Origin of the sequence: Jannaschia rubra (genome assembly GCF_001403735.1) — a bacterium.
In the GTDB taxonomy this organism is placed as follows: domain Bacteria; phylum Pseudomonadota; class Alphaproteobacteria; order Rhodobacterales; family Rhodobacteraceae; genus Jannaschia; species Jannaschia rubra.
Genome location: NZ_CXPG01000027.1, coordinates 1 through 55,873 on the forward strand (window position 1 = coordinate 1; position 55,873 = coordinate 55,873).

At 68.7% G+C, this 55,873-nt stretch carries 51 protein-coding genes; 28 read left to right on the forward strand and 23 right to left on the reverse strand.

What is annotated here, in order from left to right; genetic code table 11:
* Positions 1 to 254: 254 nt before the first annotated feature.
* From JAN5088_RS17670 to JAN5088_RS19485, 6 genes are all read left to right on the forward strand, one after another.
* Positions 255 to 1,343, forward strand: a complete 1,089-nt coding sequence (locus JAN5088_RS17670; RefSeq protein WP_055684171.1) for a DUF4123 domain-containing protein — start codon at positions 255 to 257, stop codon at positions 1,341 to 1,343.
* A gap of 3 nt (positions 1,344 to 1,346) precedes the next feature.
* Entirely contained in the window at positions 1,347 to 1,880 is a 534-nt protein-coding gene (locus JAN5088_RS17675; RefSeq protein WP_055684172.1) for a hypothetical protein, read from the forward strand.
* A complete protein-coding gene (locus JAN5088_RS17680) occupies positions 1,877 to 2,341 on the forward strand; it encodes a hypothetical protein (RefSeq protein ID WP_055684173.1) in 465 nt (154 codons plus the stop codon). The genes JAN5088_RS17675 and JAN5088_RS17680 overlap by 4 nt, the downstream gene beginning before the upstream one ends.
* Positions 2,342 to 2,648: 307 nt before the next feature.
* On the forward strand, positions 2,649 to 2,975 hold the full coding sequence (locus JAN5088_RS17685; RefSeq protein WP_158448511.1) for a toxin-activating lysine-acyltransferase: 327 nt from the start codon (positions 2,649 to 2,651) through the stop codon (positions 2,973 to 2,975).
* A gap of 30 nt (positions 2,976 to 3,005) precedes the next feature.
* Entirely contained in the window at positions 3,006 to 3,752 is a 747-nt protein-coding gene (locus JAN5088_RS17690) for a hypothetical protein (RefSeq protein WP_143114905.1), read from the forward strand.
* Positions 3,753 to 3,754: 2 nt separating this feature from the next.
* Complete coding sequence (locus JAN5088_RS19485; protein ID WP_143114908.1) at positions 3,755 to 8,959, forward strand: hypothetical protein; 5,205 nt, start codon at positions 3,755 to 3,757, stop codon at positions 8,957 to 8,959.
* A gap of 152 nt (positions 8,960 to 9,111) precedes the next feature.
* On the opposite strand, the gene JAN5088_RS17700 is transcribed toward JAN5088_RS19485, so the two are convergent.
* The 4 genes from JAN5088_RS17700 to mblB all read right to left on the reverse strand — a co-directional run bounded on the left by JAN5088_RS17700 (position 9,112) and on the right by mblB (position 14,704).
* A complete protein-coding gene (locus JAN5088_RS17700; protein ID WP_055684177.1) occupies positions 9,112 to 9,717 on the reverse strand; it encodes a recombinase family protein in 606 nt (201 codons plus the stop codon).
* A gap of 362 nt (positions 9,718 to 10,079) precedes the next feature.
* Complete coding sequence (locus JAN5088_RS17705; RefSeq protein ID WP_055684178.1) at positions 10,080 to 11,279, reverse strand: patatin-like phospholipase family protein; 1,200 nt, start codon at positions 11,277 to 11,279, stop codon at positions 10,080 to 10,082.
* Positions 11,279 to 13,534, reverse strand: coding sequence for an anti-phage 6A-MBL system cap2_3 protein (gene cap2-3, locus JAN5088_RS17710; RefSeq protein WP_143114911.1), 2,256 nt, complete (start codon positions 13,532 to 13,534; stop codon positions 11,279 to 11,281). The genes JAN5088_RS17705 and cap2-3 overlap by 1 nt, the downstream gene beginning before the upstream one ends.
* Before the next feature lie 39 nt (positions 13,535 to 13,573).
* A complete protein-coding gene (gene mblB, locus JAN5088_RS17715) occupies positions 13,574 to 14,704 on the reverse strand; it encodes an anti-phage 6A-MBL system MBL-fold protein (RefSeq protein WP_055684238.1) in 1,131 nt (376 codons plus the stop codon).
* 184 nt (positions 14,705 to 14,888) lie between these two features.
* On the opposite strand from mblB, the gene JAN5088_RS18455 reads away from it, so the two are divergent.
* Positions 14,889 to 15,254, forward strand: coding sequence for a helix-turn-helix domain-containing protein (locus tag JAN5088_RS18455; RefSeq protein WP_074962715.1), 366 nt, complete (start codon positions 14,889 to 14,891; stop codon positions 15,252 to 15,254).
* Positions 15,251 to 15,778: an ImmA/IrrE family metallo-endopeptidase gene (locus tag JAN5088_RS17720; RefSeq protein WP_055684180.1), complete on the forward strand. Its 528-nt coding sequence runs from the start codon at positions 15,251 to 15,253 to the stop codon at positions 15,776 to 15,778. Before JAN5088_RS18455 ends, JAN5088_RS17720 begins: the two co-directional genes overlap by 4 nt.
* A gap of 166 nt (positions 15,779 to 15,944) precedes the next feature.
* Here JAN5088_RS17720 and JAN5088_RS17725 read toward each other — a convergent pair whose 3' ends face one another.
* From JAN5088_RS17725 to JAN5088_RS17735, 3 genes are all read right to left on the reverse strand, one after another.
* On the reverse strand, positions 15,945 to 16,517 hold the full coding sequence (locus JAN5088_RS17725; RefSeq protein ID WP_055684181.1) for a PIN domain-containing protein: 573 nt from the start codon (positions 16,515 to 16,517) through the stop codon (positions 15,945 to 15,947).
* Positions 16,517 to 16,975, reverse strand: coding sequence for a helix-turn-helix domain-containing protein (locus tag JAN5088_RS17730; protein ID WP_055684239.1), 459 nt, complete (start codon positions 16,973 to 16,975; stop codon positions 16,517 to 16,519). The genes JAN5088_RS17725 and JAN5088_RS17730 overlap by 1 nt, the downstream gene beginning before the upstream one ends.
* A 108-nt stretch (positions 16,976 to 17,083) precedes the next feature.
* Positions 17,084 to 21,997, reverse strand: coding sequence for a DEAD/DEAH box helicase (locus JAN5088_RS17735; protein ID WP_055684182.1), 4,914 nt, complete (start codon positions 21,995 to 21,997; stop codon positions 17,084 to 17,086).
* 391 nt (positions 21,998 to 22,388) lie between these two features.
* On the opposite strand from JAN5088_RS17735, the gene JAN5088_RS17740 reads away from it, so the two are divergent.
* From JAN5088_RS17740 to JAN5088_RS17805, 14 genes are all read left to right on the forward strand, one after another.
* On the forward strand, positions 22,389 to 23,411 hold the full coding sequence (locus JAN5088_RS17740; RefSeq protein WP_074962716.1) for an ArdC family protein: 1,023 nt from the start codon (positions 22,389 to 22,391) through the stop codon (positions 23,409 to 23,411).
* A 118-nt stretch (positions 23,412 to 23,529) separates the two neighbouring features.
* Positions 23,530 to 24,195, forward strand: coding sequence for a DUF6927 domain-containing protein (locus JAN5088_RS17745; RefSeq protein ID WP_055684183.1), 666 nt, complete (start codon positions 23,530 to 23,532; stop codon positions 24,193 to 24,195).
* A 134-nt stretch (positions 24,196 to 24,329) separates the two neighbouring features.
* Entirely contained in the window at positions 24,330 to 24,731 is a 402-nt protein-coding gene (locus tag JAN5088_RS17750) for a DUF3768 domain-containing protein (protein WP_055684184.1), read from the forward strand.
* A gap of 119 nt (positions 24,732 to 24,850) precedes the next feature.
* Positions 24,851 to 26,992, forward strand: a complete 2,142-nt coding sequence (locus tag JAN5088_RS17755; RefSeq protein WP_055684185.1) for a ParB/RepB/Spo0J family partition protein — start codon at positions 24,851 to 24,853, stop codon at positions 26,990 to 26,992.
* A 96-nt stretch (positions 26,993 to 27,088) separates the two neighbouring features.
* Positions 27,089 to 31,330, forward strand: a complete 4,242-nt coding sequence (locus tag JAN5088_RS17760; RefSeq protein ID WP_055684186.1) for a strawberry notch-like NTP hydrolase domain-containing protein — start codon at positions 27,089 to 27,091, stop codon at positions 31,328 to 31,330.
* Between the two features lie 87 nt (positions 31,331 to 31,417).
* The gene (locus JAN5088_RS17765) at positions 31,418 to 31,714 is read left to right on the forward strand and encodes a WGR domain-containing protein (RefSeq protein ID WP_055684187.1); all 297 of its coding nucleotides are present in this window, start codon (positions 31,418 to 31,420) and stop codon (positions 31,712 to 31,714) included.
* Between the two features lie 10 nt (positions 31,715 to 31,724).
* A complete protein-coding gene (locus JAN5088_RS17770) occupies positions 31,725 to 32,258 on the forward strand; it encodes a hypothetical protein (RefSeq protein WP_074962718.1) in 534 nt (177 codons plus the stop codon).
* Between the two features lie 103 nt (positions 32,259 to 32,361).
* Positions 32,362 to 32,805: a thermonuclease family protein gene (locus JAN5088_RS17775; RefSeq protein WP_082430106.1), complete on the forward strand. Its 444-nt coding sequence runs from the start codon at positions 32,362 to 32,364 to the stop codon at positions 32,803 to 32,805.
* A gap of 218 nt (positions 32,806 to 33,023) precedes the next feature.
* The gene (locus tag JAN5088_RS17780) at positions 33,024 to 33,728 is read left to right on the forward strand and encodes a DUF736 family protein (RefSeq protein WP_055684189.1); all 705 of its coding nucleotides are present in this window, start codon (positions 33,024 to 33,026) and stop codon (positions 33,726 to 33,728) included.
* Between the two features lie 96 nt (positions 33,729 to 33,824).
* The gene (locus JAN5088_RS17785; protein WP_055684190.1) at positions 33,825 to 34,202 is read left to right on the forward strand and encodes a hypothetical protein; all 378 of its coding nucleotides are present in this window, start codon (positions 33,825 to 33,827) and stop codon (positions 34,200 to 34,202) included.
* Positions 34,195 to 34,623 (forward strand): hypothetical protein, encoded by a 429-nt coding sequence (locus JAN5088_RS17790; protein ID WP_055684191.1) that lies wholly within the window; start codon positions 34,195 to 34,197, stop codon positions 34,621 to 34,623. The genes JAN5088_RS17785 and JAN5088_RS17790 overlap by 8 nt, the downstream gene beginning before the upstream one ends.
* On the forward strand, positions 34,620 to 35,117 hold the full coding sequence (locus JAN5088_RS17795; protein WP_055684192.1) for a hypothetical protein: 498 nt from the start codon (positions 34,620 to 34,622) through the stop codon (positions 35,115 to 35,117). The genes JAN5088_RS17790 and JAN5088_RS17795 overlap by 4 nt, the downstream gene beginning before the upstream one ends.
* Positions 35,114 to 35,863, forward strand: a complete 750-nt coding sequence (locus JAN5088_RS17800) for a phosphoadenosine phosphosulfate reductase domain-containing protein (protein ID WP_055684193.1) — start codon at positions 35,114 to 35,116, stop codon at positions 35,861 to 35,863. Before JAN5088_RS17795 ends, JAN5088_RS17800 begins: the two co-directional genes overlap by 4 nt.
* Positions 35,864 to 36,328: 465 nt before the next feature.
* A complete protein-coding gene (locus tag JAN5088_RS17805) occupies positions 36,329 to 36,553 on the forward strand; it encodes a hypothetical protein (protein WP_055684194.1) in 225 nt (74 codons plus the stop codon).
* 100 nt (positions 36,554 to 36,653) lie between these two features.
* Here JAN5088_RS17805 and JAN5088_RS17810 read toward each other — a convergent pair whose 3' ends face one another.
* Entirely contained in the window at positions 36,654 to 37,136 is a 483-nt protein-coding gene (locus tag JAN5088_RS17810; RefSeq protein ID WP_055684195.1) for an RES family NAD+ phosphorylase, read from the reverse strand.
* Entirely contained in the window at positions 37,133 to 37,594 is a 462-nt protein-coding gene (locus JAN5088_RS17815) for an antitoxin Xre/MbcA/ParS toxin-binding domain-containing protein (protein WP_055684196.1), read from the reverse strand. The genes JAN5088_RS17810 and JAN5088_RS17815 overlap by 4 nt, the downstream gene beginning before the upstream one ends.
* A 1,075-nt stretch (positions 37,595 to 38,669) precedes the next feature.
* Between JAN5088_RS17815 and JAN5088_RS17820 the strand changes: the two genes are divergently transcribed.
* Positions 38,670 to 39,614, forward strand: a complete 945-nt coding sequence (locus tag JAN5088_RS17820; protein ID WP_074962707.1) for a DUF2493 domain-containing protein — start codon at positions 38,670 to 38,672, stop codon at positions 39,612 to 39,614.
* 481 nt (positions 39,615 to 40,095) lie between these two features.
* Here JAN5088_RS17820 and soxR read toward each other — a convergent pair whose 3' ends face one another.
* Positions 40,096 to 40,533, reverse strand: coding sequence for a redox-sensitive transcriptional activator SoxR (gene soxR / locus JAN5088_RS17825; protein ID WP_055684197.1), 438 nt, complete (start codon positions 40,531 to 40,533; stop codon positions 40,096 to 40,098).
* Between the two features lie 135 nt (positions 40,534 to 40,668).
* Between soxR and JAN5088_RS17830 the strand changes: the two genes are divergently transcribed.
* Positions 40,669 to 41,547 (forward strand): DMT family transporter, encoded by an 879-nt coding sequence (locus JAN5088_RS17830; protein ID WP_055684198.1) that lies wholly within the window; start codon positions 40,669 to 40,671, stop codon positions 41,545 to 41,547.
* Entirely contained in the window at positions 41,544 to 42,989 is a 1,446-nt protein-coding gene (locus JAN5088_RS17835) for an MATE family efflux transporter (protein WP_055684199.1), read from the forward strand. Before JAN5088_RS17830 ends, JAN5088_RS17835 begins: the two co-directional genes overlap by 4 nt.
* Before the next feature lie 37 nt (positions 42,990 to 43,026).
* Here the strand turns inward: JAN5088_RS17835 and JAN5088_RS17840 are convergent, their stop codons facing one another.
* Genes JAN5088_RS17840 through JAN5088_RS17895 form a run of 13 tightly spaced genes read right to left on the reverse strand, consistent with a single transcriptional unit; the run spans position 43,027 to position 54,138 of the window.
* Entirely contained in the window at positions 43,027 to 44,034 is a 1,008-nt protein-coding gene (locus JAN5088_RS17840; protein ID WP_055684200.1) for an ATPase, T2SS/T4P/T4SS family, read from the reverse strand.
* Positions 44,034 to 45,548, reverse strand: coding sequence for a TrbI/VirB10 family protein (locus JAN5088_RS17845; protein WP_055684201.1), 1,515 nt, complete (start codon positions 45,546 to 45,548; stop codon positions 44,034 to 44,036). Before JAN5088_RS17845 ends, JAN5088_RS17840 begins: the two co-directional genes overlap by 1 nt.
* A gap of 1 nt (position 45,549) precedes the next feature.
* Positions 45,550 to 46,281, reverse strand: a complete 732-nt coding sequence (locus JAN5088_RS17850; protein WP_055684202.1) for a TrbG/VirB9 family P-type conjugative transfer protein — start codon at positions 46,279 to 46,281, stop codon at positions 45,550 to 45,552.
* Positions 46,278 to 46,931 carry a VirB8 family type IV secretion system protein gene (locus tag JAN5088_RS17855; RefSeq protein ID WP_055684203.1) on the reverse strand — a complete coding sequence of 218 codons (654 nt, stop codon included), beginning with the start codon at positions 46,929 to 46,931 and terminating at the stop codon, positions 46,278 to 46,280. Before JAN5088_RS17855 ends, JAN5088_RS17850 begins: the two co-directional genes overlap by 4 nt.
* Before the next feature lie 4 nt (positions 46,932 to 46,935).
* Positions 46,936 to 47,958: a TrbL/VirB6 family protein gene (locus JAN5088_RS17860; RefSeq protein ID WP_055684204.1), complete on the reverse strand. Its 1,023-nt coding sequence runs from the start codon at positions 47,956 to 47,958 to the stop codon at positions 46,936 to 46,938.
* Positions 47,958 to 48,449, reverse strand: a complete 492-nt coding sequence (locus JAN5088_RS17865; RefSeq protein ID WP_055684205.1) for a hypothetical protein — start codon at positions 48,447 to 48,449, stop codon at positions 47,958 to 47,960. Before JAN5088_RS17865 ends, JAN5088_RS17860 begins: the two co-directional genes overlap by 1 nt.
* Positions 48,446 to 49,279 carry a type IV secretion system protein gene (locus JAN5088_RS17870; protein ID WP_082430110.1) on the reverse strand — a complete coding sequence of 278 codons (834 nt, stop codon included), beginning with the start codon at positions 49,277 to 49,279 and terminating at the stop codon, positions 48,446 to 48,448. The genes JAN5088_RS17865 and JAN5088_RS17870 overlap by 4 nt, the downstream gene beginning before the upstream one ends.
* Positions 49,269 to 50,393, reverse strand: coding sequence for a lytic transglycosylase domain-containing protein (locus tag JAN5088_RS19560; protein ID WP_143114896.1), 1,125 nt, complete (start codon positions 50,391 to 50,393; stop codon positions 49,269 to 49,271). The genes JAN5088_RS17870 and JAN5088_RS19560 overlap by 11 nt, the downstream gene beginning before the upstream one ends.
* Entirely contained in the window at positions 50,368 to 50,520 is a 153-nt protein-coding gene (locus tag JAN5088_RS19005) for a hypothetical protein (protein WP_158448512.1), read from the reverse strand. The genes JAN5088_RS19560 and JAN5088_RS19005 overlap by 26 nt, the downstream gene beginning before the upstream one ends.
* Positions 50,517 to 52,883 carry a VirB4 family type IV secretion/conjugal transfer ATPase gene (locus JAN5088_RS17880; protein ID WP_055684208.1) on the reverse strand — a complete coding sequence of 789 codons (2,367 nt, stop codon included), beginning with the start codon at positions 52,881 to 52,883 and terminating at the stop codon, positions 50,517 to 50,519. Before JAN5088_RS17880 ends, JAN5088_RS19005 begins: the two co-directional genes overlap by 4 nt.
* A complete protein-coding gene (locus JAN5088_RS17885; RefSeq protein ID WP_055684209.1) occupies positions 52,873 to 53,148 on the reverse strand; it encodes a VirB3 family type IV secretion system protein in 276 nt (91 codons plus the stop codon). The genes JAN5088_RS17880 and JAN5088_RS17885 overlap by 11 nt, the downstream gene beginning before the upstream one ends.
* A 58-nt stretch (positions 53,149 to 53,206) precedes the next feature.
* Positions 53,207 to 53,500: a TrbC/VirB2 family protein gene (locus JAN5088_RS17890; RefSeq protein ID WP_055684210.1), complete on the reverse strand. Its 294-nt coding sequence runs from the start codon at positions 53,498 to 53,500 to the stop codon at positions 53,207 to 53,209.
* Positions 53,500 to 54,138 carry a lytic transglycosylase domain-containing protein gene (locus tag JAN5088_RS17895; RefSeq protein WP_233489845.1) on the reverse strand — a complete coding sequence of 213 codons (639 nt, stop codon included), beginning with the start codon at positions 54,136 to 54,138 and terminating at the stop codon, positions 53,500 to 53,502. Before JAN5088_RS17895 ends, JAN5088_RS17890 begins: the two co-directional genes overlap by 1 nt.
* Before the next feature lie 343 nt (positions 54,139 to 54,481).
* Between JAN5088_RS17895 and JAN5088_RS17900 the strand changes: the two genes are divergently transcribed.
* The 3 genes from JAN5088_RS17900 (at position 54,482) to JAN5088_RS17910 (ending at position 55,803) form a co-directional block, all read left to right on the forward strand.
* Entirely contained in the window at positions 54,482 to 54,760 is a 279-nt protein-coding gene (locus tag JAN5088_RS17900; RefSeq protein WP_143114898.1) for a hypothetical protein, read from the forward strand.
* 40 nt (positions 54,761 to 54,800) lie between these two features.
* Positions 54,801 to 55,511 (forward strand): hypothetical protein, encoded by a 711-nt coding sequence (locus JAN5088_RS17905; RefSeq protein ID WP_055684213.1) that lies wholly within the window; start codon positions 54,801 to 54,803, stop codon positions 55,509 to 55,511.
* Between the two features lie 82 nt (positions 55,512 to 55,593).
* Positions 55,594 to 55,803: a type II toxin-antitoxin system Phd/YefM family antitoxin gene (locus tag JAN5088_RS17910; protein ID WP_055684214.1), complete on the forward strand. Its 210-nt coding sequence runs from the start codon at positions 55,594 to 55,596 to the stop codon at positions 55,801 to 55,803.
* Positions 55,804 to 55,873 lie beyond the last annotated feature (70 nt).

Genomic DNA, 55,873 nt, shown 5'->3' on the forward strand with positions numbered 1-55,873 from the left:
GGTCGCGCACGTAGTCCCTCGCTGGAACGGGGAGTCTTCAGATGACCATTCCCAATGGCAGACCGTATTCCAGCATCAGAACGGTCTTCATCCGAAGGCCTTACACCCTGAATACCGTAGAGCGGAAACTCAGGAAGTACGCAGCATTTTGTAGGTCAGGCTCTGTACGGGCCTTCGCTACAACCTGCTCGAATGCCGGTTTTTAGCTTAGCGTAGGATTTCACACTCTGCTGCAAACGACCCCCGATCCGACGGTGGGCCAGACCGCGCTGCGGGGCGAGCTGTTGCGCCTCGCCGTCGATCCGCGGTTCCGGGTCCTCGGCGTCTTCGACGGCGCGCTGCACGACGCCCTGCCGGTCCGCCTGGAGGCCGCCGGGGTGGCGCATCGCGCGCTGGTCACGGGCGAAGGCGAGCTACAGACCGTCGGGCCGTGGCTCGCCGATCCCGCCCCGGCGCAGCCGGAGGCCGGTCCGGATGTCGATCCGGACGACCTGTCCGATGCGGCGCTGGCGGACACGGCGAACCGGCTGGCCGCCGACATGAAGGCAGCACTGGAGCGGGGCGACCCAAAGGGCGGCGGCGTGCTGCCGGGCGAGGCCGACTGGTGGCCGGGCCGGGGCGGCGGCGACCTGCGCGACCGTGTCGAGGCCATGGCGGCCCTCGAGGCGCGCGCGCCGGGATCGGCGGTGTTCTGGATCCTGCCGCGGGAGGTCGCGCCGGATGCCCTCTGGTCGCATCTGCGCCGCATCCGGCAGGTCATCGTTCCGGCGAATCATGTCGAGACCGGCGCCGCGACCGACGCGCGGGCCCCGGTCCTCCTGCGCCATGCCGACGGGGACGTCCTGACGGAGCTGCTTTCCGCGCTGTCCCCGCCGCAGGTAGCGCAGTTCCTCGGTCCTGCCGCGGGCCTGCTGTTCCGCGCGCCGTCCCACCCGGACGCGAAGGGTGGTGTCCTGTGGCGGGTCGGGGCGAGCGACGCGCCCGCGCCCCCCGGCCCCCTGACGCTGGACGGCGCGCAAATGGACCGCATCGCCGCCACGCACCATGCCGGATCGCGCGAACGGGTCGGCCAGTACCTGCGCGACGTGGTCCCGGGCTGCGCCGCCCTCGACCGCGCCGCGCTGGCTGACCGGGTCCGCGCCTACGAGGAGGCGGGCGACCGCATGGGGCTGGAGACCGAGCGCGGGCACATGAAGTGGGCCTACCTCATGGCGGTGACGGAGGGCGGCATCGACGCGCCCGAGACGTGGGACGCCCTGCACGAGACCGAGGCGTCGCCGGACGCGCGCATCGACGACGTCCTCGCGGCGCTGGACGGCCTCTGGGACGGGGCGGAGGGCTGAGGGATGGGCGGGCTCCTCAGGCTTCTGCGAGAGCTGCTCAAGCGCAAGCCGGCTCCGCGCCCCGATCCGCCGCGTCGCCCTGCCGATGCCGGCCGCGAGGCGGACCGCCGCGGCTCGCCACGGGCCGGGCGGGGCACGCCGTGTCGCGGATGCAGCCGCCCCGGCCGCCGGCACGACCCCTGCCGCACCAAGGGGAACGACCCGACCAAGGAGCGCAACTCGATGGCCGATCCCGATCACAAGCCGCAGATCGATGCGGAGATCGACGAGATCGTCGCCGGCAACGTCGAGAAGGTCGGCGAGCACTGGATCGCGCCGTCGGGCCGCCGCTACGCGCGCCACAACGACAGCCTGCACCCCGTGGACGGCCCCGGGATCGTCGATCTGTCGCGGATGCAGCACCAGCTGGTGAAGGAGTTGAACAACAAGGGCCTGGATGGTGCGGGGCGGATGATGGACGCGTTGCGGCAACGTGGCATCCTGACCGCGGACGAGGTCGCGCAGGTGGTGGATCTATGGAACAAGTGCCCCCGATGACCCGCCCCGCGATCCCTCCCGCCCCACATCCCGACATCCTGGTGGCGCGCGCCGTGCCGTGGGACCGTCTTGCGCGCGGCCTGAGCGGCACGCTGGGGCTTCCGGCGTCTCACGTGATCCGCGGCGCCCTGCCGGCCGACGCGGACTACGACGCGCTGTTCGACCGCGGCTATCTCGTCGTAGGGCGCTATCCCGCCGGAACGTTCGAATGGATCGCGCAGGGCATGATGCGGCCCGGTAGTCTGACCGACGACGCCATGCGCGCCCTCGCCGCCGCCCTCGGCACCGTGGTCTGCCTCGACCGGTCCGTCCGCGATGCCGAACCCGACGTTACCGCCTACACGCCGGACGCCGTCCACCCCGGCATTTCCGTCGCCGAACGCGAGGACCGGGACGGCGAAACGTTCCTGACGTCCAGGCAGGTCGAACGACTGATCGAGGGGAACGTCGGGCGGGCCTAAGGTCGGCGGATGGCGCGATAGGGCATACCTTCTGAAACGTCCCATGCAGATACCTTTCGCCAGCCTGGTGCGATCGTCTGAGGGGATAGGTCTAGATCGCGGTGCGTTACCAATCTTGGGTCTTCTGGTCATCATCGTGACCGCCGTTACATACTCAATTGCCAGGTTCGAATTTTCGGCGTAACGCCTCGACGAGGCTACGACTCACCGGCACCGTCGCACCCCCCGACATTGGAAAGGGACGAACATGTCTCAACTGTCGCCTTTGGGCGACGCGTTTCGTCCGTTGGACGGGGCCGTCGTCCCCATGACCACCATCCAGGACACCGCCGCGCAGGCGGCCGCCGATCCTGTCGCGGGCAAGACCGTCGCCGAGATCATGGGCGAGATCGTCTGGCTCATGACGCAGGACCCGTCCGCGCGCGACATGCCGATCCGCGAGATCGAGCGGATCGTGATGCCGGCGATCCTCACGCGGGCTTTTCATATCAGCTATATCCGGGTGGAAGCGACAGGCGTGCTTCAGCCCGTGAGTGTAGAATTGAACCGTTCGCTTCGAGCAGCGCGGGCTGACGCCGAACCGGGCAAGGACCGCCTACGGTTTTCCCTACCCCGTCACGTTCGCGATTGCTGAGGCTATCTGAGATCCTCAATAGGCATCGCAATGAACACTGGCTCTTTTATCATCCGCGGTCGGCCCGGCTTACTGACCATCGTAATTGCGCCGATCGCCTGCGTCATTCTGTCATTTACAACGCCTGTCGCCGCTCGGGCACTGGACTGCGACCTCTACCATGGATCGGATCCAGTTCGGCACCCGATTGCGATCTACGAGACGGCTCCGATGCTGGGCGGAGTCGCTGACGTCGAAGAGTTAATCTTCGATCCACGCTACGGCTTCGAGGGCCGCCCTCCGCCCGCGTTCGATCCTCCGCAGTCGTCGGTTCTCTTCGAGATCGACATAGCGACAGGATTACCGCGTTTGGATCGCTCTCAACAGTCGATCCAAGGCGGCGAATACATGACCTTGCTTGTGCTGGGCAACGCGCCTGGAGCCCTTGCCACGTCGCTCACCGCCATCGTCGGCGCTCCAGTAAGCGAGCCACTGGCACCTCCGTCGTTCCGCACCACCGGTGAGAGCCTCGCAGGATACGAACTCGTCTCCGTCGCGAGACAGGATGACTCGGCGGTGGAGCGTCTGCAGGTCGGGGTCGATCGCGCAGAGGACGGCCGGATCACGTCGATCCTCTCGTGCGACCGCCGCGGCGTGGTTCCTAATCCGACATGTAGCGTCCGGGAAGAGGCGGATCGTCTCCAACTCAAGACGACCTTTCTCCGAGACCATCTCGATGAGATGGACCGCATTCGCAATCGCGCAGCCGATTTCGCGGCTTGCCTTTTTGAGCACTGACAATGGCAAATATTACGCAAAATCAACTCAGCACGCTTTCGGGCTTCGCCGCATCGGCGAACCGTACTGGATACTATCAATACCTGGACTCCATCGGGGTGGGTTACGAGTATGGTCAGCTTGCTTTGGACGTCGTCACAGGCGACAGCCGAAGCGGGCGCCTTGCCAACCTGTTCCTCGCCGAGACCGCGCAGGCTCGATATGGCGTCACCCTTCAGCCATCAGATGCGCAACAGATCAGCGTCGCGCTGATGCGTGCCGATCTTGCGGCACGTCAAGCGGCCTTTCAAGGTGGAGATGCGGGGGCACTCGACTACGCTGCGATCCGCGATTACCACGGTCAGGTCTTTACGTCATTCGGTCTAGGCGTTGACGCATGGACTGCGACCGTCCCATTGCGTCTCGCCGCGCAATATCCCCAACTCCTTGTCAATCCGGCGGGCGGCGTCTTCACTAGCGGCGCGGCTGCCGAGGCGCATATGTGGAACCTGCTCCTGGATGCGGGCGGCGTGACTTTCGGGCTCAAGAACGCCCCGCAAGCATTTTTGCCGAATGCTCAGACAGCTATTCATGACTGGGTCGCCTTCGTCGCGAACGCGACGGGGGATCCCACCGCGATCGCATGGGCGAGCGAGGTTACAGGATACACGATCGATGAACTCGCCTATCTTATGGGCAACATCGGATCACCTTATCCGCCAGACCCTGGCAGGTTCTGCTTCCCCGCCGGCACGCCTGTCGCCACCTCATCCGGCTCCGTTTCCATCGAAATCATCCGCCCCGGCGACGTAGTCTTTTCCTTTGACGCCTCCGCAGACGACGGGCGTGGCGCGCTTGTCCCCGCCCGCGTGGTGCGGTTGTTCTCGAACGAGACGACGGAATGGCTGCGGCTGTCGTGGACGGAGGGCGGTGCGGCGTGCGAGCTGACCGTCACACCAGGGCACCGCTTCCTGGATGCGGACGGAACCTTCCGGCGCATCGATGCGATCCTGAAGGATGCAGCGCCTCGCGTGGTGCTAGAGAACGGTACGATGGCCGACGTGACGGCCGAGCGGATCGTCTGGTCGGAGGCCACGGCGGACCTCTACGAGGCGGCACTGCCGATGGCGCGCGCGGCGGGCGACGGGCTGGCGCATGGGGTCTCTTCGCAGGCCTGGCGGTCCTACAACTTCGAGGTGGAGGGGCTGCATACTTACGTCGCGGGCGGCGTGCGGGTACACAACGACAGCCAGGCCACCATCGACCTCGCCGGCAGCCTCGGGCGGACCTTCGGGACGCAGCTGGGACAGGCGCTGGTCGCCGATGGCAGCCAGTTCGAGAAACTTCTCGCGGGCACTGCGCTCGGACTCATGACCGAGAATCTGGCCGAGGTCATCACCGATACCGGCTTCCACCTCTTCGACGGAACACAACTCAATTTCAGGTCGTCGCTCAGCGTGTCGATGCGCCAACTCGGCGATATTGGGTCGGAGTTCGGCGCGTCGCTTTCGGCCGGCGCCGTGTCGCTGATGGTGGCGGAGTTGGGCGAGGCGCTCGGGCTCGACGGCTTCGGCGCTGACCTCTTCAACTTCACGGCCACGACCTATGCCGGCTCGGTAGTCGAACAGGTGGCTCGCAACCCGACGGCCGCGCTGAACGGCATGGATTGGACCTCGCCCTGGGGCGCGGTCGGCGGTGCGGCCGGCGCGTTCTTCGGATCGCAGCTCGCCAACAAGGTCCTGGCGCCGGCCTCGCTGCAGGGGTCCATCGGCGGCTCGCTCGGGTCGATCGTCGGCACGTCGACGGCGCTCAGCTTCGCGGGCGGCAACGCGATCGGCGGGCTGGTGGGCAACATCCTTTTGCCGGGCGTCGGCGCCTTCGTCGGCTCGCTCCTGGGCACGTTCCTCGGCAACCTGTTCGGCGACGATCCTGACCCGCGCGCCTGGATCGACCTCTTTGCCACGAAGGCCAATGAAGGCGGCTATACCGGCGACTACAAGTTCTGGACGCTTTGGGAGTCGCTCGACGGCTTCCCGGCACAGACGACCGAGGATCTCGGCCTCGCCGTCCGCGACCTGACCCAGGGCTACTTGCGCAACCTTGAAGCGCTGGAACTCGCCAACGCCCATATCGATAACTATTCGGTCGGCCAGGGCCATCGCGACCTGACTGGGCTCGAGGCCAACCCGCTGATCCGAGTACTCCAGAAGATGTTTATCGACGTGGATAGCAAGGGTAAGCTCAAGTTCTTCGTCAACGGCACGCAGGTGAACTCGGCCGAGAAGATGGTCGACGGCGCGGTCCTTGCCTTCCTGAAGGAGGCACAGCCCATCGGGGGCGATCTCCTGGTCAAACGGGCGGCGGCCAATTCGACCGCGACCGACAGCGTCACCTTCTCGGCGCATCTCGCCGTGGCCGAGGAGTTCGGCCGCTACCAAGAGGATCGCGAGGCGATCAACGCGATGATTGCAGCGGAGCCCGATAGCGTCTTCACCGCCGGCTGGGCCATCGCCCTCACCCAAGCGCAGGAGCTTCGCCTGAGCCAGCTCAACCAGAACGACTTCAATGGCGGGCTTCAGGGTTTTCTGCATTCCCTGGCGCTTCTTGGGCTCAATGTAGCTCCCGGTGACGTGACCATATCGAAGGTTGCCGGCGGACGCGCGCAGATCGAGATCAAGGTCGCTCAGGCGGATATGATCCCGGGACTTACGCCCTTCTTGGCCAATGCGGTCACAACCGTCGAACACGCCGACGGCAGCGCCACGCTCCGTCTGCTCTACGACGGCAACATGGGCTCGGTCGGCTATACCGACGTCACCGGCAAGACAGCCAGCGGCTCGACCTTCCTCGTGACCGGCGAGACGTCGGGCCGTGACTTCTGGATCGCACCCGACAATGCGGCCTATCGTTTCGAGGATGTCGGCACCGGCCGGATCAAGGTGGGCGCGGCCGAGATCGAAGCCAGCGACGACATCATCCTCGGCCGGGGCGGCGCGGACACGCTGCTGGGCGGCACCGGCTGGGACTGGATCGACGGGGGCGCGGGTAACGACCTGATCCGCGGTGGCGAGGGCGACGACGTCCTGCTGGGCGGGGCAGGCAACGACACGCTCTATGGCGATCAGGGTCGTGACTACATCGAGGGCGGCGCGGGCGCGGATGTCATCGCGGGGGCGAGCGGAACCGATCCGGCAGCGCCCGTCTGGTTTCTCGACTTCGCGACAGCGGGATATGCGCGGTCCGCCGCGGCGGTGCAGGTCAACCTGACGACGAAGACCTATACGGGCGGCGACGCGGCGGGCGACACGCTCGTCAACATCGCCAACCTTGTCGGATCTCGGTTCAACGACCGCCTCACCGGCAACGGCAACCGAAACGTCCTGGAGGGCGGCGCGGGGGCCGATACGCTCGACGGTGGCGGGACGACGACCAACCCCGACTTCGCGTCCTATCAGCGGTCGCCTGTCGGCGTGACGGCATCGCTCGGCAATCCAGCCATCAATACGGGCGACGCCCGCGGCGACGTCTATATCGGCATCGAGGGCCTTATTGGGTCCAACCTCGACGATGTGCTCCATGGCGACGACGGCGCCAACTTCCTCTGGGGCGAGGCCGGCGATGATATCCTCGTCCTCGGCAAGGGCGCGGACGTCGCACTCGGCGGGTTCGGTTTCGACGTGGTGAGCTACCGGACGCAGACCGCTGGAATGACGATCAACCTGACCACGAAAGCCAGTTCCTCGGCCGTCTTCGCCGACGACACCTTCATCGACGTCGAAGCCTTCGAGGCGACGGATCACAACGACACGCTCATCGGCCGCGCGGTCGGCGATGTCCTGATCGGCCGCTCGGGGAACGACAACATTCAAGGCTTGGATGGAGACGACGCGCTCGACGGCGGAGCCGGAGCCGACACGCTTGCGGGCGGGGCCGGTGCCGACATTCTCACCGGTGGCACCGGCAACGACGTCCTGATCGGTGGTCTGGGCCAGGATCGGCTGGACGGTGGAGCGGGCATTGACCGGGCGCAGTATCACACGGCGAGCTCGGGCGTGGTCGTGGACATGGCGACACCGTCGCTGAACACTGGGGAAGCCGCCGGCGACGTGTTCATCGGCATCGAGAACCTCCACGGCTCCGCCCATGGCGACGACCTGCGTGGCGATGGGCAGAACAATACGATCTGGGGATGGGACGGCAACGACACGCTCCATGGGCGCGACGGGGCGGACACGATCTACGGCGGAACAGGGAACGATATTCTCCTAGGCGGGACGGGAGCCGATCTGCTTGATGGCGGGTCGGGAACCGACCGCGCGCAATACGGCGCGGCCTCGGCTGCGGTGCGGGTCGATCTCCAGACCCCGACCGTGAACACGGGCGAGGCGGCTGGCGACACCTTCATCTCCATCGAGGATCTACGCGGCTCCCGGCACAATGACGATCTACGCGGCGATGCGCAGAACAATGTCATCTGGGGCGCCGACGGAAACGACATCCTCCGCAGCCGGGATGGCGCCGACCATCTGCTGGGCGGCAATGGAAACGACACCCTGTTTGGTGGGGCCGGTGAAGATCGGCTTGATGGCGGATCGGGAACCGACCGCGCCCAGTACAGCGAGGCCGCCGCGGCGGTTCGGGCCGATCTCCAGACCCCGACCGTGAACACGGGCGAGGCCGCCGGTGACACCTTCTCGTCGATCGAAAACCTTCACGGATCGGCCTTCAACGACGACCTGCGCGGCGATGCACTGGCCAATACGCTCTGGGGCTGGGACGGGAACGATGCGCTCCACGGCCGCGACGGGGCCGACCATCTGCTGGGCGGCAAGGGCAATGACTCGCTTTGGGGCGGCACGGGCGCCGACCGGCTTGTCGGCGAGCAAGGCAAGGATATCCTCTACGGCGGCGCGGGGGACGGGGCGCGCGACGTCTTCGTCTTCAGCACAGTCGCCGACAGCCCTGTCGGGACGAACCGCGATGTCGTCTATGACTTCGTCTCAGGAATCGACGATTTCGAGTTCGCAGCGATCGACGCCAATACCAGCATCGCAGGAGACCAAGCCTTCGTCTTCTCCGGTACCACGGCGCAAGCCCATGCGATCTGGTTCACAGCTTCAGGGGCTGACCTAGTGGTTCGCGCGGACAACAACGGCGACAAGGTCGCAGACATGGAAGTCATGGTCGCCAATATCGGAGCGCTTATGGCGGGAGACTTCGTTCTGTGAGGGTGCACCCCACTGGAACGCTTGGGTGAAACGTCCGGCTGCACGCACGGTGTTCCAGTAAGGTTACTCGCATCTTTCCGGAACGGGCTGGCGGCGAGGTCTAGACCCATGCGGCACGTCTGGAGCAACGTTCCTGAACCGCTCGAGAACGTTCACTCGGCTCCGCCCGTGCCACCTGCCTCCGCAGCCTTCGTCCGTGCCAGCACCCGGTAGACCGTCGGCCGAGACACGTCGAAGACCTCCGCGAGGTCGGAGATCGAGTACTCCTCCGTATCGTACATCCTGCGCAATTCGGCCTGACGGCGGTCCGACAGCTTTGGCTTCTTACCCTTGAGCTTCCCCTCTGACCGAGCGACGGCCATGCCCTCTTGGGTTCGCATGCGGATCAGGTCCGCCTCGAACTCGGCGAAGGTGGCGAGGATGTTGAAGAACATCCGTCCCATCGGATCGGCGGGGTCGTGGACGGAAGGACCGAGGGCGAGCTTGACCCCGCGCTTCTCCAGCTCGTCGGCGATGGCGCGGGCGTCGGGAACGGAGCGGGCGAGCCGGTCGAGCTTGGGCACCACCAGCGTGTCGCCCTCCCGCACGGCGGCGAGGGCTTGGTCGAGGCCGGGCCGCGCCCGGTTCGCGCCAGTCAGCCCGTGGTCGGTGTAGATGCGGTCTTCGGCCACACCGAGCGCGATCAGAGCCCCACGCTGCGCGGCAAGATCCTGCCCGTGGGTCGAGCAACGGGCGTAGCCGATGCGGGTGGCGGTCATGACGCGAGCTCCGGGTCCGCAATCTGTAGCGATAGACCCCCCGTCACTGAGAATGTCAACGTACCACCTTTGTGAGAATGCGGCCGCCCTGCCCCGCTTGGCTGCTCGTAGCCGATCGGAACGCTCTTCGAGGCGTCCGCTGATCGACCGGCTTGCGGACACTGCCCAAAGCCGCCGCCCACTATTTAGTTCGTCAACGTTCGCTTTGCTTCATGGCACATAATAACTACGTCTAATATTTCACCCGAGATACAAAGAATGACAACGTTACCTTCAATTGGGCGATCTCATTGTTCTGATCGATGAGGAAGCAAGACACAACGGTTCTACGAGGTCCTAATCGGAACATCGCTCAGCGCAGGCTAAGCGCTCGCGGCTTGGGCCAATGCATGGGGAGCGACCAATTCGGGAAGGTATTGTGCGATCACGGCTCGCGTTTGCTGCTCGCCCCGGCGAATAAGGCGATCGATCCATGGCTTAGGCATCGCCGAGAAATCCGTTGGATAATCCTGCACGTCACCCCGCGGCACGAGATTTGGCGGGGGATGGGCTAGCTCGGCATCATTCTGGTCGAGGAACGGCATAGCGAACCCGTGGATCGCGCCTGCGTCTCGCAGATCGTAGAGTCGTTTCACGGATGCGTTCTCGGCCCGGCGCGCGGTGCAATCGTAGGATGCCCTCATCCGCCCGTACGGTCCGAACCCCGGATCCTCTCGGGTGAGGCCGTAGCCTGCGCGGCAAGCGATAATCGTGTCGATCTCAGGGAAGGGAAGACTGATTTTTGGGTCTCGATCTGGCCAAAGAGGCCCCAACCCAAGGTTGTCGTAGACGCCGCCATCCGTCAGCACGACCCGCTCTGAAGTGATCAACCCGCGGTGTTCGAACCGCGTATGGAGGTCCAAGGGCGAGAGCGACAATGGGTAGGCAGCCGACGCCGCTACGGCATAGCCGAGTGGGGAATCATTCTTCGCAAGGCGCCCGAACCGGTATGAACCGCTATGCACTTTAGAGAAACGAAACGCGGACCTCGTCCGAAGTTCTGTTGCGTTTACGATGAGCAGCGGTCGCTCGGCGGGGAGGTCCGATACGCGCAAGCCGTCGAACAGGTCATCTTCGAAGACCCTCTGCAACAGCGTCGTCGCACTGATAGATTTTGGCAAAGGTTCCCGCTTGCACGCTAAGCGTGCAACCGACGGATCGGCAAACGCACGGTCTACGGCCCCAAACATACCGTCGGTGATCAGACGGACGATCCGCCGGGCCGCGCGGCTCGTCCCGCTGCCAAGAAGACGCCAGCCCAATTGGGTTGATATGGCCTTGCCAAGCGCCGGTCGGACGAAGCCACGCGCAAGGTGATGCCTCACACGGTTCTCGAACACCTCAAATGGTTCGACGCGGGCGGCGTATAGGGCGCCAATGACGCTGCCGCCGGACACCGTGGAGATCACTTTCACCCTGCCCAGGGTTCCCATCTCCTCCAAAGCGCGCAGGCAGCCTAGGTGAAACGCCATCGCACGCGCGCCGCCGCCTGACAAACTGAGACCGATCCTCGGGGCGCCCATCACGCGGCTTCCCCATGGCAGGCCTCTGGTTCTAAGGGAATCGATGCTCTGTGTGGCCCGAAGGCTACCGTGACGGCGTCCTCACCGACGATCGCCATAAGACCAGGCAACGCTTCCATGCCGAGCGTGGCGGAAAGCCAATCGAGCTGCTCCAAATCCACTGGGCTCGGCCGCGTGTCGATCCCATCGGGGTGGCTGTGCCATTCGCCAAGATAGCGGACCTGTCCCATCGTCCTGTCGCGGATCCGGTCCAGATGGGCGCCGACCCCGGCTGTGCCCCGGACGAACCCGTTAGGGCTTTGCTCACTGTCGATGGGCGCCGGGGCGGCATGGAGGATGTGCAGCCGTCTGGCGGGGATGTCGACCGTGCCGGTCAGTACGCCACCGGTCTCCTCGGGGAGGGCCCGATCGCGCATCGCCGTCAGTGAAGTCCGGACGCCCGCGTCCAGCGATACCGTCCAGCCTCCAATATTGACCGTGTCAGGCGTGGACGCGTCTCTCTCATGGCAGCCGATGGCCCCGTTGGACGTCATGAACCATACGCGGATACTCCCACTGGAGCGTTCGACGGCCCGCACGATCCCGGTCGCGGCGAGACCACTCAGAACCATCACGTGCGACTGAGGAATTGCGCTGGTGATAGCCCCGCAACTTCCCGAATAGGCGATCCGCTCGGGCTCTATCGAGTAATGATCTTCCATTGCTGGAACAACTGCCGCGTCTTGGAGGAACTGTGCCTCCAAGTCGCGCAACGTAACGTCTCTATTCTCAGTCTCGGCGAGGACTACAACGGCTGTCCCAACGGGGTTAAAGAAGGCCGATACTCGCCGTGCGGAGCTTGGGTGGTCGTTCAAGAAGCGCGCAGCCGCCAGCGACGCCGTCGCGTCGATGACAAGATCAGCCCCGTGGAGCGCTGCGTCGATCGCATCGCGGCCCATATCAGCGGTGCTCACATCGTGTGGAATTGTCGTCGCTACGTCGTGCTCATCAAGGATGTCGGTCAAATACGTCGCCAAGACATCGGCTTTGCGATGGAAGGTGGCCCCATGCCCGGCAACGTGGCGGGCCGCGTTGTGGGGTAGGAACACGTCGGGATCGATGATCGTCCAGCGGTACCGACCTTCACGCGCGAGGCAGGTTGCCAGATGCGATCCGATGGCACCCGCACCGATGAGTACGGCGCGCCGCGCATCGTTGGTATCTGTGCCAGCGTACCGCGCCGCCGCAATCCGGTCCATCGTCACATGTACGTCACAGGGGAGAAGCGCCGTCTCCGAGAGCATGGATGCGTCCCCTGGGGTGGCCCCGATGGCACGCGCCACGTTCAGCCGCTCCGGCTCGTTAACATCCGAATCGCAGGGGTGGGCCACGCCCAGATTAATGGCGACCTGACCGAGGGAATGGGACGCGAGGAACGCAATGGTTTGGGTGTTTGCGGACGCTCCGCTGGTGACAGGCATTTGAAGCACGACGAGCAGTCGACCGTCGTCGAGTGCTTTGCGGAACGGGGGTGGCGTATCGAGAGCACCGATAAACGCGACCGCTAGAAGTGCCGGAAGGTCTATGCCGCGATCTGCAAGGTAGCTGGCCAGTTCTGCGAGCGTGCAAGGAGCGAAGCGCATGCGCGTCATCGCCTCCGGCGGTACTGATACAACCAATGGGCTGTAAGCCGCACCCATCACCCCACCTTCAGGAATGTCCTCCACGCCCATGATTTCAAGATCGCTGCCATCACCCTTCCTGACAGCAATCAGGGGTTCGGAGGCGGACTGGTCGAGGAGCCTTCGTGGCACGAGGGCTCGCACGCCGCTGGTGATCAGGTTCGGATCGACCGGTTGCGCCGCATCGTGCAGTTCCCCCGCCGCCGCACGGCGAAACCAGTTCAAGACGCGGCCCAGGAGTTCGGGCGGGCCCCATGTCAGGCGCGCTTCGTTCCAAGGACGTTCATCAATGCAGATTGCCGGAGGGCGGTCGGGCAGTGAGAGGTGTTGATGTCCGGTGACAGGGAAGTCCGCCCGGAGCGAACGCACCATCGGCATGCCTGCCGCGTCGTGGGAAAACTCGACGCCGATCCGTTCCACCGCCTTGATCCCGACCGCGCTGTCCTGCGGGCGGCCAGTGTGCAGGTCGAGGACGACGAGCGAGGAGCGCTCGCCATCCCGCATGTCGCGCACGATACCGACCGCGCCGCCGTATCGCTCCATATAGCGCACAAAGGTCTGCGCCTCCGCGGCCCGGAGAGCTTCGACGGCCACTTTAGTCCCGAATCTGTCGAGCCAAGCGTCAATCACCGCTCAGCCCGCCCGCGGATTCGACCGCGCGGTCTGGGCGGCGGCGTTAGGGGCCGCGAGCACTGCCGCGATGCCGGCGGCGGTAGCCTTGTAGCCGAAGGGTTTGGGTTGGGCGGTGCTGGGCTGTTCCATGGTGACGCGGAACGCAGCGTCCCGCCCGAGGCGGCGGTGATAGTTCGCCGCCTGGCGGTGCGGCGGCTGCTTGTCCCGATCCGCTGCCGTGCCTGCCTTTGGGATGGACCAGGACGTCGACACGATCACGGCGTTGTCCGCTCGGTAATCCTCGAACAGGCGTTTGGTTTCGGGAATCGGCACGGTTGCCGCATCGCCCGTGCCGCGCTCAGGGCCGATCGACAGATAGCTACAATGGTGCGGGAGCTTAATTAGATCCCACTCGAGGCGGTGCGCGTTTCCGTAATACTCCGACGTTCTAACGATATCCGCGAGCGCTTCGTGGGTGACGTCGGAAGCAAGCAGGACGCGTGAGTCCCGCGTTCCTTCCCGGAGTACGGCCTGCAGCACAATGCTGTTCTCGTTGCGGTCGATGTAGGTGCCGTCTTCCTGCTTAGAGGCGAACGGGCTATGGATGAAAAACTCGCAACGCTCGGGTCCGGCCAGTTCGAAGCCCGGCACGCAGGTACCTGCGTCGACGAAGAGATGAGCCACAGCATCGAAGTTGATTGCCCGGGCCATGAGATGGGGGCGTAGACGTTCAGGCCGAGAAAAGACCCGAACGCCGTGTCCTTGGCGAAGACGGTGCATGGCCTCCCGCTGCACGAGCGCCGCGTCGCCCGTCAGGTTGGTCTCAAGGATCGCGGCTGCTGGAACCCAGAGTTCTCCAATGCTGACGCGGCTCTCACCCGGGAAAGTCGTCCGGTGGTCCAGCCTGAACGTGTCGCCGATCCCGTGACAGTGGTCATCATCTAGATGGGTGACGCAGAGCACAGCAACGCTGTCTTGCCCGGCGCGGCGGAGTGCGGACTTCAGTTCAGCATCGAGATCACAGCGCTGGTCGTCTTCGTCCTCCGAATTCCGGACGTCGGCAAAGTCGAACACCACGAGACGGTGATCCGCTAGGTCAAAGATAGTACAGTCGGCGTTGCCGAGCGGGTGGAAAGTAATGGTGGCAGTCATGGAGCCCCCGAGGCTTGAGGTCAACGTTGGTTGGAAGCTAGGGGTTTCCGAGTCGCCCTGTCAACATGACAAACGGTTCTTTATGACACTGCTGATGACAACGCGCGGCGCCTTTCCGCGATGGCCAGTCCTTGCAACGTTTGGGACGTTGACATGAACTACCTATTGACAGAACAGTCTCGTCATGGACCCCAACGCGTTCTACGCTCAGATCGGCAGTAAAATCAGCGCGGCACGACGCAGCGCAGGGCTTACGCAAACTGCAGTCGCGGAAGCAGTCGGCGTCTCACGCGCGTCGTTGGCGAACATCGAAGCCGGTCGTCAACAGGTGTTCGTCCACCATCTAGTAAAGATCGCGCGTGCGCTCGAAATCGGCGACCTCTCCAGTCTACTTCTTCATGACCCAAGTGAGCAGGACAGCGATATGGGCGATAAAGACGTTCGATTCTCCGGTGCTGACCTGTCATTCGAGGAAAGGGAAGACGTCCTTGCTTTGCTGGGTAAAGCCACATCGAAGAATGATCACGACGACGCGTCATCTCTAAGATGACGTATATTCCACCCAATAAGATCGAAGGCAAGGCCACTGCCCTTCTGGATAAAGTTGGCATTAAGGCGCCCGCCATTTCGGTAGATCGGATCGCAAAGGCGCTTGATGCAACGATCGAGTATTCCAAGTTGGAGAACGCGCTTTCCGGTCTCGTGTTCCTCGGCAGTGATCGCCCGATCATTGGGATAAACAGTCGGCATCATAAGAACAGGCAACGATTCTCGATCGCGCATGAGATCGGACATATCGTGCTGCATGCCGCCCAGATCGGTAAGGACGTCCATGTGGACCGTGGCTTTACGGTTATGAGGCGGGATACGCGGTCGGCACAAGGCATCGACGTTTTAGAGATACAGGCGAACCGGTTCGCGGCAGCGCTCCTTATGCCTAGGGCTTTTCTTGAACAGTCTCTACAAGATGACGGCATAGATATTGATGATGAAGAGGCCGTCGCAGACCTCGCAAAAACATATGCCGTTAGTCGATCGGCGATGCAGATACGGCTCGCCAGTCTCTTTACTTAAAACCTAGAAAAAGAACGCCTTGTGGCAAAATTGAATTAGTGCCTTCGTATGAGCAAGTAGCGGACGTCATTAACTTTGAGCCTCCGTTTCGGCCAGAGGAACGCCGCCGCAGTGCATTCGCAGCGAACGATCGCTTTCCCGGCTATGTAAATGGTCCTTATCGGCATTAGATTAGTGCCTTGAACCGGGCTAAGGCGGCCGCTGCGTGAACCAAGCCCTGCCCTTCCATCTTGCGTATGAGCCCGTCCGCATCGAGCTGGGGATGCCGTAGGCGCTCACGCATCCGGCGTATGGCCCCGACCCCTTCCGCGCTGTCGAGGTCAAGACAGTCGGCGATGAATCCATCAGCCGTGACGGCCTCGATCTCCCAGGCTTCGAGGGCGGCGGTTGGAAAGTCCTTCACGTTGTCGGTGACGATCACGTCCGCCTTGGCGCCGATCGCAGCGGCAAGGACATGCACGTCGCCCGGGTCCGGCAGGGCGAGATGCTCTTCGATGGCACGGTCGTGGAGGACCATCGCCTCTGGGAAGGCGGCGACCATCACGGCACGTTGCCGCGCCGTGTCGGCCTTCCCTTCGGTGATCTTCGCAATGGTCCGCTCAGTCTCATCGAGGATCGCGTCGCTCCAGCGCAGCCGGAAGAGCCCTGCCTCGGCGAGGCTCAGGATCAGGTTGCGCCGCAGCGCCCCGCCTAGGACGCAGGCGTCGAGCAGCGCCGTGAACCGATCCCCTCGCCGCATCAGATGAGGTCGGCGTCCAAACGCGCGAGTTCATCGAGCGCCTTGCTTCGTTCGGCGTCCCGCCGTGCGCGGTAGGCGAAGAGGTCCTCAGCCCGGACGCGCCGGTGACGCCCCACCTTGTGATGAGGGATCTGGCCTTCCTCCAGCAGCTTGATGAGGAAGGGCCGCGAGACGTTCAGATGGTCGGCTGCCTGCTTCGTCGTGAGCTCCGCCTCCAGCGGCACAAGGGTGAAGCCCCGGCCATCCGCGACGAGCCGCAGGAGTTCGAGCAGCGAGGCGGACAGCGCTGGCGCAAGCGTGATCGGCGTTCGCTGGCCCTTCGCATCGGCGAGTTCGAGTTCGACCTGTCCATCCTCCTTCGCTTGCGAGGCGAGGATGGTCAGCAGTTGCTCGGCGCCCCGCACCTCGATCTGGTCGGGGAGCCGGCCATCGAAACTTTCCTGGCGCAGTGCGGGCATGATGGAAGCCTCCTCTTGGTGATGGATCACGACATAGGTTTCCATCGCCATAAACGCAATAAGTTAAATAAGTGCAACGAACGCGGGGTGCGCTCGCTGCCTCCCCGATCACTCTGCCGCTTGCGCTCCGGCCTCTGCTTCGAGACGCAGCGGCGGCAGGGCGTCGACGATCTTCATCGTCTCGAGGCTCACCGTGATCACCTGCCGCAGAAGGGTCAGGGGGTATTCCGGATCGCCCATGGTCTCGATGGCGAAGCGGTTGGCGTCGTTGACGATGTCGCTGCCCTTCTTGGTTTTCGGGTTGTAGGCGTCCTTCGTGACCGACTGGCGCTCCATGACGTGCTCGATCGCGCTCTTGCCGTTCACCACGTAGCGGTAGGCCGCTTCGGGGACGTCCGTCAGGGTGATGCGGTCGTTGTAGTGGATCGTGGTGCGATCCTGGTTCGGGCGCTTGCCGCCGAAGCGCATCTTCTCCACGCGGTAGAAGGCCTCGGGGTCTTCCACGACCCAGGTGCGGGGATCGCCCTCGCGGTAGGTGACGGGATGGGGCTCCACCTCCTCGTAGCCGACATGCAGGTCCGCGAGCGTGCGGCCAGCGTCGCGGAAGGCGCGGTAGTCCTCCACGCGCGCCACGGCGGGGATGCGCGGGAGGGCCTTCTTGAGGTTGTCGGCGTAGCGGGTCCGGTAGTCGGGTGCGTGCAGCAGGCCGTAGACGTAGTGGAACAGGTCCTCCTTGGTGATCGTCCCGCCGGGCCAAGCGGCCTGGAAGTGAGCGAGGCCCGCGTCGGTGATCCCGTCGCGGCGGACGAGGCCGGGGCCGTCTTCCGACGGGAAGAGGTCGGGGGTGTCCCCTCCCTCCCTAGCGGGCTCGTAGTAGTGCAGCGGGAAGCACTGGGAGCCGGCCATATCAGCGGTGTGCAGCGCGGGCGGGCGGTTGACCATTAGGGCTGAGAACGCGCCGCGATGCCCTGTAGTGGAAAGGCAGATGATCGGTGTCACCGTATCGGCCTCCGGGAGCATGCGGGGAATCTGGAGACGTGTCTCGTTGAGGTCCGGATCGAAATAGAGCCATCGCGTTGTGAACGGCCGGTAAGTCGCTAAGCGAAACGCTGAAGGATTGAAGGCGATGTTGCGATTTGCTTCCGCTTTCTTTTTCAGGCCCCGTGACCAAGCGATCTTGCGCGGGTCCCGCTGGATCTCCGGGGCCGAGACGCTCGTGCCGGCAGCAGCTGAGAGACTACTGGAGTAGCTGTCAATCAGCTTACGCGTGCCCGCCTCAAGTGCCTCACGCGAGCTATTGAAAGCCCAAGGATCACGACCGGATAGAACACCCATGGAATAGGTCGCGAACACTGCGGGATCGGCGTCCCGCGCATTATCCCCGATCTTTATGAACGCATCGAACGACGTATCGCGCTGGTTGATCCAATCGCCGTGCTCGTCCGGGGCGATCCGGGTCCAGCCGCCGGCCTCCCCCACCCCGCCCGCGCTGCCGAACTCGCGCACGATCCGGAGCTTGTCGTCGCGGCTCAGGTAGTCGCCGATGTCGTGATAGTGAACCGCCCCCGCCGCTGGTGCCTCGCGTCGTTTCGTCAGCACAGAGACGGCGATCGGCGCGCGGCTCCCCGCGTCGAAGACTTTGCCGCCTTCCTGCCGCGACCGTTCCCCGCTGGTGCGCTGGTTGCCGCGCAGGTCAAAGATGCGCAGGTCGCTGAACTCCTCCACGAGGCAGCGGCGCACTCCCGCGCTGGCGTTCCCGTCAAGGAAGCCGCCGTTAGTAACGAAGGCGATCACGCCTCCGTCCTCGCCCAGTCGGTCGGACGCCCAGCGGATCGCGCGGATGTAGGAGTTATAGGTGTCGCTCACATATCGAGCGTTGCTTTGCGCGGCATAGGTTTCCCTAATACGACGATCCAGCTTCGGGTAATCCACCTTCGCATCGTCGCTATTCGCATCTTCCTCGCCCACGACATAAGGCGGGTTCCCCACGATCACCCTAATGTCGAGCTCACGCTGGCGCGTCCGCCGCTCGGCGTTGTCGGGCAGCAGGTCGTCGTGGCGGTCCGGGTGCTCGTGCAGCGCGAAGGTGTCGGTCAGCAGGATGCCGCAGAAGGGCTCGTAGGCCGTGGCCTCGCTTTCGCTGTTCGCATCCCCCACGAGGTCGGCATAGACCGTCTCGATGTTGATTGCCGCGATGTAGTAGGCTAGCAGGATGATCTCGTTGGCATGCAGCTCCTCGCGGTACTTGCGCGCCAGGTCCTCCGGCGCGATCAGCCCCGATTGCAGCAGGCGCGTGATGAACGTCCCCGTCCCCGTGAACGGGTCGATGACGTGCACCCCCTCCGCCCCGATCCCCACGCCGAAGTCGCGGCGCAGCGCCTCGTCGACGGAGCGGAGGATGAAGTCCACGATCTCCACCGGCGTGTAGACCACGCCCATGCGCTTCGTCGTGCGCGGGAAGGCCGACTTGAAGAAGTCGTCGTAGAGCTGGACGATCAGTTTCTGCTTTGCGGCCGGATCGGTCAGCCCCTCGGCGCGGCGGCGGACGGAAGCGTAGAACTCCTCCAGGCTCTCGGATTCGCGGTCGATCTGCGCCTCGTCCAGCCGGGCGACGATGCCCTGCATGGCGCGGGAGATCGGGTTCTCGTCGGTGAAGCGGTTGCCTTGGAACAGGCTCTCGAACACGGGCCGCGTAATGACGTGCTGGGCCAGCATCTCGATGGCGTCGGCCTCGGAGATCGCCTCGTTCAGGTCGTCGTGCAGCTCCTTGAGGAAGGCGTCGAAGGTCGCGCGGGCCTCCGGGTCCTCCAGCAGTGCCTCGATGCGGGTGATGTGCCGCTCGGCGATGCGGGCGATGTCGGCGGCCCAGCGGTCCCAGTACTCCTTGGTGCCGCACTTCTTGACGATCTGCGCACGGATGGCGGCGGAGAACTCGTCGACGAAAAGCTCGCCCTGCGAGGTACCGCGCGCGCCGCCCTCACCCTCGTCATCGCCTGGGGCGCTGCCCTGGCCGATGCCCGGCCCGCCCGAGCCGCTCGACTGCCCTGGCAATTCGGGGGCGACGGCGACGATCTCGATCCGGCTTCCTTCCGTCTGGCCGAGGTGGATCTTGTTGATGTCCCCGTCGAGCCGCTCGTCGTGAGAGCGCAAAGCGTTCAGGATCTGCCAGACGACGCGGTAGCGTTCGTTGTCGTTCAACGCCTCCTCCGGCGAGGTGCCGGCCGGGATCGCGACGGGCAGGATCACGTAGCCCATCTTCTTGCTGCGATCCGGTGTCTGCCGCATGACGCGCCCGACGGACTGAACCACGTCGATCTGACTCTTGCGCGGGTGGAGGAACATGATCCCGTCCAGCGCGGGCACGTCGACGCCCTCCGACAGGCACCGCGCATTCGTAAGGATGCGGCAGTTGTCCTCACCTGGGTCGGCCTTCAGCCAGTCGAGCAGGCGGCCGCGGCTGTCGGCGTTGAACGTGCCGTCAACATGACGGACCTCGCAGTCGAGGGTGAGCGCATCATCTGGGTTCTGGCTGCGGAACTCCTCGGCCACGGCGGCGAACTCGTCTTCAATGATCCTCGAGGACTTGATGTCCCGGCAGAAGATCAGCGCACGCCGCATGGCGCCGGTGTCCGTGCCGACGTCGATCTTGAGGTCAGTCTTGGTCAGCGCCTTGTAGCAGCCGACGATCTTGGTTGCATCGTCGAGCGCGAGGTCGCTGTCAGACGTCTCAAGGCGGCGCTGGACCGAGCGAGCGACCTTCCCCTCATCCACGGCAAGGACGATGACCTTGTAATCGACCAGGAGTCCTTTCTCGACGGCCCAGGAGAAGCCACGCTCGAACAGCGTCTCACCATAGGTCGCTGGGTCGTCCATTTGCGCGAGGGTGAGCGACTGTTCCTTGGCGCGCTGGCGCGCCGCCTCGCCGTAGATGCGCGGCGTGGCGGTCATGTAGAGGCGCTTGGCCGCGCGGACGTGCTCGTCGCTGTGAATGCGGACGAAGTTCGACTCGTCCTCCTCTCCCGTCGTCACGCCGGTGGTCCGGTGCGCCTCGTCGCAGACGATCAAGTCGAACGCCTCGAGCCCTGCCTCCTGCGCGGCCGAGATTACCTGGATCGACTGGTAGGTCGCGAAGACCGCCGTCATCGCCTCTGGCGCGGCATCGGCCATCTTGTCGGCCAGCGCCGTGCCGTTCGTCGTCGCGGGATAGGCAAGATCGTGAATGGCAATGTCGGCAGTGTCCTGACGGCCCTGCCGCTTGCCGACCTTCGCGTCCGAGCAGACCGCGAAGGAGCGCAGCGGCACCGCGGCGTCGTTCGTCCATTCCCGCACGGCCTGCGACATGAGCGCGAGCGAGGGGACCATGAAGAGCACCGTGCCGCCCGCGCCGACCAGATCCTCGGCGATGCGCAGGCTCGTGAAGGTCTTGCCCGTCCCGCAGGCGAGGATGAGCTTGCCGCGATCGGCCTCCTCAAGCCCTGCACGGACGGCCTCCAGGGCCTCCTTCTGGTGGGGGCGCAGGGTCTTCGCTTCGGACACGCGGACCTCGCCGGTCCGCGCGAAGTCCGACCAGAGGATCGGGCTCGCCTCGAGGTCGCTTAGGCCGATCCGGTTCGTGGGGATCGTCTGTCCTTGCAGCGCCTTCTCGGCCCGATCGGTCCAGTTGCCGTCGCTCGTGTCGACGATCAGCCGCCGGACGAAGCCCTCCTTGCCGGACGCGGTGAAGAAGCTGTCGATATCGCCTTTGTCGACCTTCTTCGTCTCGTCGTAGAACTTGCACTGCACCGCGCAGAAACCGGACCCGTCCGCCAGAGTGGCCACGAGGTCGATGCCGCTGTCGGCCGCATCCTCGCCCAGGCCCTTGGCCCACTCCTCATAGGTCTCCACCTTCGAGAAAAGGGCCGCCTGGATGGGGTCGTGACGCAGATAGACGGCGGCGATCCTTTCGAAATACGTCCCCTTCTCCCGCTCCGTTCGTGCGGTCTCGCGGAAGCGCTCAAGCAGGTCTCTCAGATCGTCGCTCATTCCGCGGGGCATCTTTCAGGCAGTTTGGTTGGCGCTACGACAATCGGCGTTTGGACGGGCGCTGCGCAATGGCCGTTTGACGCTTCGAGGCTTTTTGGCCTGCTCAAGTTGCGTGGGGTAATCGTGTGTCTGCCGCAAAGGCCCGCTTCCTGCTCTCCCTCTAGCCGCCGGGGGCTCGAGGCGTCCCGCTCTGCGGGACCGGGCTCTACTCGCTGCACTCACCGAGCCGCGCGGGGCGCGTCTCGGCCTTCGGTGACGATCCCTTCGCCGGGTGGGTGGCCCAGGGGTGCACGCCGACCGCCCGTCGCGCTCATGGGCAAGGTCCGGGCAGGAAAGAGTAAAGGCTGCCGCCTTTCCGGGTGTTCACGCACCCGAGGAAAGGACGAGGCCCATGCCCCGCACCCCGCGCAAGACCCCCCGCAGCACTCATCCCAAGGCCGACGCGGCGCAGCTCATCACCGACGAAATCGTGGCCCTGCTGGAGAAGGGCACCCTGCCCTGGCGCCGGCCGTGGCGCACCGCGGGCGGCGGCGTGCCGCTGCGCCATGGGGGCGAGGGCTACCGGGGGATCAACGCGTTCCTGCTCGGCATGCGCGCGGCGCTGATGGGCTACACGAGCCCCTACTGGATGACCTTCCAACAGGCCCGGGCGATGGACGCCTGCGTGCGCAAGGGCGAACGGTCGAGCGTGGTCGTCTACTACGGCACGGCGAAGGCGAAGGATGCGGAGGATGGTGCCGGCGGCGACCGTTCGGGGTCCGACGGAGCCGAGGGCGACGGCGGCAATTCCGGCGCCTACCGCTTCCTCAAGTCCTACCGCGTGTTCAACGCGACGCAGATCGACGGGCTGGACGCGCGCTTCCATCCCGAGCCGGAGGGCGACCCGGCGGACGGCCCCGAGCCGATCCCCGCCTGCCAGGCCTTCTTCGACGCGATCGGCGCGGACGTGTCCGTGGGCGGCGACCGGGCCTGCTATGTGCCCTCGGCGGACCGCATCTACATGCCGCCCATGGCGCGCTTCGAGAGTGCCGAGAAATTTTTCGCCACACTGGGTCACGAGCATGTCCATTACACGAAGGCCCCGGACCGGCTCGACCGCTCCTTCGGCGCCTCGATCTTTGGCAACGAGGCGTACGCGAGGGAAGAGCTCTGTGCGGAAATTGGGGCCGCTGTCCTGGGGCAAAGGCTGGGGTTTACCGCCCATCATCTCGACGACCACGCCGCCTACATAGCCGAGTGGATCAAGGTGCTCCGGGGCGACAAGCGGTTCCTCTTCACCGCTGCCGCCCATGCCCAAAGAGCGGTGGATTGGCTAGTGGAGGCCGCCGCGAAGGGTGGCATCGCGCTCGACGACGACGGACCGGCTCCGATCCCTACCCAGGCGGTGGAACAAGCCGACGAGGTCGCTGCCTAGCATGCCAGTAGCGCGCATGTCCCGGCGCGGCATCCACATGGCGAGGTCCCTGCCCCGTAGAGGGGAGAGGGGCCTCCTTCCCGTGTGCAACCAGCATCCACGAGAAAGGAACCCCGCCATGGGATGGACCACCTACGCCGCCTACCGCTCCCCGAAGACCCGCGAGGAGGAGCGGCACGAGATCGTCGACCTCTACACCGACCTGGCCTTGGATGCGCCCTACGCCGCCGAGTGCCTCATGGCCTCCAAGGTCGGCAGCACCTGGTACCTCGCGATCCGCCTCGCCCCGAAGCCCGGCCGGCAGGCCGCAGAGTTGCCCATGCGCGGCTACGTGCCCGACGCCGCCGGGGCGATCGTCTATGCGGGCATCGTGCTGACGTCCCGCCGGGACGGGGAGTGGGGCTACAAGGACATGTGCGAGACCATGGGCCCGCACGAGGCCGCGGCGCCGCTGAAGCTGCTCGACCTGCTGTCCCCGCTCGACCCTGAGGTCGAGACCTATGCCGCGGCCTGGCGCGATCGCGTGGCGGCCCACCACGCGGCCAGGCGCGCCCGACCGAAGGTCCGCCCCGGCGACGTGATCGAGTTCGACGAGCCCATCGAGTTCACGGGCGGGCTGAAGGCGCGCCGGTTCCGGGCCTACGCGTACCGCCGGCATTCCGGCACCCGCGCGCGGATCCTCTACGAGACGCTCGACACCAGGCACGCCCACACCGTCCGCATGAGCGCCGAGGCGATCCAGGATCGGGGCGGCCGCATCGTCGCGGACGCCGCCGACCCCTGATGAGGTGTGCCACGGGTTGAAAGGCGAAGTGGGTCGCCACTCCGCCGCTTCCCCGGCGCACCGTCCCGGCCGTCCGTCCCACAAAGGGAGGGGCGGCCCCTTCCCGGGTGGACCCCAACCCGAGGAGAGACCCCATGCCGATCGGTACTTCACCCACCGACCCCGTCCCCGACGCCGCGCGCATCGCCGCGCAGAACGACGCCTTCCGCCGCCGGATGGGCAGCGTCGTCGCGGGGGCGTTCCACCCCGGCGGCGCGGAACTGCACGGCCGGGTCTTCGCCACCGCCCCCGTCGCGGCCAGGGGCCGGCCCTTCGTGCTGGCCTGCCTGCACGCGGTCGCGGCCGTCACCGTGTTTCCGCCCGAAGACGATCCCGACGGCCTGCGCGACTTCGGCGCAATGGGGGTCGAGGGCGCACGGGTCTGGTGGAAGATCGACCTGTATTCGGACGACCGGCTCGAATGGGGGTCGGAGCGCCCCGACGATCCGGCCCGCACCTACCGCGTGTTGATGCTGCTGTTCCCGGAGGACTGGTAGGCCGCGTCCCGCCCCGAAACACCGCGTCGCCCGCCGCGAGGCCCCCGCCCGGAGAGGGAAAGGGGGCTTCGCGCATGGGTGTGGCCGATCCGGCCACGAGAGAACCCGGAGACGAACCCATGACCACCACCAAGACCACCCTGCCCGAGCTGACCGAGACCGCCATCGCGCTCAAGGACCTGACCCTGCACCCGCTCAACGCCCGCGCGGGCTCGCCGGACGCCTACGCGGCCGACGACATCCCCGTGCTGGCCGCATCCATCGCGACGCTCGGCCTGCTCAACCCGCTCATCGTCCAGAAGGTCGAGATCGACGGCGCGCCCGCCTGGGGCGTGCTGGCCGGGGGCCGTCGCCTCGCGGCGCTGCGTCGGCTCTGCGAGGACAAGGACGCGAAGGGCTGGACGGCGCGCACCAAGATCGCCTGCCGCGCCATCGGCGACAACGTGGCCGCGGCGACCGCGATCACCGTTGCCGAGAACGTCACGCAGGCACCGATGGACCCGCTCGACGAGTTCGAGGCCTTCGCGCGGATGATGGAGACCGGCGGCCACGACGTCGACTCCATCGCCGCCCTCTTCGGCGTCGAGCGCCGCCGCGTGACCGAGCGTCTGCGCTACGGCCGCGTGCATCCGGACATCCGCCGCGCGGCGCGGGCCAAGGAGATCAGCCTGGACGTGATGAAGGCGTTTGCCAGCCATCCCGACCACGGCACGCAGTGGGCGGTCTTCGAGGCAACCGAGGGCTCGTACCGCCAAGCGTGGACCATCCGCGACCGGCTGGAGAAGGCCGGGGTCAAGCTCGGCTCCGACCTCGGCCGCTACGTCGAGGAGGCGTACCGCGCGGCGGACGGGCCGATCACGGCGGACCTGATCGAGGAGGACTCGGTGCTGACCGACGAGGCGCTGGTCGAGCGGCTGCTGGTGGAGAAGCTCGCCGCCCTGGCCGAGGCCGAGCGCGCGCGGCTAGGCTTCGCCTGGGCCGAGGGGCGGCGCACGGCCGACTACGAGGCGCTGCAGGCCTACGGACGGACCTACCCCTCCCCCATCGAGCCGGAAGGCGCGGCGGCCGAGCGCGTCACGGCGATCGCCGACCGTCTGGTGGCCATCGACGAGTTGCGCGACGAGGCAGAGGCCAACGACGACGGCACCGACTTCGACGCGCTGGAGGACGAGTACGAGGCCCTGCAACAGGAGCACGAGGAGCTGACCACGGGCTACGGCCCCGAGCAGCTGGCGAAGGCCGGGGTGATCGCCCACTGGCGCTACGACGGCCCGCAGGTGATCTACGGCCTGATCAGACCCGAGGACATGGTTCCGGCGGGGGGCGAGGCAACACCCGTCGGTGCGACCAAGGCTGACGGTGCCGCGCCCGGCACCGAGGGGGACGTCAAGGAGGGCCCCGCGCCCCTGGAGGTCGCCGCTTCGCTCGCCGCCGACCTGCGCACCGAGCGCGCGATCGTCATCGGCGCGGGGCTCGCGGCCGATCCGACGCTGGCGCAGGATCTGGCCCTGTTCAAGATCGTCTCCGACCTCTGGAACGCGCATGGCACGCGGGTCTCCTGGTCCATGGGGATCACGGCATCCCGCGGCGAGCGTCCGCACGGCAAGCCGGACGGGATGGACCAGGGGCCGACGGAGGCGATCGCCGCGTTGCGCGACGGGGTCGACCTCACGTGGATGGACGGCGCCCGGTCCGTGACCGAGCGGTTCGAGGCGTTCCGCCTACTCGACGCGGCCATGAAGGCACGGATCGTCGGGGTGGCCATGGCCGAGGCAATCGCGCCGGCCGAGTTGGGCGACCACGAGGTTCTGCTGACGCATGTCGCCCACCAGGTCGTGCCCGACATGCGCGCTGCGTGGCGGCCCACCGGCGAAGCGTTCTTCGGGCGGATCAGGAAGGCGCAGCTCCTGCACCTGTTGGCGGACGACCTGAAGCAGCCCGAGGAGGCCGCGCGGCTGGCCACGGCCAAGAAGGTCGACGTCGTGGACTACCTCGACCGGCTCTTCGCCGCACCCTTCGCGACGCTCACCCCCGAACAGCGCGAGGCCGTGGAGACGTGGTGCCCGCCGGGCATGGCGATCCCGGAGCTGCGGGAGCGGCATCGCGTCGAGGTCACGAATACCGCGGACCCCGCGGCGGAGATCGAGGAGGACGAGGACGAAACGTTCGAGGTCGAGCCGGAGGAGACGCTCGATCCGGACGAAGAGTTCGACGACTGCGAAGACGTCGCGGAGGAGCTGCCCGAGACCAAGGCCGCCTGACCACCCTCCGATGCGCACGAGTGGAGCCGTCCTGCCCGCAGAGGGAAGGGGCGGCTTCCTTCCGTGGTGATCCATCCATCTCACGGAGAGCCCCTCATGAAGCGCCGCGACATCCCGACCCTGCTGACCCACCTGACAGCCGACCTCGCCGCGGGCGACCTCACGACGCCTGCGCTCGCGGCCCACCTGACCGACGTCACCGGCGGCACCGACGCCGCGGGCGCCTGGTCCTGGCGGCAGGCCTACGACCTCGTCCAGGCCGCCGCGATCCTGGCGGACCGGGAGGACGACGCGGGCGATCCCGCCACGCGCCTCGCGCGCCTGACCGGCACGGCGGACGCGCGCGCGACCGAGACGCGGCGCTCGGAGACGCAGGTCCGGCTGCAGCAGTTCTCGACGCCCCTTCCTTTCGCCCATGTCGCCGCGGTCGCGGCCACGATCCGCCCCGGCGACGTCGTGCTGGAGCCGTCGGCCGGGACCGGCGCGCTCGCGCACATGGCGCGGCGCGCGGGCGGGCACGTCGTCCTCAACGAACTGGACCCGTTCCGCGCCGCGGTGCTGGAGGAAGTGTTCGGAACGCGGCCCACCCGGCACGACGCCGAGCACATCGACGACCTCCTCCCGCGCGAGACCTTGACCGACGTCGTCCTGATGAACCCGCCCTTCTCCTCCTCGGCTACCCGCGCGGGCGATCCGACCATCGCGCTGCGGCACACGCTGTCGGCCGCGAAGCGCCTCGTCCCCGGCGGCCGCCTCGTCGCGATTCTGCCGCGCGCCGCCTGCGCCGCGCGCCAGCCAGTGCTTTGGGCGCGGCTCATGGAGCGGGTCGCGCCCCGCCTGCACCTCGTCCTGCCCGATGCGGTCTACCGCAAGATGGGAACGAGCGTAGAGACCGCGCTGCTTGTGGCGGATCGCGTGGACGACGCCGCAGGGGCCGAAGCTCCGATCCTCCCCGAGCCGGTCGCGGACCTGGAAGCCGCGCTGCATGCCGTCCGCACTCGCCTGCCGGAGCGCCCCGCCCGCGTGCCGCGCGCCGTTCCGGCGACACCCGCACCCGCTCGACAGGCGTCGCTCGCCTCCGGCTCGCCCCCGAAACGCGCCCGCCGCACCGCGCCTTCCGCCGCTCCAGCCCGGTCCAGCGCCCCGACTCCGATCCCCTTCACCGTCCTCGACAGGCCCCACACGAACGAGGCCGTCTCGGACGTCTACGCCCGCTACGCCCCGCAACGCATCGAGATCGCGGGCGCGGTGGACCACCCCTCACCTCTGGTCGAGAGCGTCGCCATGGCCGCCGTCGCCCCGCCGGTGCCGGTCTTCCCCGAGGGCGGCGGACCGGCCCTACCGCCGGCGATCGTCGCGACCGGCGCGCTGTCGGCCGCGCAGCTGGAGACGATCGTGATGGCGGACGCCGCGCATGCCGTCGACCTGCCGGGCCGCTTTGCCGTTGCTGACGACTGGACCGAGATCGAGCCTGCCCACGAGGGTGCCGACGGCACCGCCTACCTCCAAGGCTACTTCCTCGGCGACGGCACCGGGGCGGGCAAGGGCCGTCAGGTGGCCGGGATCGTCATGGCGGGCTGGCTTGCCGGGCGGACGCGGGCGGTGTGGATCTCGAAGTCGAAGACCCTGATCGAGGACGCCGTGCGCGACTGGACCGACCTCGGCGGCGCGCCCACGGACATCGTGCCGCTGGAGCGCTGGAAGCCCGACGAGGCGATCATCCTGCATCGCGGCATCCTGTTTCTCACCTACGCGACCCTGCGCAGCGTCGGGAAGACCGGCCGTTCGCGGCTGGAGCAGCTCGTCGAGTGGTGCGGGCCGCACTTCGAGGGCGTCCTCGCCTTCGACGAGGCACACGCGATGGCGAACGCGGCCGGCAGCTCGGACGGCGCGCGCGGCGGTACTGCGCCCTCGCAGCAGGGCATCGCCGGACTGCGTCTCCAGATCGCGCTCCCCCGCGCCCGCGTCCTCTACGTCTCGGCGACCGGCGCCACGAACGTCTCGAACCTCGCCTACGCCACCCGGCTCGGGCTCTGGGGGCCGGGCGATGCCTACCCCTTCGCCACGCGTGAGGACTTCGTGGCCGCGATGGTCGCGGGCGGGGTCGCGGCGATGGAGGTGGTCGCGCGGGACCTGAAGGCGCTCGGGCTCTACACGGCCCGGGCGCTGTCCTTCGAAGGCGTCGAGTACGACATCCTCGAACATCGCCTCAGCGATGACGAGCGGGCGGTCTACGACCGCTTCGCGCGCGCGTTCAAGGTGATCCACGCCAACCTGCACGCCGCGCTGGAAGCGACTGGGATCACCGACGCGGAGAGCGGCGTCACCGCAGGCGCGGCGAAAGCCTCCGCCCTCAGCCGCTTCGAGAGCATGAAGCAGCGCTTCTTCGGCCACGTGCTGAACGGCTTCAAGGCGGGCACGCTGATCCGCGCCATCGAGGCCGACCTGGCGGAGGGATGGGCGCCCGTGGTGCAGATCGTGTCCACAGGCGAGAGCCATCTCGACCGCGCCGTCGAGGGGCTCGACGGCGACGACCTGACCGAGGCGGCGCTGACGCCGAAGGAAGTGGTGATCCACTGGCTGCGCACCGCCTTCCCCGTGCAGGCGCACCAGCTGGTCGAGATCGAAGGGCAGATGGTCGCCGAGCGGTTGACCGATGCCGACGGCCGACCCATCGTCAGCCGGGAGGCGGAAGCCCTACGCGACGCGGCGCTGATGGAGCTCTACACCGTCGCCCCGATCCCCTCCGTCCTCGACCGGCTCGTCTGGCACTTCGGCGAGGAACGTCTGGCCGAGGTCACGGGCCGCTCCAAGCGCTCCATCCGCCTGCCGGACGGCACTCTCAAGGTCGTGCCGCGCTCGGCGCAGGCCAACTCGGCCGAGGCCGCCGCCTTCATGGCCGGGACGAAGGACGTGCTGCTCTTCACCGACGCGGGCGGGACCGGGCGGTCCTATCACGCGGCGGCCACGGCCGGGAACCGCGACCGGCGGCGCCGGCACTACCTCGTCGAGCCCGGCTGGCGCGCGGCCGAGGCCATCCAAGGGCTGGGCCGGACGCACCGCTCGGCGCAGGTCACGGCGCCGTGGTTCCGCGTGGTAACGACGGACGTTCACGGCGAGAAGCGGTTCACCTCGACCATCGCGCGGCGGCTCGACACGCTCGGCGCCCTCACACGGGGCCAGCGAGAGACGGGGAGCCAGAACCTGTTCCGCGCCTCGGACAACTTGGAGAGCCCGATCGCCCGCCGCGCGCTGGTCGCGCATTACCACGAGTTGGTCCGGGGCACCTGCGAGGCGATGACCCATGCCGCGTTCGAGGACTGGACCGCGCTGCGTCTGACCGATGCGGACGGCGTGATTCTCGAAGACCTGCCGCCGATCCAGCGCTACCTCAACCGCCTCCTCGCCCTGCCCATCGACATGCAGAACGCGCTCTTCGGCGCGCTCGCGGCGAAGATCGAACAGCTCACCGAGCGGGCGCGCGCGAACGGCACGCTCGACGTCGGCATCGAGACGCTGCGCGCCGACCGCATCACCGTCGTCGAGGAGGCGGACCTGTGGACCTGCCCCAAGAGCGGGTCGGTCACGCGGACCGTGACGCTCGACTGCGAGACCGAGCTCCGCATCCCCGACGGCGCGACGGTCCTTCATGACCACGGCGCCCGCATGGCGCCGCGCCACAACGCGGCCTCGGGCAAGGTCGTGCTGATCTCGAAGCGACCGCAACAGGTGTTCGACGACGACGTGCTCGCCGAGATCCGCGAGACGCGCCGCCCCACCGGGCGCGGCTCCATGACGGAGGACGCCTTCGCTTCGTCGCACTGGGAACCCGTGGACGCCGAGAGGTTCGTCCGGCTGTGGGACGCCGAGGTCGCGGACCTGCCGACCGTCGAGACGCACCGCATTGTCCTCCTGACCGGCCTGCTACTGCCGATCTGGCGCGACATCCCGTCCGACAGCGAGCGCATCTGGCGCGTCACCCCGGAGGACGGCGTCGCCCGCATCGGCCGTGCGATCTCGCCCGAGCAGGCCGTGGTGCTGGCGGGCAGGTTCCGGGGCGGGGAGACCACCCCTGCGGAGCTGGTCGCCGCCGCGATGGCGGGGGACGGCGCGGTCGACCTGGGCCGTGGGCTGACGCTACGCGCGCGCCGCGTCGCCGGGACCAGGCGGCTCGAGGTCGAGGGCTGGCGGCCGGAGCAGGTCGATGCGCTGAAGGCCGCGGGCTGCTTCACCGAGATCGTCGGCTACCAGCTCCGGGCCTTCGTGCCGGTCGGCGACGCCGCTTCGGCCGTGATCGCGGTGATCCGATCCGGAGGCGGTATGAAGGTCGCCGCATAAGCTACTGATCCAGAGCGCTCGCGGTTCGGGCTGGACCGATCGCCCGCGCTCTGGGAGTCTGCGGATGTTCTCATCGGAGACGCACCCATGCCCCGCCGCCCCAAGCCCGCGCCGCCGGACGCCCAGATCGAGATGTTCCCCGCCCGCCTGCGCTTGGTGCGCGAGGCGCCGGAGGAGAACGTCCACCGCTACTACGCGCTGGAGGTCCAGCCCGACCTCTTCGGCGGGGCCTCCCTCGTCCGCGCCTGGGGCCGGATCGGATGGAGCCGGACGACGCGGGTCGAGCTGCATGCCGACGAGGGGCAGGCCCTCGACGCGCTGCGCGACTGGGAGACCGCCAAGCGCAAGCGCGGCTACGCGCCGGACACGAACCATGGGCGATGAGGAGACGAACATGACCAAGGCCACCACCAAGCCGCGCCGCCCGATCTGGGAGCGCGCGCAGATGTTCATCGCCTTCCACCGCGATCCCACCCGCCGGAAGCGCGAGACCCCCTACCTCTGGCCGCCGAAAGACGCGAGCGCGGGGCTGCGCGCCGAGACCGCCGACCAGGAGACCTTCGTCCACCTCCGCGGCCCCGACCGCGCGGACGACGTGCAGCTAAAGCTCCGCCCGAACGCGATCATCGCGCGGCGCGAGCCGGGGCGCGGCTGGTCGGGGATCGAGGTGAACGACCATTCGGTGCGCGTCCTCGTCGGCGACGTCTGGATCGAGATCGACCCCATGGGTGCGGTCAAGCGCGAGGCCGACGACGGGGCCTCGACCACCTTCCTCGAGTTCGACGGCTCGATCATCCAGCTGACCGAGGACGCCGAGGTCTGCGTGTCCGGGAACGGCGAGCGGATCACGCGGCGCACGGCCGAGCGGCTGGACGTGGTGACGGGCGACGGGATCATGTCGTCGCCGCGGAAGCGGATCGAGCGCTGACCCCGCTTTACCGGCTTATGCCTTCGCTCTTGTTCATCATTCTGCAACCTGCAATGCCCGGGCATCATTCATGTTTCTCGTCTCATGCGTCAGGTCTTCGCCCATGATCCGCTCTCTGCTCATCGTCGCCGCTCTCGCCTCTCCCGCCTTGGCCTTCACTGTCGTCGAGACGATCGAGGGCGTGGCGCGCGTGGTCGATGGCGATACGATCCGCGTCGGTCGTGTCCCCGTCCGACTGAACGGCCTCGCCGCACCCGAGATCTCCGGTGACCGCGTCCAGCCGGGCGGGATCGAGGCGACGGACGCGATGCGGGCGCTCGTCGAGGGCCGCCATGTCGTGTGCGATCTCGACGGTAGCCGCACGCATGGCCGGGAGGTCGGCCGGTGCGCGGTCGATGGGCAGGATATCGGGGAGGCGATGGTTCGGGGCGGCTATGCACGGGATTGCCGGCGCTACTCGGGCGGCGACTACGCCGCCGCCGAGTCGGCGGCCCGCGCTGCGGGTCGGGATCTGTCCGCGATCTATGCCCTCCCGGGCTACTGCTAGACCTGCTCCAACGCTGAACGGATGCGCTCGAGATACCGCCGATCACAGGCGGTGGCCGGTCGCACGTTTGGAAGGCGGTCGAAGGGGCCCCAGGGGGACGACTGTCGCGCAGCTTGACCGGACGACCTTCAACCGGATGGCGGAAAATAGAGGGAGGAGGGGGCTTCGCCTTGGGGCGATCCGAACCGGATCGGAAAAGAGACCCGAGGAGAAGACCCATGATCACCGGAACCCTGACGCGCAACGCCGACGGCACGACCTACACGCTGAGCGTCGCGACGCTCATGTTCGACATCGCGCGGCTGAACGTCGTGCCGAACGGCTACAAGAGCGCCGACAACCACCCCGACCACCACATCGAGCTCCGCACCCCGCGGGGCCGGACGATGCGCGTCGGAAGCATTTGGTCGGCCACCTCCAAGACCTCCAAGCGGGAGTACTTCCAGATCGCGCTGACCGACCGGATGGGCCGGTCGTGGCGCATGAACGCCGTGCAGGGCGACGAGATGCCGAAGGACGAATGGCGCATCGTGCCGCTCGCGGGTGGTGAGACCCAATCGATCGCGCTGACCGGCCGGATCGAAACGCTGGACGACGGCAACCTCGCCGGTTCCATCGGCTCCTACGACTTCGACATGGACTTCGTCGCCGTCGAGAACGCGCACAAGGCCTCGGACGACCACCCCGACTGGCACATCGAGGCGCGCTCGCCCGCCGGGCGGATCGTGCGGATGGGCTCGATCTGGCGCGCGACGTCGGAGCGGTCGGGCAACGCTTACCTCTCCATCGCCTTCCATGCGCCCATGGGGACGCAGCACCGGGCCAATGCCTTCCCGCGTGAGGGCGCGGCGCCGGGCACCTACGAGGTCGTGGCGCTGACGCCGCTGGCCGCGGCCGGCGGGGGTCTGGCGCTGGCGGCCTGATCCCCGCTCATTTCGATCAACGCCTTCCGGGCCGCCCCCAACCGGGGCGGCCCCTTTCCGCCGTGTCCATCGACACGAACCGGAAAGGACCGGACCATGACGACCCGCACCCAGACCACCCCCGCCATCGGGATCGACCGCGACGGCGCCGGGCTCCACGCCCTCGCCGCGCAGGTGACCGAGATCGCCGCCGTGCAGCTGTCCCTCGCCCCGGCCCAGGTCGAGCGCGCCATGGCGCTCTCGGCCTGGACCACCGCCGCCGAGATGATCGAGCGCGAGTTCCTCGGCACCTACCGCGGGTACTTCCCCAAATGCGGGATGGCCGTGCGCAACGAGGCCGTCATCGCCGAGGTCTTCGACGCGATCGCGAAGGCGCTCGGCGACCCGCGGCGCGCGCTGCGGGCGGGAAGCTACGTGCCCCCTGCCCTTGGTACTGCGTCCGTCGCCTCCATCGGAGGGCACGCCGATGGGTGAGGGTCTGTACTGGAGCCGGGACGGTCGCACCGCCTATGTCGAGCCCTTCGACGATCTCGACCCCGAGGATCGCCTCCGCTGGCAGGACGCCTGGTTCGACCTCGGCGAGGCCATCGCGTCCTGCCTTTCGGACGCCTGGGAACGCGTCCCGCGCCATTGGAAGCGCACCGGCGAACGGATCGTCATGTGCAACGGTCTGCACGAGGTCTGGCTGGTCGAGGACAGCTACGCCCGCGTCCACGTCACCTTCGGCGTCCGCGACGACCTCCACGAGACCGAAGCCCTCGCCCGCGCGACGATGCCGGACCGGGCCGAGGCGTTCTTCGATCGGCTGGCGCGGCACTACGACCTGCGCGTCCGCACCTCCGCCTGGATGAGCGCCGCGCGCGTCGCTCGCCCCACCGGGGAGGCGGCGGCATGAGGATCGAGCTGCGCGCTATCCGGTACAGCCCCTCCGCCTCGCAGGAGACGGCGTTCTACTCGGCCGACCTCCACGTCGACGGGCGCAGGATCGGCACGGTCTCGAACGGCGGCACAGGCGAGGCGGACGCCTTCCACGGCGACCGGGAAGCCTACGCTGCCGCCGACGCCTGGAGCCGCGCGAACCTGCCGCCATGGCGCACGCAGGACGGACAGGCGTTCGAGACCGACCTCGAGCTGCACTGCGCCGCGCTCCTGCAGGAGTGGATCGACGAGGACGACCTGCACCGCGCCCTCGCGGAGCGCGTCCTCTGGCGCGACCCGGTCGACGGGCTGGTCTACGAGGTCCGCCACCGCGGCAAGATCGAGGAGACCGTCGCCTCGGTCCGGCGCCGCCATCCCGGCGTAACGATCCTGAACGAGCTGCCCTTCGCCATGGCGCTCGCGATCTGGAGGTCGATCCCGCCGCAAGGTTTTCCGGAGGAGGGGCGATGAGCGCCCGCCTCCCCGTGCCCCCCGCCATCGCCGCCGAGATCGAGGCCGGCGCGCTCTTCGCGATCTCGCATTCGGGCGGCAAGGACAGCCAGGCCATGACGATCCTGCTGTGCGAGGTCGTCCCGCCCGAGCAGATCGTCGTCGTGCACGCGCCGCTCGGGCGGGTCGAATGGCCCGGCACCCTGCGCCACATCGAGCGGACGGCCGAGGGCCTGCCGCTGATCCTCGCGCATGCTCGGACGGAACTGCTGGACGTGGTCCGTCGGCGGGGCCGCTGGCCCACGCCCGGCATCCGGCAGTGCACGTCGGACCTCAAGCGCGGGCCGATCACCCGCGAGGTGCGACGCTACCTGCATGCCCGCCCGCAGCACGGCCTGCGCGTCGTCTCCTGCATGGGCATGCGGGCGGACGAGAGCGCCCGGCGGGCGAAGCAGGCGCCGCTGAAGCCGAACGCCCGGAACTCCGTCGCCGGACGGCACTGGCTCGACTGGCTGCCGATCCACCACCTGACGGAGGCGGAGGTCTTCGAGACCATCGCCGCCGCCGGGCAGCGGCCGCATTGGGTCTACCGGGCGGGGATGTCGCGGTGCTCCTGCTCGTTCTGCATCATGGCATCAAGGGACGACCTGCGCCGGGCAGCGCAGCTGCGGCCAAAGCTGGCAGCCGAGTACGTCGCGCTGGAAGAGGAGATCGGCCACACGCTCAGCCCGTCGCGGGTGCCGCTGCGGCGTCTTTTCGAGGCGTAGGTGGGTTGGCCCCGGCGGGAGGGGGCAACGTCGGCCCCCACTCGTCCTCGTCCTCTAGCCCTATTCCCTCGCCCTCCCTTACGCACGGGCCCCGTCTCCAATCTCAGGCGCCCGGTGGTGGCTGAGCTTCGTTACGTTCGGGCCCTGCCATCCTCTCGGGTATCCTCTCCGTCTTCTGCTGCCCGGGGCCGATGATCCACGCCTGCCGTTCTGGGCGCTGTTTGGTGCTGGGCAGGTGAGTTCGCGGCGGGCCAATTTCTGCCCGTGGTCTCCTGTCGTTTCGTGGCATGGGTGTCTGGCCGGATCGCGCGCGGGCGTGCCCTGCGGGTCGGTCCCCTCCCCTCCGGCAAGCACGAATACGGCTTCCACCCCCCTGCGGGGCGCGGACCCTCCGCATTCGCGCCTGCGCCCGCGCTTGTCCGCTCCGGCCTTTTCGACCCCATCGAAACGAAAGGAGACCACGACATGGCCCGCTACAACCTCACCGCCCCCGTCACCTTCACCCAGAACGGCACGACGAAGACCCGCTACACCCGGGTGGGCACCGTCTTCGAGAACACCCGCGAGGACGGCTCCAAGTGCCTCTCGATCAAGCTCGACTTCCCCGTGGGCGCCACCGAGCTCGTCGCCTTCGAACCCCGCGCCAGGGAGGACGAGGGCGGCGCCGAGGGCGAGGACGGGGGGCGTTGAGGCGCCCCCCACCCCGCCGGGGCGGCCCCAAGGGTCGCCCCGGAACGGACGGACACACCCTTCGCTCGAGGCCCAATGCGCCGCCATCTCCGGCCGCCCGTCACCTTCGGAAGAGGCGCTCGTCCCACCAGACCGGCGCCTCCAGCCCCACGCTCACGCCCGCGAAGTCCGGATGGGCCGTGTTGAAGACGACGTTGCGTTCCATCCTCGCGACGACGCTCGGCACGATCAGGATCGCGGAACGCCGCTCGTCGTACCATGCCGCCCCGAACCTGCGCGCCACGTCGCCCCCGCGGTCCGACCAGCCGGGGTGATGGGCCTCACTGAGAACCTCGTAGGACGTCCCCGCCGGGATCCCGACCTCGATGAAGTGCTGGTTCCGCGGCAGGTCGCCCGAGTAGTGGACGAGCTTCTCCAGCATCGCCGTCGAGTAGGAGAGCGAGGCGTAGATCACGCCCGCCCCCGCCTCGTGCCACCGGCCCGCGGTCCGGCGGGCGCCGCCGTCGTCCCAGATCGGGAACTCGCCGTCCGGGTCGCCGATGCGCCATGCCGTCCGAGCGTCCGGCAGTGTCCGCGGGCTCATGCCGCGAAGCCGGCCTCCGCCCGTCGCATCAGGTTCACGACCGCGTCCGCCCCCGCCGAGCTGCGCTGCGCTAGCTCCAGCGGCGAGCGCCCGTCCAGGAGCGGGTGCGGGCGGGACAGGAAAGCCTTCGCCGCGTCCTCGTCGCCGCCATAACTGCGGCGCGCCGCCTCCCAGACCCGGCCGACCTCGTAGAGACGCTCGCTCATCTCGCGCGACAGCGGTTTGCCGCCCTTGCGAACGCGCCGGAACGTGGCCTCCGGGATGATGCCGCCCACGACCTCGATCATCGGGCCGAGGGCCGAGCCGAGCGAGGTCGCCGCGTGGACCCCGAGCCCTTCGGCGACCTTGTCGGCGAGCGCGACGTCGTCCATTGACGCGGCGTCCTCCAGCCCGAGCAGGGCGGCGATGCGGGCGGGCTGGGATCCGGTGGTGGCGGGACGGGCTACTGCGTCGACCATGGGATGCTCCGTGGGTGTCATATGACGGCAAAATAGTCGTCATGTGACGACTCGGCAAGTCCTGCCGCGCTTGGTGGGCTCGGCTCGGTGCGCGATCCGCGTCCGTCCGGTCGCGTTGATAAAGAATTTGGCCGGACTCTTTACTTGATGGCGGTGAACCTAAAGCTGGCTTTCGTTGCTCGGGGGACCGCTGGCGGCCCCGCGTTCACCGCGGTCATTCCTATCCGCAAGCACTGGACGTCCATGCTTCGCGTTTCGATCCTCCGGACCTCCGCGTCCTCGCCGGTGCTCGGCCGCTCTCGCGCCCTGGTCGGGGCTGGCGCCCCTCCCCGAGCCCCGACGCGCCCGGCTCTCTGCGGCCCTCAGCGCCGTCCGGGGTCTCCTCCGGAGCCCCCTCCCGCCGCGGCCGCATGGTCGCCGGGTACGCCGGGTCTCGGCCCTGCGGGCGACGGTCACGGGTAGAGTGCTGGAGGACCGGGAGGGACATTGAAGAAGACGCTAGGCCTAGTTGAGAGGTCCCCCCTGCCCCGCCCTCGGGGATTCGCCGCCCTGCGGGCGCCGAACGCCGCTCGGCCGGGGGACGCCCCGGACCATCTCCCTGCCCCGCCCGTCCGTCACCTCGCCGGATCGGTCGCGGCCCGGACGCCTGGCAGGCCGGCGGTCGGCATCAACAGGCTTTCGCGGCATATCCTCGCCCCTGCGGGGCTGCGGTATTCCACGGTCCTGTTGACCCCTCCCTCGGACCGGCCTGCCCTGCTGGGCCTGTGCGACCGACCGACGGGTGACGAACAAGCGAAGCGCGGTAGGGGTGCGTCCGGTTCTCCTATGCGGAGGCCCTTCGGGCCACGGGGATTTGCTTGCCCCCCGCCTTCGGCAGGGGGCGGTGTGCTCCCTCGGTCGGGGATCGAAACAAGCGGGGTAAGGGTCTGATTGCAAACGATATATTTGCGTTTCAGGTCGATATACTCCTTCGGCGTCAGAGGGTTAGGGGGTATTCTGGGGGCACAGGAAGCGAAGCGCTTCCCATCAAGGCCGGCACCGCCCGGCGCACCCGGATCGAAGAAAGGACCACCCGATGACCATGACCGCCTATGACCAGATCGAGCTCTTCGGCCTCACCGAGACCGGCACCGACGAACTGCCCATCCCGAACGATCTCGAGTTGCAGGGCCGCGCCGTGGGGGACGCGTTCGACGCCATCATCGGGACCATCCAGAACACCGGGCTGGGCTCGGAGGTGGAACCGCTCGCCCACGCCTTCGCCACCATGTTCCAGCGCCGCGCGACCGTGACTGAAGAAGCGGTGGATCGGTTGAAGGACAAGATCGCCGCCCTGATCCGCGCGCAGGACGGCAGCGAGGTCGCGGAGATGGAGTTGGACGCGGCGCAGCGCCAGTTCGAGACGACGCAGGAGAAGGCCGACGCGCTGCGCCTCATGGCCGAGGCGGCGGCCGAAGCCTACGAGCGCGAGACGGGGGACGCCTACGTGCCCGTCACCGGCAACCGCACCACCCGCCGTGCGATGGAGACCGGCGCCGTGTTCGAGGCCAAGCGCCTGCTGGAGGCCGCGGACCGGGCCGAGGCCGAGCGCAACACCGTCAAAGGCACGTTCATCGCCGTGGCGGGGGCCTCCGACTGGACCGATCATGCCCGCATCTTCGCCCGGCTGGACGCGGCCCGCGCCCGCTGCCCCGACATGGTCCTGTGCCACAAGGGATCGAAGGGGGCCGAGCGCATCGCCGCCGCGTGGGCGCGCAGCCGGAAGGTCCCGCAGGTCCTGTTCCGCCCTAACTGGAACGCGCACGCCAAGGCCGCGCCCTTCCGCGCCAACGACGAGATGCTGCGGGCCCGCCTGCGCGGGGTGATCCTCTTCGGCGGGGGCGGGATCGGGCTGAACCTCGCGGAGAAGGCCGAGAAGAAGGGGCTTCACGTGGCGCGGATCGCGGCCGATGGGCCGGAGGCGGCGCTGACGCAGGCACGGGCGCGCAAGTCGGCGCAAGGGATGAAGCAGGCCGCGTAGGGGGACGGGGGGCTCGAAGCCCCCTGCTCCACCGGCGAGGCGATGGAGGGGCGGCCCCGGGCGGGGTCGCCCTTCGATGCGTCCGAGGTGTGCCTGGGGGGTGGCGCGACGGCGCGGCCCCTGCGGGGCCGCGGGATGTCCGGTCGGGCGGAGGCCGCGAGGGCCCCGCCCGACCGGACCGGCGCTATGCGCGCCGCAGCCACGCCCGATGGGGTGGCAGGAAGAGGATCGGAGAGACGAACCGGAGATCGGGCCGTGGCTCGATGCGGCGAAGTTGTTGGGAACGCCTCCTTGAACCGAGAGGGGCCATAACCTGCCACGTCGGCACCCCCCGGATCATGGTACAGGACGGCGACCAAAAGCGTTCCACCAAAGTCTAGACCTGCGCCCGGCTACGTTCTGGAAGGCGCAGGAAACCTTAATGGGACCGTCGAACCGTTTTATGCAGCCGTGCCGTTGAGGCGCACCCCTGAGAACCGGTTCATCCGCCGATGTACCGTGCCCCTGGTCCCTCCTTTCCTAGCCTGTCCTCGGGATTGGCAAGTGCGCAGCGATCCACACTGAGGCATCCGCAGCCGATGCAGATCGCCATCTTGTCGCGAAGGGCGGTCAGGGTCTCGATCCGGGCCGTGAGGTCGTCGTGCCAGATGGTCGAGAGGCGTTCCCAGTCGGCCGTGTTCGGCACCGTGTCCGTCGGCAGGTGGGACAGCGCCCGCTCGATCTCGGCGAGCGTGACGCCCGCGCGCTGCGCGACCTTGATGACCGTGACCCGCCGCAGGGTCTCGCGGCGGTAGACCCTGCGGTTGGCATCGTCGCGCTGCGAAGCGATCAGGCCGCGGCGCTCGTAGAAGTGCAGCGTCGAGATCGGCAGCCCGCTGCGCCGCGCCATCTGGCCGATGGTGAGGATCTTGTCGGGCATCTCGTATCCTTCCCACACGGCGCTTGACCTCAACCAATGTTGAGCCGGTAGGGCGGTGTCAATCGGAACGGGACGGGCGAGGCGACCGGCTTGGCGGAACAGACAGACATAGGCGCGTCGGCGACGGGCGGTGGCATGGCAACGAAAGTTGCGCTGCTGATCCTGCTCGGTCTCCTCTGGGCGGTGCGGATCGCGGCGATCAAGGCGGCGGGCCTATCGGGTGTTCCGGTGCATGTCGTCGTGACCATCGCGGCGCTCGGGCTCGCGGCCGTCTTCACCGCCCTTGCCGTGGCGCGATCGGACTGGCCGCCCGTGGATCGGGGGTTGTTGGGCTTCTACCTGTTGTCGGGCACCTTCGGCTTCCTCGCGCCCTTCGCACTGGAGGGGGTCGTCGCCCCGCACCTGCCAGTCTTCGTGTTCGTCGTGGTCATCGCAACTATGCCGATCCTGACACTGGTGCTGTCGATCCTGACGGGCGGGGAGCGGCTGGCCCCGCGACCGGTCATATCGGTCGCCCTTGGCTTCGCGGGGGCCATGGCGATCCTGTGGGACACTGCCCGCGAGGGCGGGGCATCCACTGTCAGCCACTGGTGGATCGCCGCTGCCTTCGGGGTGCCGGCGCTCTACGCGCTCAACACGGTGTTCGTCGCGCGCCGATGGCCTGCCGAAGTCGGCGCGGTTCAGGTCGCGCACGCGCAGGCGCTGATCGTGGGCACGGCGGCGCTGCTAGGCAGCCTCGCGACGGGCACCGGAGGCGATCTGCGGCTCGCCTCGCTGGACCTGCCCGCGCTCGGCCTCATCGTCGCGGGCGAGGCACTGGCGCTCCTCGTCTACCTGCGGATCACGCGCGACTACGGCGCGACCTGGGTGTCCTTCGCCAACTACGTCTCGATGGTCTTCGCTGCCGGGATAGGGGCAGTGGTGTTCGGGGACCGGATCACGGTGCTGACGGTGGTAGCGGCGCTTGCGATCGTCGTGTCGGTCACGATCTACCAAAGGCGGAACACGGCATGACGGCCCACGTCATCGACGACGCGGGCGCCATCCGCGCCGAGTGGCAGGACGGACGCGGGCGCTTGCTACGCGACGGCGCGGCCCGCGCCCATGCGTGGCCCTTCGTCCGCGCCTTCCTTTGGACCGCGCTGCCGATCACCGCGCAGGCGCTGATGGCCTCCTCGCGCACTGTGTTCGACGTGTTCATGACCTCCAGCCTCGGGTTCGAGGAGGTCGCCGTCGTCGGCTACGGCAGCCGCATCGTCTTCATCCTGATCCTGCTGGTCCTCGGCATCTGCAACGGGGCGGGCGTAGTGGTCGCGCAGTTCTACGGGGGCGGGAGCGAGGCACGCGCTCGGGATGCCATCGGCACGACCGTGCTGGTCTCGGTCGCGATCTCGATTCTCGGCTTCGGCCTCGTGCTGGCCCTGTCCGGTCCGCTGGCGGCGTGGTCGAGCGACGATCCCGCGATCCAGGACCTCGCGCTCGACTACCTGATCCCTGCGGCGGCAATGGTGCTGCCCTACTCAGTGGCCTTCGCCATCGCCGTGGGGCTGCGCAGCGTCGGGCGGCCGGGGCTCGCGACGGGCGCAGCGGTGATCGGCCTCGTGGCGAACGTGGTGCTGAACTACGCACTGATCTTCGGCAACCTCGGCGCGCCCGCCCTCGGCGTGACGGGGGCGGCCTACGCCTCAGTCCTGTCCTTCGCCATCGAGGCAGTCGTGGTGGCCGCCTGCGCGCTGATCTTCTTTGACCGGCGACTGTTCTCGCCCGCGCGGTTCAGGGCCTACCTGAACGCCGACACGATCCGGAAGGTGCTGCGCGTGGGCCTGCCGATCGCCATAGGCTCGGTGATCTGGGCAGTGGGGATCTTCATGTACTCCGTCATCACCGCGCAAGCCGGGTCGCAGGCGCTCGCGGTCCTCGCGCTGGTCACGCCCATCGAGTCGATGGCCATCGCCGTGATGATCGGGTTGTCCTCCACGACGAACGTGATCGTGGGCCAGGCCCTCGGGCGGGGCGACTTCCGGTGCGCCACGGTGGACGCGATCAGCCTCGTGATCTGGACCGTGGCGGCGGCCGTCTTGATGGGAGCGGCGCTGTGGCTTTCGAAGCCCGCGCTGCTCTGGCTCTACGCGGGCGCGGGGGCGTCGGTGCTGGCCGTGGCCGACGACGTGTTCGACGTGCTGGCCTGCGTGCTGGTGATCCGCGCGATCAACGTCACGCTCGTCGTTGGCGTCCTGCGCGCGGGGGCGGATACGATCTCCCCCATCGTGATGGACGTGAGCGCACAGTGGCTCGTCGCCATTCCGCTGACGGCCGCCGCCGTGGTCTGGCTGGGCCTGCCCTTCCCGTGGGTCTTTCTCGCCATCAATGCCGAGGAGATGGCCCGGCTCGTCATGGCGACGTGGCGCGTCACGCGCTTCCCATGGCTGCGAAGGATCAGACCGGAGGTGGCGTGAGGCGGCGGGCCGGCGGAACGGTCTCACGTCTACGGCCCTACGCGACCGCCCCGGCCACCATCACCTCCTCCACGCCCCGCCGTCCGTCCCGCCGTCCGAGCTGGACAACCACGTCGATGGACGCCGCGCAGTAGCGGCGGACGTCGGCATAGGTCATGGCGATGCCCGTGCCCATGACCATCAGCGCCAGACGGTCGATGGCCTTGGCGGCGGTGTCGGCGTGGACCGTGGTGACCGAGCCCGCGTGGCCGGTGTTGATCGCCTCCAAGAAGGTCACGCATTCCGCGCCGCGCAGTTCGCCCAAGACGATGCGGTCGGGGCGCAGGCGCAGGCTCGCCTCCAGCAGGCGCGCGGCGGAGCGGGCGGAGGCCTCGTCGCGCTCGGCCAGCAGCATCACGCGGTTGGGCTGCGCGGGGAACAGCTCGAACGCGTCCTCGATGGTGACGATGCGCTCGCCGGGCGGGATCAGGTCCAGCAAGCCGCGCGCGAAGGTCGTCTTGCCCGTCGTGGTGCCGCCGGAGACAAGCACGTTGAGCCGGTCCTCGACGCAGCGGCGCATGGCGCCTGCGACGTCGCCCCGACCCATCAACTCCGCGACCTCGCCGGCCCGGTCTCGACGGCTGCGCGCCAGATCGACGAGGGCGCCGTGGAGCAGGCCGAAGGCGTCCAGCCCCACCCGCTCCTCGCGGTAGCGACGCAGGGCGACGGCCGCGCCCGCCTCGACGGCGGGCTCGTGCACGACCTGCGCCCGGACGGGGCGGCCGTCCGGCAGGGCGATCTTGCCCGAGACTACGGGGCGGCGGGCGGAGATCTGGCCCCTGGTCTCGCCGGCGATGGCGCGAGCGAGATCGCGCAGGCGGGCCGGATCGAAGCGCACGCCCTCCAGCGGCGCCATGTGGGCCGCGCCGTGCCGCTCGACCCAAGCGAGACCGTCGGGGTTCACGACCACCTCGACGGTGGCCGGGTCGTCCAGCGCCCCGCGCAGCGGTGCGAGGTAGGCCAGCAGGAAGGAGGCGTCCGCCGGGGCCGGTTCCGCCCCGTCCATCACAGCAGCTCCAGGTCGCGGTCGACGATCACCGTGATCGCCGCGCCAGGCTCGACCGTGACGACGGGCGGGAGGGTCGCATAGGCGCCGATCGCGCCGCGCGTGGTGCGCTCGAGGCTCATACCGATGTCCTCGGCCACCTCGCCCTCGATCCCGCCGCCCGCCTCCGCCGCGGCGAGCGCCGGCGCCGCACCGATCACCGACAGGAACGCGGCCGATCCGAAGCGCTGACCGAAGCGCGAGTCCACCCGCCCGGTCAGGCCGGACCGCCCCTGCGCGTCCGCGCCGAACCCCGCGAGGGTCACCGACTGGCCGTCCGGGGTGACGATCCGGCTCCAGCCCACCAATGCGCGGCGCTGCCCGAGCGAGACGTCCGCGCTGTAGGCGCCGAAGAGCCGCGAGCCCGCGGGGATCAGGACGCGGCTGTGGTCGAAGCCATGGACGGGCCGCGTGACCACGGCCGTCACCGGACCCGGCAGGCGGGTGTCGATGGCCGTCTCCAGTGTCGCCTCGATTACCGTGCCCTGCAGGACCGTGCGGGCGGGGTTCGCGATGGCCTTGGCGCGCGCCACCGGCGCGGCCTTTGCCAGCCCCGCTACGAAGGCCCGGCCCGCCGCGTCGCCCGGGGCCGGCGCCCCCTGCCCCGCCTCGCTTACGCCTGCAATGCCGCCGCCCGCGTCGAACACGACGCCGTCGGACCGCACCTGAGCGCGAGCCAGCGCCTGCGCCTCGGCGCGGCGAGCCTCCAGCTGCGCGCGGCGCTCGGCCTCGGCGGCCGCCTGCCGGTCGGCCTCGGACCGGGCGCGCGCCATGTCGTCCATGCCCCCCTCCAGTCGTCCGCGCAGATCGCGGTTCTCCTCCTCCACGGCGACGACCTGCCGCGACAGTGCTTCCAGCCGCATCGTCGCGGCCTGCGTCTCCTGCTCCCGCCGCAGCCTCTCGGCCTCGGCGGCGGCGGCCTCGGTTTCTCGGCGTGCCCGTTCCCGCGCGAGGCGCTGTTCGGCCTCCAGCTCGGCGCCGCGCAGCCGGTTGTCGAACTCGGCCTGCAGCTGCGCCACCAGCTCCGCGTTCTGCGCCTGCATCGCCGAGACCGCCTCGGCCAGTGCCGCGCCGTCGTCCGCGGGCGGGCGCTCGGCCAGCTCGGCGAGCTGCGCACGCAGGGCGGCCATCTCCTCTGCCAGCTCGGCGTTGCGCCGTTCCAGGTTCTCGCGCTGCGCGTTCAGATCGTCTTGGGACGGTCCGTCGTCCAAGGGTTCCGCCATCACCGCAGGCTCGGGCGTCATGTCGAGCTTGCCGAAGCTGCCGTCGGCGTCCTCCTCCTGCCAAGCCTGCGCCTTGGAGGTCTCAGGCGGCGGGGTTTCCTGGCCTTGGATGGCGGGCCATGCCGTCAGGCCGGCCCCGGCCACGCCGGCGGCGACCAACGCCGCCGCGGCCCACGGCCTGCGGCGCGGTCGCTCTACCACGTAGGGCTTCTCCCGAACGGCCTCGCTTCCCTCTCGCGTCGTCTCCGCCATGTCAGAACTCCCGCGACCGTAGGGCATCGGCGGCCGGCCCCGTGGCGTAGCTGGTCCCCCCGCGCGTGATGCAGACGTAGGCGTCGCCGACCCGGACCGTGTAGGCGTCGCGCACCCCGCTCACGCGCACGACCGTGCCGCGGGTCGTGCTGTTCTGCGTGACCTCGTAGCCCGCGCCGTTCACGCCGAAGATCGCCGGCCGCACGCCGGGGCGGAACTGGAAGAAGGTGGAGCGCCCATCGTTCCAGACCTGCAGGGGACGGATTTCCCCGGCCCCCTCCCCTTCCGCGAAGCGATAGCCCAGGTCGCGGCCGCCGGCCACGAGTTGCGGGCGCGCGGCGCGGTCCTCGGGGAAGTTCACCACGACGCGGAAGGTCGGCCGCCGCCCCTGTCCTTCGGTCAGAGCGAAGGCGATCGCGCGGCGGTCGGTGTAGATCGTCATGTTGGTCGAGACGCGCGGCACGACCGGCTTGATCGACACGGTCTGACGGTTCGACAGGACCTCCACCTCGAAGCTCTCGCTGTCGCCCAGCAGGACCTGGTTGATCCGCTCGCCCGCGCCGAGCTCCACGGCCGTGTTCACCCGCAGATGCGTGTCGACGCGGATCACGTCGGAGGCATCGAAGCGGACGTGCCGGACCCGGGCGTCCTGCCCCATGGTGACGGGCGCGCGTTCGGCCAGGACGGGGCCGGCGAGCAGCGCCGCGAGACATGCGATGGTCGCGGTCCTCATGTCCCGCCTCCTTCCCGAATGGCCTCCGCATCGACGCGGAAGGCGGTGACCGTGAAGCCCAGCGGATTTTCCCAAACCCGCGCGAGGCTGCGTTCCTGCCTTGGAGCGAACTCGAAGGCGACCGTGGCGACGAAGCTCTGGCTGCGCGGCGCCTCGCGGCGGCGGTGCAGCGTCTTGGTGAACCGCATCTGCGCCACGCCCGGCTCGAGGAAGGTGACCGAGCGCACGGCGACGTCGACCTGCGCCTCGGTGCCCAGCACGTCCGGCGGGTAGTCCGGCGAGCCGGGCGTCCAGAGCGCCGTCAGCGATCGGCGCGCCTGTCCCGAGGAGCGGCGGCGCACGCTTTCGAGCCGGGCCTGGATGCCGGGGCGGAAGTACCCCTCGCGGTCGGACAGGTAGCTGACCAGCAGCGCCTCGCGCACCGCTTCCTGATCGGAGATGCCGGTGGGCCGCACCTGATAGACGCGCTCGGCGGCGCCGGTCGTGCCATCGACCAGCACGGTGAAGACCTCCGTGCGCTGAAGCGGCAGCAGCGCCACGATCACGCCGGCCAGGGCCACCGCCACGCCGACGGCGCAGGCGGCCACGATCCAGGCCGTCCGCGCCGCCCGGCGCGGGCCGATCACGAGGTCCACGTCGAAGTCGCTCATCTCCTCATCCCTTCTTCATGCGCGCGGCCATGGCCCCGGCCCCTGCCCGGGCCCCGCGCCCGACGAGGCCGCCCGCCCGGCCGGCGAGGTTGCTGTAATGCGCCATGGGCCCGCGCAGCGGCTGGCCCGTCCGGGCGCCCTCGAAGGTGCCGGCCCCGAAGCGCGCGGTTGCGCTGGCGCCGCGCCCGACCGTCCTGCGCGACAGCCCGGCCGCGTCGGCCGCGATGCCGCCGATGGCGATGTTGGTGGCGGCGAGCGACTGCGCGAAGGACGGCACCAGCACGAGGAGGCCCGCGCCCAGCATCATCACGACCACGAAGGAGAGTGCCTCGCTCAGCGTCTCGATGCCGCCCATATCCGCTGGCGCGACTTCCGCTCCCGCCGAGATGGTGAAGCCCGCCATGGCCGCGACGAGCAGCGGCACGAAGGCCATGCCGAGGGCGAGCTTTACCCAGGCCTCGAAGATTGGCGCGGTCTGGCGGAACAGGGTGCAGGCTACCATCGCAGGCGCGATCGCGATCAGGACGGCGATCATGATCTTGGCCGCCGACAGCACGATGATCGCCACCGTTGCCATGATCGAGGCGACAAGGAACATCAGTAGCCCGGCCATGGCGCCGACGACGAGGCCGCCGCTCTCCGAGATGGCGTCGCCGATCTCCAGCGCCGTCCGGTAGAGGTCGTCGAGCCCGTCGTAGAGGTTGGTGACGGTCGCGCCCGACAGCGCGCTCAGCATGCCCGCGCCCAGCTCGGCCGGCGCCTCCGTCAGAGCGAGGTAGACCGCCGAGACGTTGCCGTAGACGAGGAACACGTTCACCAGCGTGATCCGCAGCGCGAGGCTCACGGCGGTGCCCACCGTCAGCGGCACGGTCTGCAGCATGAGGTTCGCGCCGACCAGCGCGACGGTCAACGTCGAGGCCACGGCCACCACGGGGCGCACGGCCGTCAGCACGCCGTCGTAGGTCTGCGCCGCAACGCCGGTGACGGTCGCGTCGACGAGGCCGAGGATCTGCTCGATCACCGCCATCAGTCGTCGCCGCAGCGCTCTTCGCGGAAGGCGCGGTATTGCTGCTCGACAGAACTCCAGTCGGGCCGCCGGTAGGAGCGGATGCGACCGTAGTCCGCGTCCGTCAGCTCCGCCGGCCTCTTGCCGAACGTCTCCTCGAAGAATCCCGCGAAGGGCAGCGCCTCGTAGACGCAGCCGCAGGAGCCGGCCGCCATGGCCGCCTCGCGCGCCTCCACGAGGTACGCCTTCTCGGCCGCGCCGGCGAAGAACTCGTTCTCCCAAAACGCCGTGTCCGGCACCGGCGCCTCGCAGACCTGCGGCCCGGCGAACATTAGCAGGCTGCGCGTGCGGACCTCGCCCATGGCGTCCAGCAGCGCGTCCGCGTCCTGCGCCTCCGTCGCCGCGGCCACGCGGGCTAGGAGGGCCTCGTCCGACAGCTCAGCCACCGATTGCGCGACCGCTGGCCCGGCGAGCGCCGCCAGCATGGCCACGGCCAGAAGGTGATGTCTCATTCCTCGATCTCCTCTCCGATGGTCGGGCCCGTGCCGTAGTCAAAGAAGGCCCGGGTGCGCGCCTGCTCGGCGGCGAGGTCGAGCCCCGACTGCGCGCCGGCCAGTCCCGCGGCCGCGTTGAGCCGCCACATCTGCCCCAGCATGAAATTGGTCTCGGCCGCCATGCGCGTGTTCAGGTCGACTGACTCCTTGAGCGTCTCCTGCTCGCCGATCGCGTCCACCAGGCCATCGACGCGGTCGAGGCTCGCGGCCGCCTCCTCGTAAGCCATCTGCGAGGCGCCGATCGCCACGGTGTTGGCGGCGGCCGTGGTCGCAATGCGCTCCGCCGCCGGCTCACCGGAGGCGGCCATCCCCTCCAGCGTCTCCGGGGTGAAGCCTGCATTCGCCATGATCCCGCGGAAGGCCTCGGTGGCACGCAGCTCGCCCACCGTCACCTGCCCGTCGAGCAGCTTGTCGCGGATGGCGTCGAAGTCGCCGACCGACAGCCGGCCGACCAGCCCGTCGAGATCGACGATCTTGGCCGCGCGGTCGCGCAGATCCTTGGCGTCGTTGTAGAGCCGCGCGATGTCGTTGATCCCCGTCACCGAGCCGAGGATGCCCTCCAGGTTCGCCAGCTGATCGACCTGCAGCTCGACCTGCCGGCGCAACTCCTCGATCTGGCGAAGCTGGGCCTCCGCGTCCCGAAGCGCCGCCTGCAGCTGCTCGACGTTCTGCGCGAGGTTCGAGCCGTCGATCACCGGCACCCCCTGCGCTCGCGGCGCGGAGCCTGGAAGGATGGCGGCGGCCGCCAGCACGGCGGCACCGAGCGCTAGGGCGCGTCTAGCTGTCATCGGCGTATCTCCAGAAGGTTGTGGTCTCCAACGCGTCGGCCGCCTCCACGAGGCCGCCCGCGGCCTCGACCTTCACGGCGGCCGCGTGCCGGCGCAGCGTCAGCGCCATCAGGCGGGCCCGTTCGGCCAGCACGTAGGTGGAATGGTCGACCGCCTCCTTGGCGGTCGCGGGGCGGCCCTCGCGCAGCAGCGCCGCCATCCGGCCCATGGACGCCTCGACCTGCCCGGCGAGATGGTCGCCGTAGCCGACCGAGGCGTCGGCCCAGTTGCCCCAGGCCGCCGAGGCGCCGTCCACCCCAGCGAGGCTGCCAGTCATGTCCACGCCGGTGATGATGCCGAGATACTCGTCGTAGTAGCGCCGGATGCGCCGGACGTAGGTCTGCGTCTCCTCGAAGGGCGGGATGCCCCCGTACTCGATCACCCGTCCCGGCCCCGCATTGTAGGCGGCGAGCGCATGTTCGACCCGCCCGAAGCGCTTGAGTTGCGCCAGGATGTAGCGCGCGCCGCCGTCGAGGTTCTGCCAGGGATCGTAAGGGTCCACGCCGAGGTCGGAGGCCGTGCCGGGCATGAGCTGGCAGAAGCCCCGCGCGCCGACATGGCTGACGGCGGCGTTGTTGAACCGGCTTTCCTGCTTGATGAGAGACTGGAACAGGATGCGCCAGGTAAGCGGGGTCAGCCCCGCCGCGGCCAACCCGGCATGACCCTCGTAGCGCCGCGCGGTGACGATGATCATCCGCTCCACGTCCGCGTTCTCGCCGAACAGGCGATCCGCGTCCGGATGGGTCTCTGAGACCGGATAGGTCTCGTCCGCCGAGGCCCAGCCGGGGCCAGCCTCCTCGAGATGGGACAGGTCGGTCGGACCCATGGCGCCCTCGAGGAAGCGCTCGTAGGCCGCGAGCTGTTCGGCATGCAGGGCCTCCTGCTCGCCGCGCACGGCCGACTTGTCGGCCTGGCGCGCGGCGTCGCGGCCCATTTCGGCCACGCGCGAGATCGCGCGGGCGAGCCGCGAGCCGTCCACGATGGGAACGCCCTGCGCCAGCGCCGTACCGCCCAGCACGGCGGCGGCCGCGACGATGGCGGGTAGGGCCCTAGAAGTCCTGGAAGTCGCAGGCATGGCCAGCCCCGGAGACGAAGGACATCGACGGTGAGGGGCCACCGGCGCAAGGCGAGCGCTTGCCGGTGGGCACGCCGCAACTCGCCAGCAGGGAGAGCGCGAGAGCGGCGCAGAGGATGCGGATCATCGGATCATCTCCTTCCAGAAGTCGGGATCGGCACGCCATCCATGCGGCGCGCGCTCCTCGCCGGTCCGGCCGCCGCCAAGCACCGTCATCAGCGGGCCGAGCCCGGACAGGTCGGCATCGACCACGACCGAGTCCCCGCCCGAGCGGATCAGGGCGAGGCGGCGTCCGCCCGTCCCTTCGGACAGGATCTCCGCCTCGCGTTCGCCCAGGCGCAGGATGCGCCAGTCCTCGGGCGCGGCGCGCGGGTTCGGGAACAGCACCTGCGTCGCCACGGACTCGGCGATGATCGCGCCGACCTCCGAGCGGGTGAGGTGCTCGGGCGCCTGGGTCAGCATCACCACGCAGGCGTTGCGCTTGCGCATGGTGACGAGCCAGTCGTGCAGACGGCGCACGAAGATCGGGTCGGCCATCATCTTCCAGGCCTCGTCGATCACGATCAGCGTCGGGCGGCGGTCCTCGATGGTGCGCTCGACCCTGCGGAACAGGTAGCTGAGCAGCGCCGCGCGTTCGGCGTCGAGATCGAGAAGCTCGCTCATGTCGATGCCGATCACGTCCTCGTCGAGGCGGACCGCCTCCGCCCCGGGGCGGGAGAAGACCCAGCCGTGCCGCCCCTCCGCCGTCCACTCGCGCACCCGCCCCGCCAGGTCGCCCTCGTCGTCGGTCGAGGCCACGAGGCTCGCCAGCCCGTCGAAGCTGCGCAGCGCGGGCTCGGCCCGGACGATCTGGCGCACGGCCTCGGCCAGCGCGGTGGTCTGAGCGGGCTCCATCGGGCGATGACGGGCCAGCAGGTCGGCGAGCCAGCCCGCGAGCCAGGCCTCCCCGCGCGCATCCGTCTCGGTGGCGAAGGGATGCAGGCCCGTGGGCCGACCGACCTTCACCGCGCCGTAGCGGCCGCCGAGCGCGCGGACGGCCATCTCCAGCCCCTGGTCCTTGTCGATCACGACCACCCGCGCGTTCAGGCGGCGCGCCTGCGCGAGCAGGAAGGCGGTGAGCAGCGTCTTGCCCGAGCCGGTCCGGCCGAGCACCAGCGTGTGGCCGACGCTCGGCTCCGCGTCCGCCCTGCCCCGTTCGTGGAAATTGAAGCGGTATAGCGTCGAGCCGACGGTGGGCAGGCCGGTGACGGGCGCGCCCCAGGGAGACTCGCCCGTGCCCCGGCCGCGGCCCGCGGCGTGAAGCGCGGCCATCTCGGCGAAGTTGTCCGCCGACACCATGCCGGACCGGATGCGGTAGCCCCAGTTGCCGGGCGCCTGCGCGAAGTAGAGCGCGCGGGCCGCCCAGCCCTCGCGCACGAGCAGCATCCCCGCCTCCTGACCGACACGCCAGATCTCGGAGACCGCGCGCTCCAGCTCCGCCTCGTCGTCGCACCAGACCTGGATGCTCGCATGGTGGTCGCCGAAGACGAGCCGCCCCGAGGCGACCTCGTCGGCCGCCTTCACAAGCTGCTCGGTCAGGCTAACGCCGGCATCCTCGGTCGCGCCGCGCTGGCGGTGGACGCGCTGAATGCGCTCCAGCGTCTCGGCGGTGCGCCGGGGCGTGAAGCTGTTGGTGACGCAGACGTCGTAGGGAAGCTCCAGCCCGTCGAGCATGGCGGGCCAAGTGGCGGGCGGGTAGGACTTAATTCCGAAGATCGCGCCTACGCGCGAGCGGACCCCGTCATGCAGGCGCATCCGCCCGCCATCGAACGTGACCTCGAAGTTGGTCATCGATTCGGCCAGCAGATCGCCCGGCGCCGCATGCACGCGGGCGTAATCCTGTCCATGGACGGCGGCGAGCAGTGCCAGCCACTCGCCGGAGGAGGCGCAGAGCCTGCGGGCGCCGCGCTCGCGCAGCGCGCCCACGACGAGACCCATGGCCTCGTCCATCTCCGCGACCCGGGCCGCGCAATCGTTACGGAAGGCGCGTTTGGCGCGGCCCAGCCCGAAGGGCAGCCGATGCGCAAGGCTCGGGCGCAGGAGGACCGAGAGCATCAGAACGCGACGCTTGAGGTCGCGCGCGCCGAGGCTCTGCCGCCAGGCGCCGTCCACGGCCGCGGCGAAGGGCGCGTCCTCAATCTCCGGAAGCTCGACCCGCTCGGATCGGGCGAGCCGGTGCACGACCACGCCGAAGCGCTCGCCGAGCTGGCCCACCATACGCGCGACGGTGCCCGACAGCTCGTCGATGGCGGCCTCGTCCGCCGTCAGCCCGTCGATGCCGTCGAGCACCATGGAGGCCATGAGGTCGCCCTGCCGGGTGAGGATCACATCGTCGCGGAGCGCCGAGACGTAAGGCAGGTGCCGGCCGAAGCGCTCGTGCCGGGGCGCGCGCGTGCCCAGCAGGTCGCGCGCGGCGGGCGGGACGTCGTGATTACGGAGGCTAGCCGACATAGCGGTCTTCCCCGTTCTCGGTCCGCCCGGGGGTGCGCGGCGTGCGGGCCGTCACGACCTGCAAGATGTCGAAGACGTGGGGGTTGCGGTCCGCCACCAGCCAGAGCGGCGGGTAGGCGATCACGGGGACGAGCAGCCACCACAGGCTGCCCGTGCCGATCAACGGCACGAAGGTGGCGAGGCTGAGCGCCACGCCATAGCCGAGCGGCAGGCCGAGGAAGGTCGTGGGGCGCATCAGGCCGAGGAAGACCGGTGTGCGTCGCATGGGCGTCGTCTCCGCGGGGCGGCCCCCGCCCTGCCGGGCGGAGGCGCGTGGCATCAGGTCAGGTCGGTGCGCCGGCAAAGCCGTCGATCACGGTCGCCGCGCCGAACACGATGGCCATGCCGACGAGCACGCCGCCGAACGTGGCCGCGTTGATCCGGCCGAACATCAGCATGACGCCGAGCACGACCACGGCGATGATGCCGACGGCCCGGCCGATCGGACCCGTGAGCGCCGTGACCACGGTGGTCAGCATGGTGGTCACCGGCGACAGGTCCTGCGCGAGCGCGGGCACCGCCGAGGCGAGGAGGAGCAGCGCCGCGGCCGCGGCGAGCGTAGGGGTTCGTTCCGTCATCACATTTCTCCAAGGGAGCTTCGGTAGATCGCCATCACCTTGCGCACGTGCCCGCGGGTCTCGGCGTAAGGCGGCACGCCGGCGTGCCGCGCCACGGCCTCCGGCCCGGCGTTGTAGGCGGCCAACGCCAGCTCCAGGCTGCCGAACCGCTCCACCTGCGCGAGGAGGTAGCGGGCGGAGCCGTGCAGGTTCTGGACGGGGTCGTGCGGATCGACCCCGAGATCGCGCGCCGTGGCGGGCATGAGCTGTCCCAGTCCGACCGCGCCCACATGACTGCGGGCGGCAGGGTCGAAGGCGCTCTCCACGGCGATGTTGGATCGGAAGAAGGCATGCCACTGGCCCGCGGTCAGGCCGGCTCGGCGCAACGCCGGGTGGCTGGCATGCGCGAGTGCCACATCGAGGATCAGATCCTCGACCTCCGGACGGCCCCTTCGCACCTGACGCGGCGCGGCCTCCATGTCGGTCTGCGGCGCGGCACGGGTGCTCTTCACGGGCGGGCGGTCGAGATCGAGCACCGCGCCGGAGACCCGTCCAACGCCTTCGCCCGCACCCAGGTCGATCACGGAGGCATGCGAGATACCGGGCAGAGTCATGAGGGCGAGGCAGGCTCCGACGGCCAGGCATCTCCGGTCTGTCATGGGCCCCTGCCCTCCTTCGTCGCGAACCGGACGGAGCGCGCAGGGAGAGGCCGGCGGCACGCATCCGCGCCGCCAGGAAGGCCGTCATCCTCAAGTGCGGCCTGCCGTGTCGTCCCCCGGTGGACGATCCCGGCCCTGCCGATCCGTCCGCTCGTTCCGCCCGGTCCCGGCCTTCCGCCGCTCCGGTTCATGATCGTCCGGAAGTTGCCCTCCGGAACTGGCTTGACGATAAATGAGAACTAAACAAGAACACAAGCGCCAACCCGTGGGGTCGATGGACTAATTTACAAGGGGGTAGATCATGACGTTGCGGCAGTGCGGTCGAGGTTCGGGGCGATGGTGCGTGGCGCCTGCTGGCGTGCTGGCCGTCCTCGCCCACGTCGGAGCCGCCACAAGTGAGGCACGAGCGCAGACCACATCGTTCGATTGCCTGCCTCCGGTGCCGCCCGCGGAGGTCTCTCCGGAGCTGCTGCGCGATTTCGAGGGCGAGCTGCGCGCCGAATACAGCGCCTATTTCGACGAGGCGCAGGCCTACCTCGCCTGCCTCGACGCGGCCGGCCGGACCGTGCGGACGGAGGTGCAGGCGGCGCTGGAGGCGTATCGACGCCTGTTCCCCGAATGACCGGCCCCATGGAGACGAACGAACCGAAGGAGGCGCATCGATGCGCAAGCTGCTGACGACCGCCGCGCTGGTCGTGACATTGGGAACCGGCCTCGCGCCCGCGCGCGCCGAGGCCTACGCCGTCGATTGCGCGATCCTGCTCTGCCTCGCGGGAGGATGGCCCACCTCGGCGCCCTGTGCCCATGCCAAGGCGGAGTTCATCCGCCGGATCACGCCCTGGCCCATCGAGCCGCCCCTCCAGATCTGGCGCTGCCCGATGAGCGCCGCTTCGCTCGAAGGCACCCCGGCGAGCCGCTTCGCCGCCAAGGTCGAGGAACTGTCGGGACATCCCGTTCCGCTGGCCGCCGCGGCCGACGGACGCGCGCGGGCGCTCCGGGATGCGCTCATGCGGGTGCCGGCCTCCTACGACGGGGCGACGCCCGGCGCCGATGCCGACGTGTCCGGGCCGGCCTTCGACTTCATCCGCTCCATCGTCGTCTACGACATCGACTGGTACGAGTACGATCACGAGAACCACGAGGGCGACCATACCTGCCGCCGGTTCCGGCAACGGGTCCGGGTCGGCACCTATGACGATGCCGGGGCCTTCCGCTGGCGCGACGCGCACGTCACGCAGGCCACGTCGCGGCCCTGGCTCGGCTTCACCACCCGACGGAAGGACGCCTGCAGCTACGAGGGCCGCTTCCGAGGCGTCGCCGTCGAATGGCGCGACCACGAAGGCACGCATGGGCACGAGGTGGTCCGGTACTGAGGAGCGGTCATGCGGGGCGATTACGAGATTGAATTTGGTGCCAAACTAGATACCCTCTGCGCATTCTTGGGGAGAATCGCGCATGCAGAGGATGGAAGCCCGCGTCGCCGTGAGCGTGTCGGACCTCAAGAAGAGCCCCAGCGGCGTCATGGCGCGCGCCGAAGGCGAGGCTGTGGCCGTGCTGAACCACAACAAGGTCATCGCCTACATGGTCCCGGCGGAAGCCTACGAGGCCATGAAGCGTCGGCTCGGCGAGCCGGAGGCGGACTGGAAGCGGGCAAGCGGCGAATAAGACCGCAGGCGGCCCGGACGCGGTGCGCCGCGGATCGGCGGCGTCGTGACGCCACCGCAAGCCACGAAGA

What these genes read in the sequence shown, in the direction of transcription:
- JAN5088_RS17675 (WP_055684172.1), top strand. Translation starts at nt 1,347, where the DNA reads ATGGGCGGGCTCCTCAGGCTTCTGCGAGAGCTGCTCAAGCGCAAGCCG.
- JAN5088_RS17680 (WP_055684173.1), top strand. Translation starts at nt 1,877, where the DNA reads ATGACCCGCCCCGCGATCCCTCCCGCCCCACATCCCGACATCCTGGTG.
- JAN5088_RS17685 (WP_158448511.1), top strand. Translation starts at nt 2,649, where the DNA reads ATGACCACCATCCAGGACACCGCCGCGCAGGCGGCCGCCGATCCTGTC.
- JAN5088_RS17690 (WP_143114905.1), top strand. Translation starts at nt 3,006, where the DNA reads ATGAACACTGGCTCTTTTATCATCCGCGGTCGGCCCGGCTTACTGACC.
- JAN5088_RS19485 (WP_143114908.1), top strand. Translation starts at nt 3,755, where the DNA reads ATGGCAAATATTACGCAAAATCAACTCAGCACGCTTTCGGGCTTCGCC.
- JAN5088_RS17700 (WP_055684177.1), bottom strand. Translation starts at nt 9,717, where the DNA reads ATGACCGCCACCCGCATCGGCTACGCCCGTTGCTCGACCCACGGGCAG.
- JAN5088_RS17705 (WP_055684178.1), bottom strand. Translation starts at nt 11,279, where the DNA reads ATGGGCGCCCCGAGGATCGGTCTCAGTTTGTCAGGCGGCGGCGCGCGT.
- mblB (WP_055684238.1), bottom strand. Translation starts at nt 14,704, where the DNA reads ATGACTGCCACCATTACTTTCCACCCGCTCGGCAACGCCGACTGTACT.
- JAN5088_RS18455 (WP_074962715.1), top strand. Translation starts at nt 14,889, where the DNA reads ATGGACCCCAACGCGTTCTACGCTCAGATCGGCAGTAAAATCAGCGCG.
- JAN5088_RS17720 (WP_055684180.1), top strand. Translation starts at nt 15,251, where the DNA reads ATGACGTATATTCCACCCAATAAGATCGAAGGCAAGGCCACTGCCCTT.
- JAN5088_RS17725 (WP_055684181.1), bottom strand. Translation starts at nt 16,517, where the DNA reads ATGCGGCGAGGGGATCGGTTCACGGCGCTGCTCGACGCCTGCGTCCTA.
- JAN5088_RS17730 (WP_055684239.1), bottom strand. Translation starts at nt 16,975, where the DNA reads ATGCCCGCACTGCGCCAGGAAAGTTTCGATGGCCGGCTCCCCGACCAG.
- JAN5088_RS17735 (WP_055684182.1), bottom strand. Translation starts at nt 21,997, where the DNA reads ATGAGCGACGATCTGAGAGACCTGCTTGAGCGCTTCCGCGAGACCGCA.
- JAN5088_RS17740 (WP_074962716.1), top strand. Translation starts at nt 22,389, where the DNA reads ATGCCCCGCACCCCGCGCAAGACCCCCCGCAGCACTCATCCCAAGGCC.
- JAN5088_RS17745 (WP_055684183.1), top strand. Translation starts at nt 23,530, where the DNA reads ATGGGATGGACCACCTACGCCGCCTACCGCTCCCCGAAGACCCGCGAG.
- JAN5088_RS17750 (WP_055684184.1), top strand. Translation starts at nt 24,330, where the DNA reads ATGCCGATCGGTACTTCACCCACCGACCCCGTCCCCGACGCCGCGCGC.
- JAN5088_RS17755 (WP_055684185.1), top strand. Translation starts at nt 24,851, where the DNA reads ATGACCACCACCAAGACCACCCTGCCCGAGCTGACCGAGACCGCCATC.
- JAN5088_RS17760 (WP_055684186.1), top strand. Translation starts at nt 27,089, where the DNA reads ATGAAGCGCCGCGACATCCCGACCCTGCTGACCCACCTGACAGCCGAC.
- JAN5088_RS17765 (WP_055684187.1), top strand. Translation starts at nt 31,418, where the DNA reads ATGCCCCGCCGCCCCAAGCCCGCGCCGCCGGACGCCCAGATCGAGATG.
- JAN5088_RS17770 (WP_074962718.1), top strand. Translation starts at nt 31,725, where the DNA reads ATGACCAAGGCCACCACCAAGCCGCGCCGCCCGATCTGGGAGCGCGCG.
- JAN5088_RS17775 (WP_082430106.1), top strand. Translation starts at nt 32,362, where the DNA reads ATGATCCGCTCTCTGCTCATCGTCGCCGCTCTCGCCTCTCCCGCCTTG.
- JAN5088_RS17780 (WP_055684189.1), top strand. Translation starts at nt 33,024, where the DNA reads ATGATCACCGGAACCCTGACGCGCAACGCCGACGGCACGACCTACACG.
- JAN5088_RS17785 (WP_055684190.1), top strand. Translation starts at nt 33,825, where the DNA reads ATGACGACCCGCACCCAGACCACCCCCGCCATCGGGATCGACCGCGAC.
- JAN5088_RS17790 (WP_055684191.1), top strand. Translation starts at nt 34,195, where the DNA reads ATGGGTGAGGGTCTGTACTGGAGCCGGGACGGTCGCACCGCCTATGTC.
- JAN5088_RS17795 (WP_055684192.1), top strand. Translation starts at nt 34,620, where the DNA reads ATGAGGATCGAGCTGCGCGCTATCCGGTACAGCCCCTCCGCCTCGCAG.
- JAN5088_RS17800 (WP_055684193.1), top strand. Translation starts at nt 35,114, where the DNA reads ATGAGCGCCCGCCTCCCCGTGCCCCCCGCCATCGCCGCCGAGATCGAG.
- JAN5088_RS17805 (WP_055684194.1), top strand. Translation starts at nt 36,329, where the DNA reads ATGGCCCGCTACAACCTCACCGCCCCCGTCACCTTCACCCAGAACGGC.
- JAN5088_RS17810 (WP_055684195.1), bottom strand. Translation starts at nt 37,136, where the DNA reads ATGAGCCCGCGGACACTGCCGGACGCTCGGACGGCATGGCGCATCGGC.
- JAN5088_RS17815 (WP_055684196.1), bottom strand. Translation starts at nt 37,594, where the DNA reads ATGGTCGACGCAGTAGCCCGTCCCGCCACCACCGGATCCCAGCCCGCC.
- JAN5088_RS17820 (WP_074962707.1), top strand. Translation starts at nt 38,670, where the DNA reads ATGACCATGACCGCCTATGACCAGATCGAGCTCTTCGGCCTCACCGAG.
- soxR (WP_055684197.1), bottom strand. Translation starts at nt 40,533, where the DNA reads ATGCCCGACAAGATCCTCACCATCGGCCAGATGGCGCGGCGCAGCGGG.
- JAN5088_RS17830 (WP_055684198.1), top strand. Translation starts at nt 40,669, where the DNA reads ATGGCAACGAAAGTTGCGCTGCTGATCCTGCTCGGTCTCCTCTGGGCG.
- JAN5088_RS17835 (WP_055684199.1), top strand. Translation starts at nt 41,544, where the DNA reads ATGACGGCCCACGTCATCGACGACGCGGGCGCCATCCGCGCCGAGTGG.
- JAN5088_RS17840 (WP_055684200.1), bottom strand. Translation starts at nt 44,034, where the DNA reads ATGGACGGGGCGGAACCGGCCCCGGCGGACGCCTCCTTCCTGCTGGCC.
- JAN5088_RS17845 (WP_055684201.1), bottom strand. Translation starts at nt 45,548, where the DNA reads ATGGCGGAGACGACGCGAGAGGGAAGCGAGGCCGTTCGGGAGAAGCCC.
- JAN5088_RS17850 (WP_055684202.1), bottom strand. Translation starts at nt 46,281, where the DNA reads ATGAGGACCGCGACCATCGCATGTCTCGCGGCGCTGCTCGCCGGCCCC.
- JAN5088_RS17855 (WP_055684203.1), bottom strand. Translation starts at nt 46,931, where the DNA reads ATGAGCGACTTCGACGTGGACCTCGTGATCGGCCCGCGCCGGGCGGCG.
- JAN5088_RS17860 (WP_055684204.1), bottom strand. Translation starts at nt 47,958, where the DNA reads ATGGCGGTGATCGAGCAGATCCTCGGCCTCGTCGACGCGACCGTCACC.
- JAN5088_RS17865 (WP_055684205.1), bottom strand. Translation starts at nt 48,449, where the DNA reads ATGAGACATCACCTTCTGGCCGTGGCCATGCTGGCGGCGCTCGCCGGG.
- JAN5088_RS17870 (WP_082430110.1), bottom strand. Translation starts at nt 49,279, where the DNA reads ATGACAGCTAGACGCGCCCTAGCGCTCGGTGCCGCCGTGCTGGCGGCC.
- JAN5088_RS19560 (WP_143114896.1), bottom strand. Translation starts at nt 50,393, where the DNA reads ATGCCTGCGACTTCCAGGACTTCTAGGGCCCTACCCGCCATCGTCGCG.
- JAN5088_RS19005 (WP_158448512.1), bottom strand. Translation starts at nt 50,520, where the DNA reads ATGATCCGCATCCTCTGCGCCGCTCTCGCGCTCTCCCTGCTGGCGAGT.
- JAN5088_RS17880 (WP_055684208.1), bottom strand. Translation starts at nt 52,883, where the DNA reads ATGTCGGCTAGCCTCCGTAATCACGACGTCCCGCCCGCCGCGCGCGAC.
- JAN5088_RS17885 (WP_055684209.1), bottom strand. Translation starts at nt 53,148, where the DNA reads ATGCGACGCACACCGGTCTTCCTCGGCCTGATGCGCCCCACGACCTTC.
- JAN5088_RS17890 (WP_055684210.1), bottom strand. Translation starts at nt 53,500, where the DNA reads ATGACGGAACGAACCCCTACGCTCGCCGCGGCCGCGGCGCTGCTCCTC.
- JAN5088_RS17895 (WP_233489845.1), bottom strand. Translation starts at nt 54,138, where the DNA reads ATGACAGACCGGAGATGCCTGGCCGTCGGAGCCTGCCTCGCCCTCATG.
- JAN5088_RS17905 (WP_055684213.1), top strand. Translation starts at nt 54,801, where the DNA reads ATGCGCAAGCTGCTGACGACCGCCGCGCTGGTCGTGACATTGGGAACC.
- JAN5088_RS17910 (WP_055684214.1), top strand. Translation starts at nt 55,594, where the DNA reads ATGCAGAGGATGGAAGCCCGCGTCGCCGTGAGCGTGTCGGACCTCAAG.